Source organism: Paenibacillus sp. OK003 (genome assembly GCF_900109515.1).
Classification (GTDB): Bacteria; Bacillota; Bacilli; order Paenibacillales; family Paenibacillaceae; genus Paenibacillus; species Paenibacillus marchantiae.
In genome coordinates, this window is the sequence record NZ_FOBD01000018.1 from 1 (window position 1) to 57,671 (window position 57,671).

Genomic DNA, 57,671 nt, shown 5'->3' on the forward strand with positions numbered 1-57,671 from the left:
GGAGAAGCAAGCTTCTCTTCAAGTCCGCTCGACTTGCATGTATTAGGCATGCCGCCAGCGTTCGTCCTGAGCCAGGATCAAACTCTCCAATAAAGATGAATTTCAGAAGCATCGTTAGAAGCTATGAAAATCATCGGTGGTATTGAAAAGAGCGATAAGCTCATTTTGAAACTGACGAGATTAAAAATCTCATTTGTGCTCCAGTCGATTCAAGCAAGGCTTGTCTCGAACTTTCGCGTTCATTCTGCAAGCAGAATGTTTACTCACTCGTTGTTCAGTTTTCAAAGATCAAACTTGTTTGATTGCCGTGTGTTGTTCACCTCAGCAACTTTTATATCTTATCACATCCGAACCAACTTTGCAAGCTCTTTTTTCAAGTTTCTTTCGAAGCTTATTTCATTCGCTTGCCGCACCGTGTTTCTTGTGTTTTCTTGGCCGGAATTAGAATATACCATGTAGAGATTTAGAATGCAAGCTTTATTTTCAACTAATTTATCTATTTGTATACTCTCTATATATAGTTGCCATATCTGGCTAAGCCTCTAAATAGTATTCTGGTTTCTTAACATCGCGAGCGAATTACTTCCTCCGCCTTTACTTGTAATGGTCATGCTTCTCTAGCTCATAGTAATTTCAATAAAAAGCCTCCCCATATGGAAAGGCCTATTTTTATTATATAAACTGAAGATTAAGCTATCCAATGACTTCCTGGATATGTAGCTGCCTTTGCTGCATCAGATTGATGATTGTTCCCTCTACCGATACCATCGGCCGTGTAGGATGATCCCGATCAGAGAATACGATTTCACCAATTTGATTATTGCTGAGCTTCACTCGGATACCGTTGTGGATCTGTGTGGAGCGCTGAACGAATACATTCACGATGGCAGGATCCAATTTGCCAAAAGCCTCGCTCTGAATTTGTTCAAGTACCAGATACGGTGACTGTGCCTTGCGATAGATCTTCTCCAGAGTCATGGCGTGGAAGATATCAGCGATAGCTACAATTTTGGCATAGATATGAATCTGCGTACCGCTGAGCTGCAGCGGGTAACCCGATCCATCCACTTTTTCATGATGCTGCAACGCTGCAAGTCTAGCTCCCTCATTGATGGCCTTCGCCTGTTTCAGCACCTGATAGCCATACTTCGTATGCTGTCGGATCTCTGCCTGCTCTGACGCAGTTAACGTAGAGGGTTTATGGAGGATCTGTGGATCCACTTTGTTATTACCAATATCATGGAACAATCCTGCAAAAGCTACCTGCATCCAGTCTTTGGACGGAAGATCCATCCACTGGGCCAACTGATACGATGTAATGGCACTTAAGACGGCATGGTGATAAACATAATCATGTTCTTGCATCACTCGTGGACTGAAGGTAAGCACATTATATTGTTTGAGATGAACAAACAATGCCTCCAGCTGTGTACGCAACTCATATACGGGTAATTCAGCCGCCAGGGAGGATAGAAAAGCATTTTTGGTCAGTCCAACCATCTTTTCATACTCTTCATGCAGAGAAGGTAATACGGGTGCTGAGACTGCACTGCTGACTTTCCCTGCCCGTTCTCCGTTCTTCTCAATAGTTGCATGGACAGAAGATGCGGTTGAAGCCTTAGAACCTGCACTGCTTGTCCCTGTTCTCTCTTGCTCGATATCCACTTGATGAATCATAAAGGCTCTGAGTACTTCCACATCTTTGGGCAAAATGACTTTGCCCTTCTGAAACAGCACATTGCCACGAAGCGTTTGCACGTCATTTCCCAGTTTAAGTCCTGGTTTGACTTCAGACAGGGTGATTAATCCCATGTTTATTCCCCTCACTCATCATTCTTCTATAATGATAACAAGACCATAGTCCCGGTTTTTCACGTTAATTCCCATTATATTACTCAAAAATCAGGCTGTACATCCTAGATTTCGAGGAGAATGGTCCTGGAGCTGTAAAATAACAAAGGGCCCCCATATGGGAGCCCTTCAACTTTATTACAATCATGAAATGATTTTCGTTATAGAAAATTGATCCTATGCTTCGGAACCTGAATCATCGCCCTCAACTTCAGCATCGGAAACCGCGTCCTCATCCAGAGTTGACTCTGGACCTTCAGAATCAGCGGCTTCTGCACCTTCAAGCCATTCTTCGTCGTCAGGTTCTTCCTCATTCTTGTCAATTCGGCTGACTGTAGCTACGGCATCTTCATCGCGAATATGAATCAGCTTCACGCCTTGCGTGTATCGACCCATGGTGGATATGCCTTCCATACTCATCCGAATTAACGTACCGCTGGAAGTGATGATCATCAGATCCTCTTCCGTCTTAACCATTTTCAGGCTGACTACCGCACCGTTCTTATCTGTGACGTTAATGGTTTTTATCCCTTTACCGCCACGAGTCTGCATCCGATAATCGCTGACAGGGGTACGTTTACCGTAACCTTTGGCTGTAACAATCAGAACATCCAGTTCCTGATCTACAACGTCCATGCCGATTACGACATCCTGCTCATCCAGTGTGATCCCTTTAACCCCGGTTGCACTCCGTCCCATGGAACGAACATTTCCTTCCGAGAAGCGGATGGACATCCCGTGAGCTGTACCCATAATGATCTCTTGTTGCCCATCTGTCAGCTTAACATCAATAAGAGCATCATCATCACGCAGGGAAATTCCGATCAGACCGCCTTTGCGAATATTGGTGTAATCCTCCAGTGGTGTCTTCTTCACAACCCCTTGACGGGTAGCAAAGAACAGATACTTATCACTTTCGAATTCCTGAACCGGAATTACGGCATTGACCGATTCACCCTGCTCAATCTGAATCAGGTTGATAATCGGCGTTCCCCGTGCTGTACGTCCAAGCTCTGGAATCTCATAAGCTTTGAGACGGTACACTTTACCTTTGTCGGTAAAGAACATGAGGTAATTATGGGAGTTGGTCACAAACAGATGCTCAACAAAGTCGGTATCTTTGGTGTCCATTCCCACAACCCCACGTCCGCCACGCTTCTGACTGCGGTATGTGGATACCGGCAGACGTTTCACATAGCCTGTGTGGGTAATAGTGATGATAACCTCTTCACGCGGAATCAGATCCTCGTCCAGAATGCTCTCTTCACCTACAGTGATTTCGGTACGACGATCATCGCTGAAGCGATCACGGATTTCTTGCAGCTCCGTGCTGATAATTTCGAGCACCAGGTGCTCGTTGGCCAAAATTTCACGATATTCCTTAATTTTGACCATCAGTTCGTTATACTCATTTTCGATGCGCTCACGTTCCAGACCTGTCAGACGTTGCAGACGCATATCGAGGATAGCTTGAGCCTGATCATGACTGAGTGAGAAACGCTCAATCAGACCTTCTCTGGCTGCATCTGTATTGCTGGATGAACGAATCAACGCAATAATCTCGTCGATATGATCCAATGCGATACGCAAACCTTCCAGAATGTGTGCGCGTGCTTCCGCTTTTTTCAGCTCGAACTGTGTACGTCTGCGTATAACCTCAATCTGATGCTGCAAGTAGTGATACAACACTTCACGCAGATTCAGAATCTTAGGTTCTTTATTTACAATCGCGAGCATGTTAATCCCAAAGGTGGACTGCATCGCTGTATGCTTGTACAGGTTGTTCAGCACTACACCCGGGTTCACGTCTCTGCGAAGCTCAATCACAATCCGCATACCGTTACGGTCAGACTCATCACGGAGATCCGTAATACCATCAATCTTTTTATCACGTACTAACTCAGCAATTTTCTCAACGAGTCTTGCCTTGTTCACCTGATAAGGAAGCTCCGTAACGATAATCCGTGCTTTATTGTTGTTTTCTTCGATGTTGGTTTTGGCCCGCATCGTTACTGAACCACGTCCGGTTTGATACGCCTGGCGAATACCGGAGCGTCCCAAAATATAACCGGAAGTTGGGAAGTCTGGTCCGTGAATATAATCCATCAGTTCCATGGAAGTGATATCCGGATTTTTGATCATAGCCTGTACGCCGTCAATGACCTCCCCCAGGTTATGAGGAGGAATGTTGGTCGCCATACCTACCGCAATCCCGCCGACACCATTGACAAGCAAGTTAGGAAAACGAGCTGGCAGAACGATAGGTTCACTTTCTTCACCGTCATAGTTCGGCTGGAAGTCAATCGTATCCTTGTTGATGTCTCTGAGCATTTCCATCGCAATCTTGGACAACCGGGCTTCCGTATAACGCATGGCTGCTGCCATATCGCCATCCACCGATCCAAAGTTACCATGTCCATCTACGTGCATGTAGCGCAGGGAGAAATCCTGTGCCATCCGTACCATCGTTTCATATACGGCAGAGTCACCGTGTGGGTGATACTTACCGATAACTTCGCCGACGATTCTGGCTGATTTTTTATGTGGTTTATCGGGTGTCATGCCTAGCTCGGACATTGCGTACAGAATACGCCGGTGAACCGGCTTCAATCCGTCACGCACGTCAGGTAAGGCACGGCTCACAATAATGCTCATCGCATAATCCATAAACGATTCACGCATCTCGACGCCAATATCCCGATCTTTAATCTGCGAGTTCATTTCTTCCGCCATGCTGGACCTCCTTCTTGTCCTTCAACAAACATTCCATTCAATCATTCAAAAATTAATTATATGTGAAGAGCCTAACAAGGCTAAAACCGCACAAGGACGCTACTCTTTATTATATTACTTTCACAAAAGGTAAACAATTAAACGTCCGCTGGGCAATAGCCTTTCTTCCGGGAACTTTAGAGAGTCTGGGGGTTCGCCCTGCCTTCCTCCCCATTTGCACATACAATGCTAGAAAAAGCGGCAAATATACTGTGTATATTCAGGCTTAGACCGTTCCCGTTCTACGATCAAACTACATCTGTGCAACAAAACCGCACAAAACGCCATATTTCTCTATTATACCACTGAAATCATCTCTTGTCCTTTGATTTCTCCGCGTCTATCACTCTTATAAAACCCATCAAAACACGAAAGGACTGATGGCACTTGGGCATCCAGCGTGTCTCCAGCAAGTGGACCAAGACAGCTGTGTTACAACGCAGCCGTAATGTGAATGAATATATACCAGTAACACGACAATATAATCGCCAGACCCTGGAACGAATGACTGAATTATTCGAGACAAACTATATCAAACCGGATCGGGGAACCTACGGCAATGGCGTCATGCGTGTAAAAACCACCCGTATGAACCCCAGTCCAATTCTTCCGGAGGATTCGATTACCGATGCAAAAACATCGGAGAACGCTGTTGATCGACTCTCCCCTCCCACAGCTGATGTCGGTGCCGAGATCTCTGCTGTGGTCCCACTGACAACGTATGAGCTTCGATATGGGACAGAGGAGAGACACTTCCATTCCCTCGATGAACTGGATTTGGCGCTTACAAAACGTATCCAGAAGCGGGACTACATTATTCAGCAAGGCATTCCGCTGATGAAACATGATGATTTGCCTTTTGACCTACGGGTATTGACCCAGAAAAATCTACAACGAAACTGGGAAACGACAGGTATCCTAGGAAGGGTTGCTGCGCCGGGCAAGATCATTACCAACATTCATGGCGGCGGACGACTGGCCACCTTTGACGAGGTGGTACGCCCTCATTTTGACCAAAATCGGTTCCATCAACTGCGCAGTGAGCTATATCGTTTAGGCATTCATACCGCAGTACAGCTGCAGAGGTCATTTCCCAGACTCAAAGAGATTGGTATCGATATCGCACTGGATGAAGAAGGACGGCCATGGATACTTGAAGTCAACACATTGCCGGGTATCTATGCTTTTGGCCTGCTGCCTGATAAGGAAACGTATCGGAAAATCAAGCGTTATGCGAGAGCGTACGGCCGATTACCCTCCAAAAAAGGGAAAACATCCCGTACCTCTCCAAAGGCCCAGGCATCCTCTGCCAAAAGCCGTACACACCGATAACCGGCACTCCAGAGACCGCCCTAAAATTTCTATGTTATAACCCCATAATGTAAAAGAGGCGCCTTCGCAGGCGCCCCTTCGAATATCGTTAGATGTCGAGGTTTTTCACGTATTTTGCATTTTCCTGAATAAAGTCACGACGAGGTTCAACATTATCTCCCATCAGGGTGTCGAACATGGCATCGGCCAGCATCGCATCGCCGATCGATACTTGAAGCATGGTCCGGCTTTCAGGGTCCATCGTCGTTTCCCACAGTTGTCCGGCATTCATCTCACCGAGACCTTTATACCGCTGGATATTGAACTTCGCATTTTCGCCGAGAGTTGCAATAATTTCATCGCGTTCCTTCTCGGAACCGGCATAACGAATCACTTTATTGCGCTCAATCTTGAACAATGGCGGTTGAGCAATGTATACATAACCTGCCTCAATGATCTTGCGCATATAGCGATAGAGGAATGTCAGAAGCAATGTCCGAATGTGGGCGCCATCGACGTCGGCATCCGTCATCAAAATGATTTTGTGATAACGTGCTTTGGCAATATCGAAGTCATCACCAATTCCTGTACCCATTGCGGTAATGATCGCTCTGATCTCCGCATTACCCAAAATCCGGTCCAGGCGTGCTTTTTCCACGTTCAGAATCTTACCACGCAGTGGCAAAATCGCTTGGAAATGACGATCTCGTCCTTGCTTCGCTGATCCACCAGCGGAGTCACCTTCGACGATGTACAACTCGCTGATTGAAGCATCCTTGGATGAACAGTCGGCCAATTTACCTGGCAAAGAGCTGACTTCGAGTGCACCTTTACGACGTGTCAGTTCACGTGCTTTACGAGCTGCTTCACGTGCACGGGCAGCTTGCAGTCCTTTTTCCAAAATGCGACGGGATACGGAAGGATTCTCTTCCAGGAACTCCTGCAGCTTCTCAGCAAACAGGGATTCGACAATTCCGCGCACTTCACTGTTACCCAGCTTCGTCTTGGTCTGTCCCTCAAATTGCGGTTCAGGGATCTTGACCGAGATGATCGCTGTCAAACCTTCACGTACATCATCCCCGGACAGGTTACCTGTGCTGTCTTTGATTACGCCCGCTTTGCGCGCATAATCATTGATAATCCGGGTAAGGGCGCTCTTAAATCCGGATTCGTGCGTTCCGCCCTCATGTGTGTTGATGTTGTTCGCAAAAGAATAAATATTCTCGGTGTAGTTGTCATTGTATTGCAACGCAACTTCCACCTGGATGTTATCTCTTGACCCTTCCACGTAAATCGGGTTTTCGTGCAAGACTTCGCGCTTCTGGTTCAGGAAGGAGACATACTCGATAATACCGCCTTCATACAGGAACGAGTTGGTTACACCCGTACGCTCATCAGTTAAGGTCATACCAATGCCCTTATTCAGGAACGCGAGTTCACGAATACGAGTCAGTAAAGTTTCATAGTCATATACTCTTGTTTCCGTGAAGATTTCCGGATCCGGATGGAAGGTAACCGTTGTTCCCGTATCCTCCGTTGTACCAATCGTTTTCAGGTCATATTGCGGAGCACCGCGACGGTATTCCTGTTGGTAGATATGTCCCTCACGTTTAACCGTAACAACCACTTTTTCAGAGAGGGCATTCACAACGGATACACCTACACCGTGCAAACCACCGGATACTTTATACCCGCCGCCGCCAAATTTACCGCCCGCATGAAGAACAGTCATAACGACTTCAAGTGCAGGACGTTTCATTTTGGCATGTTCGCCGACAGGAATACCCCGTCCGTTATCGACGACTGTTACGCTGTTATCTTCATGGATACTGACCTCGATATGGTCACAGTAGCCTGCCAGCGCTTCGTCGATACTGTTGTCCACTACTTCCCAGACCAGATGATGCAGGCCCTTGGCACTGGTGGAACCGATATACATACCCGGACGCTTACGTACGGCTTCCAGTCCTTCAAGGACCTGAATTTCATTCGCATCATATGACGGTTGATTCATAGACATGCCTTTCACCTACTTCTATAGATTCAATATCGTAAATATGCGTTAACTAAGAATGCATGCTGAAATGAACATATTCCCTTAATTCCAGTAAGCAATCTAAATAAAAACAAGCAGCAAAATGTACAATAACTCATACCGCCAATAGGCTAGAGATCAGGAAAAATATGAGCTCGCTTCTTGAGCGTAGCTGAGGAAATAGGCGAGTAGTACACAATGTTTTTGGTCACGACAATGGACTTGGCTTCCTCTTCACCAATATGCTCCACTGTTTTTTCCTGCTCGGCATGCGTGACATACTGCTTGGAAATTTTTGAGGATTTTTCAATCGATATATCAAAAATAGCGACCAATTCGGAAGATCGGATAATCTTCTCACCGCCCAGATGAATGTACATAAGCCCTCACTCCTTAGCGTTCAACCTGTCCGGCATGAACGTGATAAATACTGGCATCTTTGAGTTTGTCAACGTTCAGACTCTCAATGCCGGTAGCCGTAATAAAGGTTTGCACCTTGCTCTGGAACGTTTCGATCAGCTGCGTCTGACGAAAAGGATCGAGTTCAGACAGTACATCGTCCAGCAGCAGGACCGGATATTCTCCGATTTCTTCATGAATCAGTTCAATTTCCGCAAGTTTAAGAGACAACGCCGTTGTGCGCTGCTGCCCCTGGGAGCCATACGTTTGTACTTCCCGATCGTTAATGAAAAAGGACAGGTCATCCCGATGCGGCCCACTAAGCGTTGTGCCTCGGCGAATCTCCTGCTCTTTCATTTGTGATAATTTTATCATAAATTGGTCCATTAAGACAGCTTCATCTTCCTCAGCGGCTTCGCTGAAGGAAGGAAGGTAGGCCAGGCGTAGGACTTCTCCGCCTCCGGTGATGCCCTGATGAATCGTTTCGGCCCACTTTTGTAGTTTCTTTATGAATTGTTTCCTTTTTTTGACGATTTTAACACCATGCTCCACCAGTTGTTCATTCCATACTTCAAGCATGGTCTGGGCTGAAGCATTCTGCCCCCATAATTGCTTGAGCAGATTGTTACGCTGGACGAGCACTTTTTGATATTGCTGCAGATGATACAGATAACCTGGAGCCACCTGACCAATCTCCATGTCAAGAAACCGGCGGCGTACCCCCGGTGTGCCTTTGACAATCTCAAGATCTTCCGGTGCAAACATCACCACATTAAGCGCTCCGACAAAATCACTCAGCTTGCGCTGTTCCAATCCGTTAATCTTTGCTTTTTTGCCTTGTTGCGACAAAGATAGCTCGAGCTTGACCGATCCGTACTTTTTGTCGACCTCTGCTGCAAGCCTCGCGCGTTCTTCACCGAAACGAATCAGTTCCTTGTCGCGGGATGTACGGTGGCTCTTAGTGAGTGCAAGCACAAAAATGGCTTCTGCAAGATTGGTCTTGCCTTGGGCATTTTGCCCGATCAGAAGATTAACAGGACCAAAAGAATCCAGTCTCAGATGTTCATAATTGCGGAATTGCTGCAGATCTATGCTGTTTACAAACACGCGGTAACCTCCCTTTTATCCCGTCCGTCAGGAGGCAGCAGGATCTAACTGGTCTTCTATTGTGCGACAACTTCGAACGAACCTTCTCCGTCCACCTCAACGATATCCCCAGGGTATAACTTGCGTCCCCGGCGTTCCTCAGGCTCTTTATTCACACGTACAAGTCCGTCCTGAAGCAGTGCTTTGGCCATACCTCCGGTTGGGATGCAATCAGCCAGTTTCAAAAATTGGTCAAGCTTAATATATTCCGTACGAATCGCTACTTGGTTCACTATGATCTTCCTCTCGTTAGTTGGTCGTCCGGTAAGGCAATATGACGTACAAGCTGTGACTGTCGTCCAGCGGTTTCAGGATGATCGGGCTCATGACACCAGTGAAAGCGATCATCAGCTGCTCACTCTCCACCACTTTCAGCACATCCAGCATATATTTGGAGTTGAACGAGATTTTCAGCGGTTCGCCGTTAAAGTCGGCAGGTTCGATCTCTTCTCTTACTTTTCCCAGCTCGGAAGAGCTTGAAGAAATTTCGATTGTTCCGGAATCCATCGTTTGCATCCGCACAATATTTGTTTTTTCTTCACGCGACAGCAAATAAGCCCGGTCGATAGATTCACTTAATTTTTTTGTATCCAAAACGAGTTCTGTTTTGTACGAAGTTGGAATAATTCTAGAAGTATCCGGATAAGTTCCGTCCAAAATGCGCGAATAGAACAGAACACGGTCAATTTTGAAGAGGACTTGATTATCAGCAACAACGATATCCACAAGTGTATTTTGATCGGGCACGATTTTGCTGAGTTCGTTCAGCGTTTTACCAGAGATCACCACATTGTTGAATCGCACACCTTCTGCATTATCCAGCATTGCTGAACGAGTAGCAAGACGGTGACGGTCCGTTGCCACAAATTTCAGTTCATTGTCACCCAAACTCCAGAGTACACCTGTCAGAATCGGCGTAGTTTCATGTGTGGAAATGGAGAATACGGTTTGTTTGATCATATTTTTGAGCAAATCTCCTGGAATGGAGACGGTTTGGTTTTCTTCGATGCTTGGCAATACTGGGAATTCTTCCGGATCAAGACCAACCAGTTGAATTTCGGTAGCTCCTGCGGATATAAAGGTGTTGAAGTTTTCTTTGACCTCCATGTGCACTTCTTGGGAAGGCAGCTTTTTGATGATCTCGACAAAAAACTTGGCTGGTAGTACAACGCTGCCTGGTTGTTCCACCTGAACAACACTTTTATCTCCATCTTCAAGCGGGATGAAGGATTGAATTGAAATATCGGTGTCGCTTGCTGTCAACGTCACACCTTGATGATTAACGTCGAATTTGATACCGCTCAGAATTGGAATCGTCGTACGGCTCGAGATCGCTTTGGATACTTGCTGTATGGAATCGTTTAAATAGTTTTTCATTATGCTGATTTTCATGGTTTCACTCCTAGCTGATTTTTTGGTTGTTTGGTTGTTGAAAGGTGTTTTTCAAAGGCCGAAGGCTAAGCTTCAAAATCGCGTATTTGGAGATGATATCTTTTAGATCTTTATAGTAATAATAGTAATAGGGGCACTGAATATGTGGATAAGTGGGTATAAACCCATAAGCCCAAGCCTATCCACATGTGTATACGTTGTGCACAGGCTTGGGACTTATTCAGGTTGGATTCTTAATTTTTTCGGTTAAGTTGTTGATAACTTTATAGAGATCCTGATCGACTTTAATCGCCTGGGAGATCTTTTCGTGCGCATGGATGACGGTGGTATGATCTCGCCCTCCAAATGCTTCACCGATTTTGGGCAGAGAAAAGTCTGTAAGTTCACGAGAGAGATACATAGCAATCTGTCTTGGGAACGCAACGGCCTTGGTCCGTTTCCGTGCTTTGAAATCTTCAAGCTTAAGGCTGTAATACTCGCCGACCTTTTGTTGGATGTCGTGAATAGTGATCATTTTCGGACGACTGGAAGGAATAATATCCTTCAGAGCTTCAGCTGCTAGATGAGTGGTTACATCTTGATTAGTCAGCGAAGAATAGGCAACAACCCGAATCAGGGCACCTTCCAGCTCACGAATATTGGTATCAATCTGGTTGGCGATATACATCATCGCCTCATTCGGAATATCCAGATTTTCCGCACGAGCTTTTTTACGCAAAATAGCAATCCGTGTCTCCAGATCTGGAGGCTGGATATCCGTAATTAACCCCCATTCAAAACGGGAACGAAGCCGTTCTTCCAGGGTCGGAATTTCCTTCGGCGGTCTGTCGCTGGAGATGATGATCTGTTTCCGTTCCTCATGCAGCGCATTAAACGTATGGAAAAATTCCTCTTGCGTCGATTCTTTTCCAGCCAAGAACTGAATATCATCAATGAGCAGAATATCGACACTACGGTATTTGTTACGGAAGCTCTCCCCGCGGTTGTCACGGATCGAGTTAATGAATTCGTTCGTGAATTTCTCAGATGACAAATAAACAACTTTGCTGCCCGGATCATGCTCCAGGACGTAATGTCCGATCGCATGCATCAAGTGAGTTTTGCCGAGACCTACCCCTCCATAGAGAAACAGAGGATTGTATGCTTTGGCGGGCGCTTCAGCGACCGCCAGCGATGCGGCGTGGGCAAAACGGTTGCCCGGCCCAATGACAAAAGTATCGAATGTATATTTTGGATTCAGCATGCTGAGTACCGCTTCTTCCTGAACAACTGTAGGCGTTGGCGCTGGCAGTTGAGGGTCCGGTTCAGCAGGCTTGTTCTCCTCGATGACAAATTTCACATCGACCTGTTTGCCAAGCAGCTCATATACCGTCGATCCAACCAGTTTGGTGTAACGGCTCTCCAGCCATTCGACGGCAAACGTGGTTGGTGCGGATATGACGATCGAACGATCATTCAGCTTGGTCGCTTTGGTTGCTTTGAACCAAGTGTCAAAGCTGGGTTTGCTGAGCTTGTTTTGTATAATTGATAAAATTTGCTGCCATAAATCAGAAGTATGGCTGTCCACAGACTGTCACTCCTTTTACATGTTCCAAGTGTGGCTTAAGCCATGATGCAGTGTCGAAATACGAGATATATTGTTGAATTTATCCCCAAACCCCCGCAGGTCGAAAACAAAAAAAGAATGAACAACTTAAAATTGTTCACAACTTTATCCACAGGCTGTTGATAATATTATGGGTCAGATCACATATTCACATCCAAAAGTAATACAATCATAGCAAAAGAAGCCCGGCATTTCAATGTATCGCGTGATTTTATCCACAAATTCAACAACTTGTGTATAATTTTTAATCACAACACAATATATTGTTTATAAATTGTTTAACTTTCGACAAGATGACCCAAAAACCCAAATTATTTTATACACAGGTTATTCGTCAAATGATGCTGAATTGTGTGTAAAAGTATTCTCTGTTTGTGAATAACCTCTCTGTGGATAACCGTAAAGTGAAAATGGCCGTTTTGGGGATTTACAGGGGAGTGACTCTTCATGCCCGTTTTCCGTTTTCGAAGAGTTGAATTGAGGAAACGACAAAATGAAAAACATCCGAGCTCAAGGAGAGCCCTGTTGAACGGAAGGAGCGTTTACTGATTTATATGAACTGAACGTAGAATTTATTCCTAAAAGAGGTAGGCTGGATATGCGCGCAAACAGTGGAGATGGATGTGACTCCATTGCAGCAGATTTGTTTATGCCAAAAAGAGGTTGTTCTTTAAGACCGTAATGGTGGTCTAAGAGAACAACCTCTTTTTGGTGGTTATAAAAGGGATAATTTACTCGATATGAGCGGAAAATTTACGTTGGAATTCCGCGATGTCTGCATATTCTTCTTCCAATTTTCGCGAAATACGAATAAAGATGGGGAGCAGCTCCCGGTAGATCGATGCATGTTCTTTGATAGGGGTATGCTTATGCGTTGTACCTACCATGGATGAAACGGCATGAAGCGACTCAATTCTCCCTGTAGCATAAAGACCGAGCACGACGGCCCCCAGACAGGAACTTTCGAAGCTCTCAGGCACAATGACTTCCTGGTTGAATATATCGGACATCATCTGACGCCAGAGTGGGGAACGAGCGAAACCACCTGTTGCCTGAATGGAGGTAGGTTGTCCGATCTGCTCCTCCATGGCCAGCAGTACCGTATACAGGTTGAAAATAACCCCTTCCAAAACGGAACGGATCATATGCTCTTTCTGGTGGTGAAGGGTCAAACCAAAGAAGGAACCTCGGGCGTCCGGATTCCATAAAGGGGCACGTTCCCCTGAAAGGTATGGGTGAAATAGAAGCCCTTCCGAACCCGGGCTGACGCGTTCAGCAATCTTGGTGAGTACATCATAGGAATTGATGCCGAGCCGTTTGGCTGTTTCCACTTCCGAGGCAGCGAATTCATCCCGTACCCAGCGGAAAAGCATGCCACCGTTATTCACAGGTCCACCGATCACCCAAAGATTCTCGGTGAGGGCATAACAGAACGTTCTACCTTTTGGATCGGTAACAGGACGGTCAACGACGGTGCGAATCGCGCCGCTGGTGCCGATCGTTGCTGCAACAACGCCAGGCTCAATGGCGTTCACACCGAGATTGGACAATACCCCGTCACTTGCACCGATGACGAAGGGAGTAGAGGGGGAGAGAGCCATTTTTTCAGCCCATGTACGATCCATTCCCTCTATAGTATGTGTGGTCGGTACGAGCTGCGATAGATGGTCAGGTGTAATGCCTGCAACCTCAAGTGCTTCGGCATCCCAATCCAGTTGTTCCAGATTGAGCAGGCCTGTACAAGAGGCGATGGAGTGATCCACGACATATTGACCGAACAGACGGAAGAACAAATATTCTTTGATAGAGATAAATTTGGCGGTGCGTCGAAAAAGTTCAGGTTCATCATGGCGCAGCCACATTAATTTGGTCAATGGCGACATGGGGTGGATCGGTGTACCTGTTCGCAGATAGATACGATGGCCCCGTCCATTTTCTTGCAGCTGGGCAGCCCAGGCAGCACTCCGGTTGTCAGCCCAAGTGATGCAGCGAGTGAGGGGCATACCATCTTGTCCCATCGCAATAACACTGTGCATGGCAGAGCTGCAGGACACGAACATAATGTGTTCCGCAGCTACGCCGCTTTGATCCATCACGCCGCGTACGGAGCGAAGGGCAGCCTGCACAATTTGTTCTGGATCCTGCTCAGCGACATCTGGAGCTGGGGTGTATAAAGGATATTCCTGAGTCGACGTGCTTACAACTTCACCCTGTTCCGTAAAGAGTACGGATTTGGTACTGGTCGTACCGATATCCATACCAATCATATAGTTATTCATTTACATAAACCTTCTTTCTTTTGTACCCGTAGAATTAAAGCTCTAATGTTGTGAATTTATTTTCTTCTTCTATATAGGTGTTCAATTTATACGACTGTACTCAGCAGCAAAATAAAGATCAGTCCAACAACCGATAATAGTGTTTCCATAACGGTCCACGTCTTGAGAGTCTGTGAGACGCTCATATTGAAGAATTCTTTGATCATCCAGAAGCCTGCATCGTTCACGTGGGAGAGGACAAGTGAACCTGCACCGGTAGCGAGTACGACAAGCTCAATATTGGCACCAGGCGTTAGGGCAAGGACCGGAGCTACAATACCAGCTGCTGTCGTCATGGCCACAGTTGCTGAACCGGTAGCAACCCGAATGAGTGCGGCTACAAGCCAGGCGAACAGGATCACGTTAATGTTGGCATGTGTGGCGACCTCGGCAATGGCATTACCTACGCCACTATTGATCAACACCTGTTTGAACGCACCGCCACCGCCAATAATGAGAATGATGGTCGCCGTAGGCGCCAGACATTCACTGGTGAAGCGGGAGATATCATGTTTGTTGAACCCGCGTGAGAATCCGAGTGAAAAGAGGGCGAACACGACGGAGATCAGCAGGGCTATAATTTCATGGCCAATAAATTCACAGAAAACGGTAAATCCGCTTGTGGCGTCAGGATCTACGATATTGGCGATAGAGCCAATGAGCATCAAAATGACCGGCAGCAAAATGGTAAACAGGGTTATTCCGAAACCGGGCAAGTTGTCACTTTTTTTCGTAGCAAATTGCTCAGCCAGCTCTGCAGGTGGTTCGGTATGTATTCTTTTACCGATAAATTTACCAAACAGAGGTCCAGCGATAATAGCAGTCGGGATACCTACAATAAGGGAGTACAAGATCGTTTTACCCAAATCGGCGCTGAACGCTTCGATGGCAATCATGGGAGCCGGGTGAGGTGGAACTAGACCATGTACAGTAGAGAGACCTGCCAAAATCGGAATACCGATCTGCAGCAGAGACATATTGGTTTTACGTGCAACGGTGAAAATGATCGGAATCAGCAAAATAACGCCGACTTCGAAGAAAACTGGAATACCGACAATAAATCCAACAATCATCATCGCCCAGTGCACACGTTTCACACCAAAACGATCTACCAGTGTGGTAGCAATACGCTCGGCTCCGCCGGATTCAGCCATCATCTTACCAAGCATGGTGCCCAGACCAATAACGATGGCGATGGTTCCAAGTGTTCCACCAAGTCCTCCCGTAATGGAGGAAATGACATCCGCGGGTTTCATGCCTGTAAGTAAACCAAGCATTAATGCAGATATTAAAAGGGTAATGAAAGGATTCCATTTATATTTGGAGATCAACACGATTAGGAAGACAATCGCAATCAATGTCCAGACCAATAATGTTGCATTATGGGATAACCCAAAAAGAGTGCTCATGAGGTATGCTCCTTTTTTTATGATATATAACGCTTACAACCGATCCTTGATCAGGCGGAGGGAAGGCACTTTACGATTCATCTAGCCGGGGAAGCTTAAATCCATTTAAGTCCTCTTAATATGCCCCAAAAAATTGAAAGAAATCGCATTTTGTATACTTGTCGACAAGTTAGGGGGCAATCATTCACAACGGATATGATTGCGAACCCCTGCACAGATATGCCATAAGGTGGATGTAATTTTATCAGCATGGCATTAGGAATCAAAGCTTTCGTGCAGCGTCTTGCCTGAATCCTGAAAATACGTGCGGACTCCAGCTTGGATGCGTGCCTTATCACCTGATTCAAGTGCTTCAATCAGCAAACGATGTTTACCAATTACAGCGCTTATTTTATGCTCGCCCTGAATAAAGACCCTGCGGGTGGTGAGCAGCATAACCGTCATGACAACATAACGAATGCTTTTCCATAGATGTAAAATACGCGAATGCTGGGCGGCTTCGATAATAGTCTCGTGAAAGGTGAGATCCTGATATGCGAATTCAACCGCATCCTGATGGCGTCCAGCCAAGTCCATTTTGTCTATCACATTGCTTAATTGGGTAATCAATTGTTCTGGGACATCCCCCGCGAGCCGCTGCTGCACAAAACTTTCAATCAGGAAACGCACATCGTACAATTCCTCAACATCTTTAATTTTCAATCCAATGACAACAACACCCATACGCTCCAGCCGGATGAGCCCTTCATTCGACAATGTTCTTAACGCTTCACGTACAGGTGATCGACTGCTGTCAAAATCAGCGGCAATCCGATTTTCTGACAAAACTTCGCCAGGACGAAGGGTTCCGCTAATGATCCGCAGTCTTAATTCGCAGGCAATGGCTTCCCCGCGGGAAGCTCCCTGAAGCCAGGATGAAGGAAACAGCATAATGGCTAACGCTCCTATTATAAGTAATCAGTTCAATACTGATCATAGCACAACTATTTTGCCAATTGATCGTTTTAGACTAATCCTTATAGCGAGAATAAATGGCAGTATGCCATGTGTACGCGCTGACTTTAGGAACGTCATACGGATTCAAATGGATTTATCAAAGAGCTAGAGGAATTAATTGTCTTCCTTTAAATGAGTCTAGATATGAACTGCCATTTCGCATAAGTATACTTGTATACAAGATGTGATTTTTATCCTACACCTTTCTCGAAAACTTGTAAACCATAAGAATAAAGCGGATACATTAAATTTAAAGTATGTCATTTCGAAAGCTAAAACATGTTGTTCATCTAATGGATAGCTGCAACACTATAGTTCTTCAGAAACGTAGGAATATTAACCGAAAGCAGGGTCAATGAAACCGTATATCAACGTTAAATAATCTTTATCCACATGTGAATAACTTGAAATGATAACGAAAGATAGAATTAAGGGGGCTAAGGGGTGTGGATAACCGTACAAGATGATTTTTGATGAATAAAACGGAACTTGGGGATAACTTTTGGAGCTTCTAAATGCTGCTTTATGAAGGTTATAAACAGGGGTAAGCATCCACGGCCGTTCAGGCAGGGGGAATAGGCATTAAAAGGAGAAAGGAGGCAGAAGGCTCGCAGTTGACTTTTCCAGGTGTTCATGGTTAAATGTATAAAGGTGTTTTCTGTGAAGATGAAAGTGATTCATCACATAAGTATTTCCTTGTGAGGAGGTGCAATACATTGAGACCTACATTCAAACCGAACGTTAGCAAACGTAAAAAAGTTCATGGTTTCCGGAAAAGAATGAGCACGAGCAACGGACGTAAAGTTCTGGCTGCACGTCGCCTTAAAGGCCGTAAAGTCCTGAGTGCTTAATGCATGTGAAGACCACCGAGGTGGTCTTTTTTTTCTTAAATAGGTCTTTTCAGACTGGATGCTGGTACAGGTCAGGTCTGAATTGGCTGCGCAAAAGCATAAGTACACATTTATGTTCAATGAATTGAGATGTCCGTTTTTTCGAAAACGTTCCTTATATAAGGATGAATGTTTGCTCAGTTGAAATGACTGATCAACAATCATCCCAAATGAAGTTGCCGCCAAGACGGTTTATCGTTATTCAAGAAAGCCTATACTAAATCAGTAATGAGGCCTTCGTCAATAATGTTGGTGGAAAACAGCAAGGAGAAGCGCCGTGTATAAAAGACTGCGTTTACGAAACCGGGCGGACTTTAGCCGCGTATACCGGTATGGGAAATCGTTTGCCAATCATCAGTTTGTGGTGTATGGCTGTCGTCGTAAAGATACAGAACAATTCCGAGTGGGTGTATCCTGCAGCAAGAAAATCGGAAACGCTGTCGTACGCAACCGGATGAGACGCATGATTAAGGAAATTGTACGCCATCATGAGGAAGAGATTGTCACGCAGATGGATCTGATCTTTATCGTCAGAAAAGGTGCATTGGACATGTCTTATAAGGACATGGAAAAAAGCCTGCTGCATGCGATGCGCAAGGGCTCTCTTTTGAAGTCGGGCAAGCGGTAAGCTTCGGTTTATTTGTCCTCCTAATTATGGTATGATTTACGGTGGAATGGAATGGTTAAGAGAGGGGTTATGAAGTGTCGCGATTGAAGACATCAAAGGGGAAGTGGATTCTCCTCATTGCAGTCATTGCAATGGTCACTGTACTCGCCGGATGTACTCCACAAGGAGCCGGGGTTACTACGGAAGATCTGAAGAATAGTGATTCTTTTTGGCAAGCCAATGTTATTTATTGGTTCTCACTGGCGCTCGACACATTTGCCAATTGGTTTAACGGTGAATATGGACTGGCCGTCCTTGTGATGGTGTTAATTGTACGGACGTTAATCTTGCCGCTGACAATGAAGCAGGTTCGCAGCTCCAAGGCGATGCAAGCTATTCAGCCGCAGTTGAAAGAAATTCAAGCCAAGTATAAAGATACACCTGAGAAAGTTCAGCAAGAAACAATGAAGTTGTTTCAGGAGAACAAAGTTAATCCGATGGCGGGTTGTCTACCACTTCTGATTCAGATGCCGATTTATATCGCACTTTATAACTCCATTTACGGAAACTCGAGTCTGAGAACACATGATTTCTTGTGGCTTCAACTCGGAGCGCCGGATCACCTGTTTATTTTGCCAGTGCTCGCTGCCATCACTACATTCGTTCAAACGTGGATGATGATGCGCATGAACCCTGCACAGCAGGTTGGACCGATGCAGTTCATGCTGTGGGTGTACCCGATATTGATCTTCGTTATGTCGTATCAGTTCCCGGCTGCATTGCCACTGTATTGGTTCTACAGTAACATCTACACGATCGTGCAAAACTATTTCCTTTACCGGAATAATGATAAAGTCGTGGCTGAGGTCAACGTGAAGCAGAATAGCTCTTCCAAAAATGGAAATGGAGCTAAACGCAAAAACGGTGGCAAGGCAACTGTCTCTGGAAAAGGTTCGAAAGGGGCCAAAAAATCGAAATGACCAAAGTCATTGCGTCAGGAAAAACCGTTGAAGATGCTGTAAACCAAGGATTGGCTGAGCTTGGCGTGAGCCGGGACAAGGTCGAGATACAAGTGTTAGAGCAGCCGTCAAAAGGATTCCTGGGTTTGATCGGGGTTAAGGCCGCTAAAGTGGAAGTGAAACTTCTGCCTGTGCCCGAACCTGTTTCACAGCCGATCAAGCCGGCCGCACATATACCTCAGGTTGAAGCAACACTTGAGGGTGTGGCTGCTAAAAATCCCTATGAGGAAGCGGCTGCTTTCTTAAAAGAAGTGGCAGCAGGTATGGGACTGGATGTTGAAGTGCATATCAAAAAACAGCGTGACGGACATATCTTCAATATTGCCGGTGAAGACCTGGGCATGATTATTGGCAGACGTGGACAGACGCTGGATGCCCTTCAATATTTAACGAACATTGTAGCAAATCGTTATTCGGAAAGCTTCGTTCGCATCGTACTCGATGCAGAGAATTTCCGTCAACGTCGACGCAAGACGCTGGAGGATCTGGCTGAACGTTTGGCTGGACAGGCCATTCGCACTGGCAAGGAAGTTGTGCTGGAGCCCATGCCGCCACTCGAACGCAAAGTCATTCACGCGAAATTGCAAAATCACCCGCAGATTAAGACTTACAGCAAGGGCGAGGAGCCCAATCGGCGCGTAGTCATTACGACGAAATAACACGAAATTGAAGACGCAATGGCTTCCTGCCCGGTGCAGAAGCCATTGCTTTTTTCGTACAGAAGTATTTTTCAAAACTATAGAGCGACTTCATTAAGAGCCATATCCAGATATGAATGATGCGAAAAGAAGCGTTGTGCAGCTGAACAACTGAACTATATATTGAAATTAATATAGCGTCCCGAGGGGCGCAATTTTAAAATAGAGCAAGGAGAGATAACGATGATTAGTGATACGATTACAGCGATATCAACAGCGGTCGGAGAAGCGGGTATCGCTGTAATCCGGGTGAGCGGCCCGGATGCGGTGTCGGAGACGGAGAAAATTTTTCGCAGCAAAACCCCACTAACACAGGCAGCATCCCACACGGTTCATTACGGTCATATTGTTGATCCGGGGACTGGCGAGAAGATCGAGGAAGTATTGGTTACGGTGATGCGAGCGCCACGTTCTTTCACAACAGAGGATGTTGTGGAGATCAGTGCCCATGGCGGAGTGGTTTCGGTTAAGCGTGTAATGGATCTGTTGTTGCAGCTCGATATTCGTCTTGCTGAACCTGGCGAGTTCACAAAGCGTGCTTTTCTCAATGGGCGGATTGATCTGTCACAGGCGGAAGGGGTCATGGATCTCATTCGTTCCAAATCGGATCGGGCGTTCTCCGTTGCACTCAAGCAAGTGGAGGGCAAATTGTCGTCCAAGCTGCGCGAACTAAGATACACGCTGGTGGAGACACTTGCTCACATCGAAGTCAATATCGATTATCCTGAGCATGATGTAGAGTCACTAACCTCTGAATTTATTAAAGAAAAATCCAGTCAGGTGATGACTGAAATCGATAAATTGCTGGTAACCGCAGAGCAAGGAAAGATACTGCGTGAAGGAATCACAACAGCAATCGTGGGCCGGCCAAACGTAGGGAAATCTTCATTGCTCAATACGTTGGCCCAGGACAACCGCGCAATTGTAACGGACATTCCAGGTACAACGCGTGACGTCATTGAGGAGTTTGTTACGATTAACAATATACCGCTCAAGCTGCTCGATACGGCAGGTATTCGGGAAACGATGGATGTCGTGGAAAGAATCGGGGTGGAGCGTTCTCGCTCTGCTGTGAATGAGGCGGATCTGTTATTGATGGTTATCAATGCTGCCGAGCCACTACATCAGGACGAGATTGAATTATTGGAACAAATCCGCGGTAGACAATCAATTATTATTATGAATAAAATGGACTTAGCGCCGCAGGCGGACCGCGAAGTGCTGCTTCGTTATATCCCTGAGGAACGGCTTGTTCCGATGTCGGTGAAAGATGATCTGGGCGTGGATCGATTGGAAGATGCCATCTCGACGTTGTTCTTCAGTGGCAAGCTGGAGTCGGCCGATCTGACCTATGTCAGCAATGTGCGTCATATTGCTTTGCTCAAAAAAGCGAAGCAGTCGCTCATTGATGCCTATGAAGCAGCAGAGCAGCTGATTCCTATTGATATGATCCAGATTGATGTTCGTCTGGCATGGGAGCAACTGGGTGAGATCGTGGGCGATACAGCGCATGATGCGTTGATTGATCAAATTTTCTCTCAATTCTGCCTCGGAAAATAACACCTGACAAACATACCGGCTCTGAAAAGTAGTATGATAATAAAGTCCATCTGTGGGTGGTCAAAGAATCCGCGAATATGTCTGAAGTACCTATAGACTTGATGGCTTAATATAGATCGAAATGCATTCCGTAGAGTGCGGAGCGTATTTCATCATGATTTTTACAGAAAATAGATCGTTTGCATGAATTTAGGCGTGCGGCGGCAAAAAGGAGGTAAGCTGGAATGGCTTTTGATGGCGGCAGTTATGATGTAATCGTCGTAGGGGCAGGACATGCTGGTGTGGAATCGGCACTGGCTGCAGCCCGTATGGGTTCGAAAACGTTGATGATTACCATCAATCTGGATATGGTGGCCTTCATGCCTTGTAACCCATCTATTGGGGGACCGGCAAAAGGACATGTGGTACGTGAGATTGATGCACTTGGTGGAGAGATGGGACGGAACATCGATAAGACCTTTATTCAGATGCGAATGCTCAACACGGGTAAAGGACCTGCTGTTCATGCGCTTCGGGCTCAGGCGGATAAGTTCTCTTATCAGCATACGATGAAAGAAACGATGGAAAATGAACGCAACCTGACGATGCGTCAAGGCATGGTTGATCGCCTGCTCGTTGAAGACGGACAGTGTGTAGGTGTGGTTACTCAAACGGGTACAGAGTATCGGGCCAAAGCGGTTGTTTTGACAACAGGTACGTATCTGCGCGGTAAAGTAATTATGGGTGAGTTGATGTACGAGAGTGGTCCAAATAATCAGCAGCCTTCCCTTAAGTTATCCGAACATCTGCGTGAGCTTGGATTTGACCTGGTTCGTTTTAAAACAGGTACACCGCCACGTGTGCATAAGGATACGATTGATTTTAGCAAAACGGAAATTCAGCCAGGTGATGACAAGCCGAAGTTCTTTTCTTATGAAACGGAATCTTCCGATAATGAGCAGCTGCCTTGCTGGTTGACGTATACATCTGTAGAAACACACCAGATTATTAACGATAATCTCCACCGTGCGCCTATGTTCTCAGGTGTTATTGAAGGCACCGGACCACGTTATTGCCCATCGATCGAGGATAAAATTGTGCGTTTCAGCGACAAGCCGAAGCATCAGATTTTCCTGGAGCCAGAAGGCAAAAACACATCGGAATACTATGTGCAAGGTCTGTCTACCAGTCTGCCAGAAGATGTTCAATTGGCGGTCCTTCGCTCAATTCCGGGTATGGAAAAAGTAGAAATGATGCGTAACGGCTATGCTATTGAATATGATGCGATGGTGCCTACACAGCTGTGGCCTTCACTTGAAACGAAACGTCTGCCAGGTCTGTTCACAGCAGGGCAGATTAATGGTACCTCCGGGTATGAAGAAGCGGCAGGACAAGGCGTAATGGCAGGCATCAATGCTGCACGTAAAGTACAGGGTAAAGAGCCTGTCGTACTTGATCGCTCCCAAGGGTACATTGGTGTACTGATTGATGATCTCGTAACCAAAGGTACGAATGAACCTTATCGTCTGCTGACTTCCCGTGCAGAATACCGTTTGTTGCTTCGTCATGATAATGCCGATATGCGTTTGACGGAAATTGGCCACGATATTGGGTTGATTCCTGATGAGCGTTACGCTAAATTCCTGGACAAAAAGGCAAAAGTAGAACAGGAAGTGGCTCGTCTGAAGGCAGCTAAAGTTCGCCCTGTCGAAGTGAATTCGAAGCTGGAAGAGATCGGTTCTACAACGATTCAGGATGGCAGCACACTTCTGACATTGATGCGTCGCCCAGAGATCGGGTATGACTGGATTGAGCAGATCTCACCTTCCGAGGTGGAACTGACTGCTGATATGAAAGAGCAAGTTGAAATTCAAATTAAATATGCGGGTTATATTGAGAAACAATTGATCCACGTGGAACGTTTGCAAAAAATGGAGAAGAAAAAAATTCCGGACACGATTATATATGACGAAATTCATGGCCTTGCTATGGAAGCAAAGCAGAAGCTCGCTACAATTCGTCCAATCTCGATAGGACAGGCGTCCCGTATTGCCGGGGTTACTCCTGCGGATATCTCCATTCTGCTGGTTTACCTGGAGCATTATAACCGTGTAACCGCAGCAAGGGGACAATAATGGACGATATTCAACAGCAGCTACAACGGCGCCTGAAGAAACATGGACTGGAGCTGGATGAACGCCAGCTTGAGCAATTCGAATTGTATTTTCAGGAGCTGGTAGCCTGGAACGAAAAGATGAATTTAACCGGGATTACCGAACGTGAACAAGTCTATACAAAGCATTTCTATGATTCGGTATCGTTGGCATTTTATACAGATATGTCGAAGATAAACAAACTTGCAGACATTGGTTCAGGGGCAGGGTTCCCAGGACTACCGCTTAAAATTTGTTTCCCGCATATCAAGCTGACCATCATTGATTCCTTAAATAAACGTATCGGCTTTCTACAGCATGTTGTGGATACGCTCGGCTTAACTGATGTAGAATTGATTCATGGTCGTGCGGAGGAGCTTGGACGCAAAGAAGGATATCGTGACAGCTATGACCTCGTTACTGCGCGTGCAGTTGCGAAGCTAGCGGTGCTTAACGAATTCTGTCTGCCATTTGTTCGCAAAAGTGGATTGTTCGCTGCCATGAAGGGCGGAGACCCGCGCGAGGAAATGAAGGAAGCTGAATTCAGCTTTAACCAGCTGAAAGGACGGGTAAAAGCAGTTCATCCGTTCCAGCTTCCTGTTGAAGAATCGGCACGTCATATCATTCTGATCCAAAAGTTTGATAAGACACCTTTTAAATATCCACGTAAATCAGGAACACCGCTAAAAACACCTTTGGTATAGTACTTGGCTCTCAACGTGTGTATGTATTAAAAAGGTAAGATGATCATTCTTCGTATATTTAATGAAGAACCTTGAATAAGAGTAAAGAGGATGTTTCACGTGAAACATCCTCTTTTTGTTTTTTTTGATTTATTATCTAGTGTTAGATAGAATCTACATTCCTATTACATAAAGCAGAGAACAACGAAATCGATAATTTAATTTATTTAGCGTAAAAGTTTTTCTTGTTACAGCTATACTCGAATGAAGAAGACACGAAGGAAGCGGGTTTTTCTGCGACCGAGGTTGTCTTATGAAAATCCATTTTTACGTGGTATCAAATGAGTGCACAACGCAGCTACTATGAGCAGGTCCTGTCTAGAGGATTCTCCATATCTTATTGTGTACAAGCAGTCATATGGCTAATATTCATGAAGAAAAAGCAGGAAAATTAGAAGAGTTTAAAGAATAGGTAAACATAGGATTATGGAAGAAAAGATGATAGAATAGAAGTATCCGGTCCTGGATTACAGAGATCATAGATTATATGTATAGATAGATTTTTGAGCATGTTTGTACAGGTTACAGAAAGCGTCATGGAAGGCAAAACTTATTCGAAGAACGACAGCGTTTGAAAGGGTCGCATATTGAATAAGAAGCACCTGCAACTCTGCGGGAGCTATTACGAAACTAGGTGGTAATATACGGAATGAAAGAACAATTTTCGAAGTTGTTTGGTTTGGCGGAGCGCAATAACGGAGATGAGATTAAACAAATTCCGGTCAATGAAATTGTGAGCAGCCCATATCAACCCCGTACTATTTTTGATGATGATAAAATTGATGAGTTGTTGCAGACGATCAAGACACATGGCGTAATACAGCCGATTGTCGTCCGCGTACGAAATGGATCATATGAAATTATTGCCGGGGAACGTCGCTGGCGTGCAGTTCGAAAACTGGGTTTGGATCATATTCCGGCCATTGTACGTGAATTCAACGACTCTCAGGCAGCGTCCATTGCATTGATCGAGAACCTGCAGCGTGAAGGACTCACTTCCATTGAAGAGGCTGTTGCTTATCAGAAATTGATTGACCTGCACCAACTTACACAGGAAAGTCTTGCGCAGCGATTAGGCAAAAGCCAGTCGACGATCGCCAACAAAATCCGGTTGTTACAGCTTCCAGATGGCATTAAGACAGCGCTGATGGAACGTAAGATTTCGGAGCGTCATGCCAGAGCTTTGCTTTCATTGGATACGGAAGAGTTGCAAATGAAATTGCTTGGCGAAATTATTGATAAAGAGTTGAATGTAAAACAAACGGAAGCGCGGGTTGCCTTTTACAAGGAATCCTCGAAGATCAAAAAATCCAAACGTGTCTCATTCACCAAGGACGTTAGACTTGCACTTAATACGATTCGTCAATCCATTGATATGGTATCGGGCTCCGGTCTAGACATCAAAACCAAGGAAGCGGACCATGAGGACCATTACGAGATCGTTATCCATATCCCGAAACGCAAATAATTGAAGCTTAAGGCGGCAATGGGCCGCTTTTTCTGTCTATAAAGTTGAGAGTGGCATGAACAGCGTAGAATAGCACCATGAAGAAACGGTAGTTGATGTTTGTGAGGATGATAGCCGCCTGCTTTTTGTTAACTGTAGCTCACAACCTACAAGAAAAGACTCCTATTTTATTTGAGGTGAAGGTATTGTCTAAGATTATGGCCGTAGCAAATCAAAAGGGCGGTGTGGGGAAAACGACGACATCTGTTAACTTGGGTGCAGGACTGGCTTCGCTCGGGAAAAGGGTACTGCTAGTCGATATTGACCCCCAGGGGAATACAACCAGCGGAGTCGGAATCAACAAAGCAGATGTGGCCAATTGTATATATGATGTCATCATTAATGAAGTTCCCCCTCAGGAAGCGATTGTGGAAACTCAGATTGAAGGCCTGCATATCATACCTGCAACGATTCAGCTTGCCGGAGCCGAGATTGAACTGGTATCCACGATATCACGGGAAGTACGCCTGAAAAAATCACTCGCCATGGTGAAAAAAAACTATGATTACATACTGATCGATTGTCCACCTTCCTTAGGCATGTTAACGATCAACTCGTTGACAGCTTCCGATTCGGTGATCATTCCGATTCAGTGTGAGTATTATGCGCTCGAAGGGTTGAGCCAATTGCTCAACACGGTTCGTTTGGTGCAGAAGCATCTGAATACATCCCTGCAGATTGAAGGGGTTTTGCTGACGATGTTTGACGCTCGTACGAATCTGGGCATTCAAGTGATTGAGGAAGTGAAGAAGTATTTTCAACAAAAGGTGTATCAGACCATTATTCCGCGCAATGTGCGGCTTAGTGAGGCACCTTCTCATGGTCAGTCTATTATTACGTATGATCCTCGATCGCGAGGGGCTGAAGTTTATTTAGAGCTCGCAAAGGAAGTGATTTCTTATGAGTAAGCGGCTTGGAAAAGGTCTTGATGCCCTCATTCCTTCGCTTTCAATTAATGACGATGATAAAGTCGTAGAAATCCCGATTAGTCAACTGCGGGCAAACCCTTACCAACCTCGTAAAGTATTTGATGAGGATGCGATACATGAACTCGCTGAATCCATCCGTCAACATGGTGTTATACAACCTATTATTGTACGACCTGTTTTGAGAGGTTATGAGATCATTGCTGGTGAACGTCGTTTCAGAGCTTCCCAATATTGCGGTAATGCCACTGTACCTGCCGTAGTTCGTAATTTTAGTGATCAGCAGGTTATGGAGATTGCTTTAATCGAGAACCTGCAGCGGGAAAATCTGAATGCAATGGAGGTTGCAGTTGCTTATCAGGGGTTGATGGACCAGTTTGGATTAACCCAAGAAGAGCTCTCCGTAAAAGTGGGTAAGTCACGTTCTCACATCGCTAACTTCCTACGTTTGTTATCATTGCCGGAAGAAGTGAAGGATCATGTTTCACGTGGAACATTGTCAATGGGGCATGCACGTGCTATCGTCGGTGTTAAAGATGAGAGCCTTGTAAAGCAGCTGGCCAAACAAACTATTGATCAGCAGTGGAGTGTACGTGAACTGGAAGAGGCTGTTCAACAATTGGATCGTTCCAAAACGGGTGAAGCGAAAGCCAAATCCAAGTTAAAGAAAAAAGATCCATTTATTGATACATTGGAAGAGTCTTTACGTGAACGGTTCAAAACAACGGTGAAAATTAAGCATAACAAAGATAAAGGCAAAATTGAGCTCAACTACTACAGCAAACAAGATCTGGAGCGACTGTTGGAACTGTTGCAATAATAGTCGTGATTCTATGATCGATGAACAACATGCGGGGCTTTTTCATGTGATGACATATCGCCTCTGTACCATGGAGAAACGATATGTCATTGTTTGTTTATAGGGAATTCATCCAAACAGAACGATCAATTAGGGACAGAGGTGGTCATGAGGTGGAGGGAGTTATCTATCTGGATCATGCAGCGACATCTTGGCCTAAGCCACCTGCTGTCGGGGAAGCCATGATGCAGGCTCTGGATGTGGCAGGGGCCAACCCAGGCAGAGGAAGTCATCGGATGGCTGTACAGGCGAGCCGAGTTGTATTTGGTGCCAGAAAAGCGTTATCCACTCTTTTGGGTGTTCGTAATGCCAATGATATTGCACTAGGTTCTAATACCACAGAAGCTTTGAATCTAGCTATTCAAGGGTGGTTAAGAGAAGGCGATCATGTCATTGCTACGATGGCTGAACATAATTCAGTAAGACGGCCCTTGGAGTACATGCGCAGATCTCGTAATGTAGAGGTTGATTATGTGCCTGTTAATGCAGCCGGGGAGATGGATCTGGTCCAATTCGCACGGTTGTTTCGTTCCAATACAAGATTGGTTGTCTGCACGCATAGTTCGAACCTGCTGGGGAGTATTCTGCCCATTGGTGAAATTGCACTGATGTGTCAAAAACACCAGGTGACTTTGCTTGTTGACGCTGCTCAAAGTGCTGGAATTATCCCTGTGGATGTGAAGCAGCTTGGCATCGATATGCTTGCCTTTCCCGGGCATAAAGGACTGTTGGGACCGCAGGGAACGGGTGGGCTGTATATCGCTCCTGAGCTGGATGTGCAACCATTGCTTCACGGAGGGACAGGAAGCCAATCCGAGGCGATTGAGCAGCCACTTGTTCGTCCTGATCGCTATGAGGCGGGTACGCCGAATACCGTGGGTATAGCAGGTCTGGCAGCCGGAGTGCAGCATGTGCTTGAACTGACGCCTGAATTCATATATAAACAGGAGTGGGATTTGACTCAGCATATGATGGATGGGTTATCATCAGTAAATGGGATTCGAATGCTCGGTCCTGAAATTGGACAGCCGCGTACCGGATTGTTATCCTTTACTGTTGAAGGATATGATTCGGCCCAACTCGCTTTTCAATTAGACCGAAATTATGGCATCGCTGTGCGTTCAGGTTTTCATTGCACACCACTTGCCCATGAGTCGGCTGGCACCACGGCAAGTGGGGCTGTCAGAGCGAGCGTGGGATATAGTACATCAAGAGAAGATGTCGATGCGTTGATCGAAGCAGTTATCGAATTAACAGCATCCAAATCTGTATGAAGCAACCCTAATGAAATGTGAATTTCAATCGCTTGAATAAGCAAAAAGCAAAAGAGGCAAGAAGCCAAAACGAGTGATTAACCGTAGGGGTTATCTGGTGAATAAATAAGGGTAAGCTTGAGGGTTATATTAGTGTGTTGGATGGCTTTACTTGGCTGAATGGATCAATGATGTGGAGTACGTTTGAAGCTACAAACGTTAACCTGAACAAACCAACAGAGGGGTAGTTGCACTACATGGCTGAATTAAATGAGCTGATTCTGGAACAGCTGATATGGATTATTGGCGGCATGGCATTACTTTTGGTGATCGTGCTTATCATAAGTATTGCTCAAGGCGCAAAGCTACGGAAGTTTAAACAGAAATATGAGGCCATGATGGCTGGCAGTGGAGTGGAAGATCTGGAGTCGCTGTTAATCAATCTGAAAATTCAGATGGACAGCATTGAGGATGAGCATACACTGCAAACGGATCAGTTAAAAACTGTCATGCAGAAGCTGACCCGAATCCAGGGTAAAGTGGGCGTGAAACGCTACAATGCTTATGGAGAGCTTGGCAGTGATCTGAGTTTCTCCATGGCGATGGTTAACGATAGCCAGGACGGTATGGTACTCACTGGTATCTATAATCGAGACGGTTCCTATGTATATGCTAAACCTCTTAAAGGGGGAGAGTCCACGTATACTCTTTCCCCTGAGGAAAAGGAAGCCATTACTCTGGCACAGCAAGCAGAGTAGAACGGGTATGCCATTCGCGAATGGCGGAGTAGAGACTGCTCGATATAATCTCGGACATGCGCATGACGAGACTGAGACGTGTGTTCTGCAAAACAAAGTATTCCATAAAGCCGCCGACGTTAACGATACCTGTAAGATGGATATCGCCGACCGGCGGTAATTCTTTATTTACACCCGCTCCTGGTTTGAGCGGTCCATTCACGACCTGGATACATCCAACACTCGAGGACTGTCCGAGACAGGCATCAATGCCGATCACATAAGGGTTGTGATGTGTGGTGTGTATTTTGTGAAGGGTGTCTTGCAGGTTCATCGCATGTACGGGTTCATCCAATGTGCCATATAGATGAAATAGAGGGCTGTCCCACTTGGCAAGCGACGAGCCGACGAGCGGGCCAAGACAGTCCCCAGTAGAGCGATCTGTACCGATACAGACGACAACTACATTTTGCAAAGAATGGGCTTTATAGAGATGAAACATTAAACGATGAATGATGGCTGAGTGAATGCCTGGATCTGTATGTGGGATTTTCAGGCTGGCCATGTCTTGAGATGAGAAGGAATGTGAAATGGGATTCATAGGATCTATCCTTTCCCTTGGAGATAGTAGTAACAGTATATGGAAGGATAGAACGTTTTATACTTCGTGGGGACAAGCTTTTTCAAAGGGATGAATGTATCGTGAAAGGAGCCGGACATGGACGAGTGGATAGATGATTGGATGCTGATTGCTTTTGATTCCACCCAGCAGGCGCTGCGGGCAGAAATGCTGCTGGAGTTTGCCGAGATTGAGATCGACTTATTTCCTACCCCGAAAGAGATCACAGCGGGCTGTGCTCTATGTATTCAGTTTCCAAAAGAAGATCTGGAGAGAGTGAAACAAATCATTCGTAACGAATTTGTGGAGATCCGAGGCCTCTATTTCAAAACCGGTGACAGCTATGATAACATACCCATGTAGAGGAGGTCTGATCTATGTTGCCATTTAAGTTTGCTACAGGAGGAGATGGGCCAGCGGAGACTGCTGTAAAAAGTGCTATAAGCTGGACAGATAAATTATGGGATAAAGTCGCTGATGCAGATATGTGGTTTAATATTCTGTTCAGTTCGATCCGCATCGTTATTATTTTCATTATTACACGTATTGTAATCAGGATTGTATCACGTATTATAGATCGCACGATGGCACGTAAGCAGGAAGGCAAGATTCGCGTCAATCCGCGGAGATTTATAACGGTGGGAGAGTTGATGAAAAATGCGACCTCCATAACATGTAATTTTATTATGATTCTGTTACTGTTATCTGAGATCAACGTGAAAGTTGGACCATTGTTAGCGAGTGCGGGAGTACTTGGACTGGCTATCGGTTTTGGTGCCCAGGGATTGGTGAAGGATGTTATTACCGGTTTCTTCATTATATTGGAGGATCAATTCGCAGTAGGTGATGTTATTCAAACAGGTACCTATAAAGGAACGGTTGAGGTCATTGGCTTGAGAACAACCAAGCTGGTTAGCTGGCAGGGTGAGGTGCACATCATTCCAAATGGTACGATTGCAAGTGTAACCAATTTCTCGATGTCGAACTCCCTTGCAGTTGTGGACATTCCGATGAAGGGTGAACAGACCCTGGATGAGTCAGTGCACTTGGTGAAACGAGCGTTGACTGGGATTGAGGATCGTGATCTGAACATCGTTAAAGTGCCTGACGTGCTTGGGATTCAGTCGATGTCTACCTCGGAATATGTGGTTCGCATTGTTGCTGAGTGCTTGCCGAACTCCAGGGCATCTGTAGAGCGTCAAATTCAGAGTGATGTGAAGAAAACACTGGAGTATCATGAGATGAGCAATCAGGCAGCATTAGAGCAAGCAGCAGCGCAGGAGAAGGATGAGGGGGATGGCATAGGTGGAGCGTAAAAGTTTCCAGCTTGGGGACATTGTGCAGATGAAGAAGCAGCATCCATGTGGCAGCAATGAGATGGAGATTATCCGGATGGGCATGGATATTCGCATCAAATGTGTAGGATGTAAACACAGCGTATTAATTCCCAGAGCGAAATTCGAGAAAAACATGAAAAAGGTACTTCGTTCGACAGAGGATTCGGCTGAATCCTAATGAAAAAATCGGTTAATGTTTACTCTTTTCGCACTCCATAATAACGTTTACATTTAGGCATAGCTTAAGTATTGCGTTCTGTAAATGATCATGCTATAATCATTATTGCTGCGGAAAGGTACCCAAGAGGCCCAAGGGGGCTGACTCGAAATCAGTTAGGCGTGTCACAGCGTGCGTGGGTTCGAATCCCACCCTTTCCGCCACTAATAGATATTGCTTTGTAATTGTAATTGAACAACTTACTCAACGTGTGTTGAGTTCTATACATGCAAGAAGACCTTCCAGCTGGAAGGTCTTCTTATTTTTAATTTTGTTGTGCCATATTTCTTTGTAATCGAAAAAACAAAGAGCCCCTAAGGGCTCTTCATTCGGCGATGCATTCGGTTGTTAGGAAACAATCGGTCGTAACGATCAGAAACTTGGTGTACTGCGAGTAGCAATACTCGTGCTTCAGACAAAGGCCTTACACACAACCATCTTGCTTCTTAAATTACGTGATGAATCTCCAACAGTGAATGTTCGGCTTCGTTGTCCAACGGAACCACACCTCTCTCGTGCATCGCCTGATTGTATTATGTGCATTAGTACGTTTTATATACAGCAGTCTGAAAAAATCTTTACGTTTAGTGGACGCGGGCTTTGGTGAGCTTTTTCCACTTGCGGTTTTGATTACTTGTTTCGGGGAAAGCTTCACCCTTTTGAAGGGTTACCCGTTTCGGATTGTTAATCTCCGTATGAAAGCTCTTCTCACCAACCTCGGTGTACTCACCATCGTTTGGAGCTTTGTCTCCTTGTTCAAACTCGGTTCTTTCACCCATGATAAAACCTCCTTGGCGTAATGGATTCCAATGTTGCTTCTGTAGTGTGCTCCATTGGAGTTATGATCATGTGTAATAAGAAGAGGGAACGTTTGCTTGCATTGAGACATCATTTTTGTTATATTAATATAGTTCGAGTTTGTGCTCGTTCCTTGCTCTCAACCTAGATTGAGGGCCAGAGTCCATAAGGAGGTGAAAATTATGCGCAAATATGAAGTGATGTACATTATTCGTCCTGATGTTGAGCAAGAAGTTGTTCAAGCTACAGTCGATAAATTCCAAGGCATCATCTCCAACGGCGGTGGTGAAGTTACAGCTCACGACGTTATGGGTAAACGCCGTCTTGCGTATGAGATCAAGAAATTCCGTGATGGTGTTTATGTTTTGGTACACTTCACTGCTGAACCAGCAGTAGTTACTGAACTTGAGCGTCTCATGAAGATTTCTGACGAAGTAATTCGTTATCTCATTACAAACGACGTTAAGTCTGCTTAAGACGACAACTCGTGATCAACGCACCAATACGCTCTGAAGGAGGGGATTACATTGTTGAACCGTGTCATTCTGATCGGCCGGTTAACCCGGGATCCTGAGTTGCGTTATACTCCAGCTGGAGTAGCAGTTACGCAATTTACTTTGGCAGTGGACAGACCGTTTACAAGCCAAGGGGGAGAACGGGAAGCGGATTTTATTCCGGTCGTAACCTGGAGACAGCTTGCTGAGACTTGTGCAAACTATTTGCGCAAAGGACGCCTAGCTGCAGTCGAAGGACGCATTCAAGTACGGAATTACGAGAATAACGAAGGAAAACGTGTATACGTGACCGAAGTCATTGCCGATAACGTCCGTTTCTTGGAGTCAGCTAACCGTGATAATAATGGTGGCGGCGGTGGTGGTCAACCGATGCGTGAAGAGCCTTCTTATGGAGGCGGCGGGCGCGCGAACAATAACAATAATTCGCGTAGCAACAATCAGGATCCTTTTTCCGATGACGGAAAACCGATTGATATATCGGATGATGATTTGCCATTTTAACGTGAGCCGATACTCTAATGAGATATGGGTTACATGATAGGAAAGGACTGAAAAGCATGGGCTTCAAGCAAAGAGAAGGCGGAGACAACGATAAAAGACCGGCACGTCGTGGCGGCCGTAATAAACGTCGTAAAGTGTGCTTCTTCACAGCTAACAAAATTACTCACATCGATTATAAAGATACGGACTTGCTTCGTAAATTTATCAGCGAGCGCGGAAAAATTTTGCCACGCCGTGTAACAGGTACTAGCGCTAAATATCAACGCATGCTGACGATTGCCATCAAACGCTCCCGTCAAATCGCATTGCTGCCATACACAACTGAGTAGTCTTACTCAGTATGGATACAAAGCAGTCGGCTTATAGCCGGCTGCTTTTTTGCATTTGAAATAATTAAGGTTGCTTCTCTCCTGGTAATTGGATTTCGCAAAGAGCTGCGGGATAGAAGCAATTAAGACGTAAATGATTTATAATGGAGTCTATTATATTGCCGATATCAGGAAGCGTGAGTATGAACGAATATAGATTCCACCATCAGGAGAGAGCATGAATACATTTAAACGTAAAGTAAAACCGAGACGCAAGAGTAGTCTGCGATTTTGGATCGTAGCTACGTTGTTGCTTTCCATTATATATGTATGGTTACAGCAAAAAGGAGATACCTATGATATTTGGCCACGGACCAATGTACAAGAAGCAGTGCCGATCACTGGACTTCACCCGGTAGTCGCGGAAAGTGAGAAGTTGTTGGTTCGAAAGGCAGCTAGACGAGGAATTGAAATCGTGATTACACATGATTTTCGCAGCATAGACGAACAAGATGCCCTCTATAATCAAGGACGTTCCAATGCCGGAAATATTGTTACCAACGCCAAAGGGGGAGAGTCCTATCACAACTATGGTTTAGCCATTGATTTTGCGTTGCGGACTCCTGAAGGAGATGTAGTGTGGGATATGGAACGTGATGATAACGGCAATGGAAAGCCAGATTGGCTGGAAGTTGTGGAACTTGCCAAAGAACTAGGGTTTACGTGGGGAGGAGATTGGGCTAACTTTCCGGATTATCCTCACTTGCAGATGGACTTTGGATTAAGCATCAACGATTTGAAGCGTGGGAAAAGACCTCCGGATACGCAGTAATTACGATATTATATATACATCTATATGTATAAATATTAGAAAAGCCTTGCATTTTGCAGGGCTTTTTGCTTGCTTTTGTAAAATAAATGATAAAAGATGACAATTTGTTCTTTACATAAGCGATTAAATGAAACTATACTATAATAACTAGAAATTTAACTCCAATCCTTTAGTAGTATCTAAATCACACCTCTAAAAGCACAAAATTTGGCTAGAAACCAATTTCACTTCCAAACAAAGTATTTCCTCTACAATTCCCTCATACCTAACATAATAGTTTGTTATATCTATATTTATAACATTTAACTACACATACTGTGTAATGCTAATGTCATGTATTTAGATAATCGGTATATTTAAGATTCAAACTCTACCATTGAAAGTATCTGACTGGCTCTGAAATTCCTTGATCTATTCCCTTTAAAGTATAACTAATACCCAGAACTGTGCTATAAAAAACATTTATACCAAAAATCTCAAAATAAGCATTGACGTCACCTAAATTTACACGTATGATTACATTAATTATTTTGCTTTATTATTCCGCTAGGAATTATCAGCATTAATTGACCATCGGTCTAAATAGCAGTAGTCAAAAATGGATTCTCCTAATGATTTGATATTTTGTATACACTTTCGTTCGATATCTTCAAGAACATGGAAATATACAGTGGATGCATTCTTCTACACATGAATACAGTCTGCAGAAATTATGGGGTTAGGGTGATTGATTTGAATACAGAGCTATTGGAAGTCAGAAATCTAACTACATCATTCAGAATTGAAGATGACTATTATGCAGCAGTTGATCACGTTAACCTTACGGTTAAAAAGAATGAAGTATTGGCTATTGTGGGAGAATCAGGATCAGGCAAAAGTGCTTTTGCTTTTTCCATTATGGGCCTGCATAACAAAGCCAAAATTGATGGTGAGATTTTGTACAAAGGGCAGAATATAGCGAATATATCTCCCAACAAGTTAAACAAACTCCGCGGTAAAGAGATGGGGATGATCTTTCAGGACCCACTTTCCGCATTAAATCCTCTGATGGTGATCGGTGAACAGATCGAAGAGATTCTGACACTGCATCAACCCAAGCTATCTTCGAAAGAAAAGAAAGACAAAGTCATTGATTTACTCAATCAAGTAGGGATTCCGCGTCCCGAACAATTATACAAGCAGTATCCTCACGAACTATCGGGTGGTATGAGACAGAGAGTTGTTATCGCGATTGCGATTGCCAATAAACCTGAATTGCTGATTGCCGATGAACCAACGACAGCGCTTGACGTTACAATCCAACTACAAATTCTGGAGCTTATCCGTGAATTGAAGAACGAGATTAACGCAGGAATCATCCTGATCACACATGATCTGGGAGTTGTTGCCGAGATGGCTGATCGCGTGGCAGTTATGTATGCAGGAGAAATTGTGGAGATTGCAGATATTTATACTCTAATGACGGATGCCAAGCATCCATATACACGGTCTCTACTAAACTCTATTCCTACTATTTCTGAAGAAAAATCGAAGCTTCATGTCATTCAAGGCATTGTTCCATCACTGAAAAATCTTCCTCGCCAAGGGTGCCGATTCAAGGCTCGAATTCCATGGATAAATGATTCGGCTCATGAAGAAAACCCACAGATGCATGAAATTGCGCCAGGTCACTTTGTACGGTGCACCTGTTATCAGCACTTTCATTTCCCTGATCAAGCTGAGGAGGAATAACATAATGGCATTACTCGAAGTAGAAGGACTAAAAATACACTTTCCGATTCGCGGAGGGTTGCTCAAGCGTGAGATTGGCAACATCAAAGCGGTTGATGATGTGAGCTTCTCCATTGAGCAGGGGCAAACGTACGGTCTTGTAGGTGAGTCAGGCTCAGGCAAAACGACTACAGGTAGAGCCGTTATTGGTTTGAACCACGTGACGGATGGAAAAATTCTTTTTAACGGAAAAGATTTGGCTACCGAGCGGCGTAAAGACCGACAACTGCAGCGGGATGTACAAATGATCTTCCAAGATCCGTACTCTTCGTTAAATCCCAAGAAACGGGTTATCGACATTATTGCTGAACCATTCCGTAATTATGAACGTCTGACAGCTACGGAAGAGAAACGTCAGGTCCGAGACCTTCTGGAGAAGGTCGGTTTGAGTCCAGAGTCGATCTATAAGTACCCTCATGAGTTTTCCGGAGGACAGCGGCAGCGGATTGGCATCGCTCGTGCGATTGCATTGAAGCCCAAACTGATCATCGCAGATGAGCCAGTATCCGCACTGGATGTATCCGTGCAAGCTCAGGTGCTCAACTTCATGCAGGATATTCAAAAAGAGTTAAATCTGACTTATCTGTTCATCAGTCACGATCTCGGCATTATCCGCCATATGTGTGATCAGATCGGAATTATGTATAAAGGCCGATATGTGGAGCAGGGCACGACGGATGATATTTTTGAGAATCCACAACATATTTATACCAAGCGTTTACTTGCAGCCATTCCGGATATGGACCCAACCAAACGTGAAGAAATGGTAGCCTTCCGTCAGCAGGTCAAATCCGACTATGAAAATTCATACCGAAATTTCTTTGATGAGGAAGGGCTGGCATACTCGCTCCAATCCATTTCCGATACTCACCGAGTAGCTCTACCTCAGAAAGGTTGAAGACCATATGTGGAAAACGATAGTACGCAGAATTATCATTATGATTCCTCAGATCTTTTTGCTTAGCCTGCTGGTCTTTCTACTGGCAAAGGCGATGCCTGGAGACGCACTTACCGGATTACTCGATCCGAGTATAGATCCAAAAGCGCTGGAGGAACAGCGGGAACGACTGGGATTAAACAATCCATGGTATGTGCAATATTGGGATTGGATCAAAAATGCTGCACAAGGCGATTTCGGACAATCTTTTCGATTCAAAATGCCAGTATCTGATTTGATTGGTCAGCGTGTTGCCAATACGTTCTGGCTTGCACTGGCGACACTCGTGTTTACTTATCTGATTGCCATTCCACTTGGCATTATCAGTGGTCGTTACAACGATACTTGGTCTGATCGGTTGATCACTGGTTACACCTACTTGGGCTTTGCAGCCCCGTTGTTTATCTTTGCACTGGTGATGTTATGGATATTTGGATTCCATTTTGGCTGGTTCCCAACCGGAGGAAGCGTGGAACCTGGACTTACGCCAGGGACATTCAGCTATATAACAAGCAAATTCTATCATTTGTTATTACCAGCATTATCAATGGCATTAATTGCAACAGTATCTACCGTCCAATACTTGCGTAGTGAAATTATTGATATCAAGTACAAGGAATTCGTTCTTACTGCGAGAGCCAAGGGCGCCTCGGAATCTCGAATCTACAACAGGCATATATTAAGAAACTCCCTGTTGCCGATCGCCGCATTTTTCGGTTATGAGATTACGGGACTTATCGGAGGTACCATCTTCATTGAGAGCATATTCAGTTATCCAGGTATGGGACAGTTGTTCCTGAATTCCATTTCTCTTCGGGATTTCAGTGTAGTAACTGCGCTCGTCTTGTTATATGGCATAGCTACAATCCTGGGATCGTTGCTGTCTGACATTATTCTGGGTATTGTTGATCCGCGTATACGGATCAAGTAAGAACTTGAAGATTTCGGGGTGAAAATAAGATGAGCAAGGCCAATGATGTCGTTATAACTTCACAGAAGATTGATAAGAGCCCCTCCAGCTTGAGTATCTTGTGGCGGGAGCTTGTCAGAGATAAGGTGGCACTAATCTCGCTCATATTTTTGGGACTGGTCATACTGCTGGTCTATGGTACTTCTTTGATCCTGGATCAAGCTGAAATTGTTAAAGTAGATTTGTTCGCATTGTATGAACCTCCTTCCGCGCAATATTGGCTGGGGACTGATTACGGCGGTCGCGATGTGTTTGGACAACTGATCATCGGTACGCGTAACTCTCTAACCATAGGTATTATCGTCACGCTAATGACTGGTTGTATAGGTATCCTGGTTGGCCTGCTATCCGGTTACTTCGGTGGAATGATTGATAACTTGTTTATGCGGGTTGTTGACTTCTTCATGATTCTTCCAACGCTGATGATCGTTATCGCGTTTGTTACTGCAGTACCCAAATATAATATTGTATCTTTCTCATTAATTATGACAGCCTTTCTCTGGATGGGGATTGCCAGGTTGATCCGCTCCAAAGCATTACAGGAACGGGAACTGGACTATGTAAAAGCTTCAAAAACATTAGGTTCGTCCCATCTGAAAATTATGCTCTCACAGGTTCTTCCTAATCTTAGCTCCATTATCATCGTAACGATGACGTTGAATCTCGCTGCCAACATTGGCCTCGAATCGGGACTTTCCTTCTTGGGATTTGGATTCCCAGAAAGTACACCCAGTCTTGGAACACTCGTAAGCTATGCTCGTAATCCGCAAACACTGGAATTCAGATGGTGGATATGGCTACCTGCGTCAATACTAATTCTGTTATTGATGTTGAGTATAAATAATGTCGGACAAGCCCTGAAGCGTGCGACTGATGCAAGACAAAGAAGAGGTTAAAAAAAGGGAGGAAAGGTTCATGAAAAAGGGATTATTTTCACGGGGACTATTTTTCACGATGATGTTGGTCTTCGTACTTGCGCTTGCGGCGTGCTCGGAGAAAGAGGCGGCAACACCAACGCCTTCTACGAACACAGGGGAAAAGAAAACAGAGGAGAAGCCTACTAAAGAAGAGGGCGTTTACTCTATCGAAGATTTCAACAATGTCAAAACGAATGAAGGCACTGCAATCGAGGGTGGGTCCATCACATATGGACTGGTATCCGATACTGCGTTTGAAGGAACATTGAATTTTAACTTCTACTCGGGCAACCCGGATGCAAATGTTCTGCAATGGTTTGATGAAGGTTTGCTGACTTGGGACAAAGACTATGTATATACCAACGATGGTGCAGCAACGTATGAAACATCGGAAGATGGTAAAACGTTCACACTGACCATTCGTGATAATGTAAACTGGCATGACGGCAAGCCTGTAACAGCTGAAGATTTGCAGTTTGCTTATGAAGTGATCGGTAACAAGGCTTATGATGGTCCACGTTACGATTCCAACTTTACAAGTGTAGTAGGTATGGATGATTATCACGCTGGAAAAGCAAAAACGATCTCTGGAATCAAGGTTCTTAGCGAAAAACAAATCAGCATTACGTATAAGGAATCTACACCTTCACTGCTGACAGGTGGCGTATGGACATATCCACTGGCTAAACATATCTTCGGTGATATGGATGTAGCGAAAATGTCTTCTTCCAAAGAAGTACGTGAAAAGCCAATCGGTTTTGGTCCATTCAAAGTGGAAACAATCACTCCAGGTGAGTCTGTAACTTTCGTTAAAAACGATGACTACTGGCGTGGAGCTCCAAAACTGGACAAAGTGACTTTGAAAGTAATCAACCCAACAACGGTTGTTCAAGAATTGAAATCTGGCGGGGTAGACCTCGTGGATTCATTCCCCACAGATCAATATAAAGACAATGCTAATATGTCCAACGTTGAATTCCTAGGTGCAATCGATCGTGCTTACACCTACATTGGTTTCAAATTGGGCACATGGGATGCTGACAACGGCAAAGTTGTAACAAACCCAGATGCAAAAATGGCTGACAAAAATCTGCGTAAAGCAATGTGGCTTGCTGTAGATAACGACCAAGTTGGTAAACGTTTCTATAACGGTCTGCGTTGGAATGCAACAACATTGATTCCGCCGTCTCACCCAGAATTCCATGATTCTAACAATCCGGGTGTTGCATATGACCCAGAAGCAGCGAAAAAATTGCTGGATGAAGCAGGTTACAAACTGGATGGTGAATTCCGTACGAAACCGGACGGTTCCCCACTTGAAATTAACTTTGTATCGATGACAGGTGGCGACACAGCTGAACCACTGGCACGTTACTACGTTCAATCGTGGGCAGCAATCGGTCTGAAAGTAAACCTGGAAATGGTTGAGTTCAACAATTTCTATGACCGTGTAGGTAACACAGGTAAAGATGATCCAAATATTGATGTATATCAAGCTGCTTGGGGCGTGGGTATTGACGTAGATCCAGCAGGTCTGTATGGCCGTGATGCACTGTATAACTTCTCCAGATTCTCTAGCGAAGAAAATGACAAATTGCTCGCACAAGGTGTATCTGCTGAAGCGTTTGATGTAGACAAGCGTAAAGAGATCTACAATCAATGGCAGCAGTACATGGTTGATGAAGTTCCTGTATTCCCGACATTGTACCGTGCTGTTGTAGCACCGGTTAACAAACGTGTAATGAACTATGCGATTGGTGACGGAACAGGTTTATATCTGAATGACATTCAAGTTAATGCAGATAAAGCGGTTGTAGCAGAGTAATAAAAAAGCATTAGCAACAATAAGGATTGGGGTCCTTTTAAGAATTCGGTTGCTAGATCTAATTGAAAAGATTCTTCTAGGTATGAATAGAAAAAGTCTTGTAAAACATGGATTCCGTACACTCTGGCATGGGGGGTATGGGATCCATGTTTTTTTTGGTAACAAAAAAATAAAAAAAATTTAACTTTTTTTATAAAAATTGCAGACAAAATGCCTCTTCACTTCGTCTATATCTGTAAGAGGTGATTTTCCGATGAAAAAATGGTGGATACGGGCAGGAATGCTGCTGGCTCTACTCGTTATTATATATTTGGGTGTAAAACCGGACATGCTGGTAGGCAAACCGGCAATTAAAGCTGAATCGGCTGTACTAATGGATATGAGCTCCGAGCAGATTCTAATGAACTTTAACGGTTCTGAACAGATTGCGCCTGCAGGAATCAGTAAACTGATGACAGAACTGCTTGTAATGGAAGCTGTGATTAACGGAGAGTTGCGTTGGGACGACTCTGTGAATATCAGCCTGTATGCAAGTTCAGTAGGTGGCAGCCACCTGGGTTTGAAACAAGGGGAGCAATTCACTGTACAGGAGCTATTCCAGATTGTAGCCGTCTATTCCGCGAATGACGCCGCTATTGCTCTGGCTGAACATATCAGTGGCACAGAGCAGACTTTTGCACAAAAGATGAATCAGAAGGCTACAGAGATTGGACTGTCCGACAAAACAGTGTTTACCAATGCAACAGGTTTAAGCGAAAAACGACTTGGTCCGAACCGTCCGAAGGAATTACAAGGGCAGACCGTAATGACCGCCGTAGATGCATGCAAGCTTGCACGTTATTTGCTGAATAACTATCCCGAAATATTGAGAGTCTCCAGCCAAATGCAGGTGTCGATGCACCAAAAGGGAATGTACATGAGCAACACCAACTGGATGCTGTCCTCAATTGGCGGACCCTATGCTTACGATGGAAACGATGGATTGAAGACCGGATATGATGAGGATTCCGGCTATCACTTCGTTGGAACGGCGGAGCGTAATGGCAAGCGATTGATCTCCGTTGTACTGGGTTCGGATAGTCGTGAGGGACGTTTTATCGAGACACGAAAGCTATTCAATTATGGATTTTCCGGTTCAAAGTAAGGGGGAGAATGGAACTTGAGGGTTCTACCGCTGTTATCCTATGGTGAATCATGGTAAAATAATTTACGTATAATCCCAAATTATAATGTAATTCACTTTAAAGGGGGAAATAGATTGAACGCAATGAGTAAAAAGGTATATGCTCTCACACTTAGCATGGCGATGTCCATCGCTCTGATTCAACCAGCGGTCCAGGCAGCAGAAGCTGTGAAGCCAACGGCGACAGTCGCTGAATCCATTGCTTCGAAGGCATCACAGACACTACAGCAACTGGGATACATAGATGGCACAACAGATGGAATGAAAGACTCACAATCGCCAATTACTCGTGCTCAGGCCGCGATCATCCTGCAGCGTGTACTTAAACTGGATGCTCCAGCGTCTCTTACAGGTTTTGCAGATGTATTGGCTAAGGATGAAGCTGCTCCTGCCATTTACGCGCTGAAGCAAAGTGGTCTTATTCAAGGACAAGTCAAAGGATATGCACCAGATGCACCTCTCACAAGAGCACAGATGGCATCGTTGTTTACTCGGGCATTTGAACTAAAGGATAATGGCATTCAGGTTGTATACAGTGATATGGCGCAAATTCCGAAGGTACATACGGAGGATGCGATTCGTCTGAAGCAGCATTTTATTATTGAAGGCAGTGCGTTTAACGCCAAAAATTCAGTGACCCATGGTGAGTTTGCTGATGCGCTGTACCTCGCTCTTGGACTTGATGTGCAGTCAGAAGGTGTCACACCTCTGGAAGACTTCTTCAAACAGCCGGCTCAAGCAGGCTTCCAGATGTCTCCGGATGGTAAACATCTGGCTTACATGGAGCCTTGGAACAACCGAATGAATATTGTGGTGAAAGAGAATGGTCAGGACAAGTCAGTACGTATCACGAGTGAGACAGAGCGCAGTATAGCAGGATTTGTATGGGCGACAAAGGATAAGCTGTTGTATGTAAAGGATGAAGCAGGGGACGAGAACTATCATATTTATGTAACGGATATCGATGGGAAGAACAGCAAGGATCTGACACCATATCCGAATACAAGAGCGATTCTGGTAGACTCCCTGGAGAATATTCCGGATGAGATTCTAGTGGGCATGAACAAACGTGATCCGCGGATTTTTGATGTGTACCGGATTAATATCAAGACAGGTGAGGCTGTGCTTGCCGCAGAGAACCCAGGCAATATTACGGGCTGGCTAACAGACCATGAGGGTAAAATCCGTGTGGCCATATCGAGTGATGGTAATGTCTCTTCGTTGATGTATCGTGAATCGGAAGATAAACCATTCGAAAATTTGATGACCACCAAGCTTGGAGAAACATTTGCTCCAGTGATGTTCACGTATGATAACAAAAACATCTATGCTGTATCCAATTTAGAGCGGGATAAAACAGCGATTGTCGAATATAGCCCAAGCAGCAAAAAAGTAACGAAAACCATCTATGAAAACAAGGATGTGGATGTATCCAGTTTCGTTCCTTCTAAAGAAAAAGGCACAATCCTTGCTGCTGTCTATGAGACGGACAAGGTTAACTATGAATACTTCGACAATGATTACAAAAAATTGATGCAGGATATTCAGGCAAAAGTTCCGGGTAAAGAAGTAAGCATTTCAAACATAAGTGAAGAAGGTCAGGTTCTGTTCATTGCGTATAGCGATAAATCCATGGGTACGTACTACTTCTACGACTCCAAGACGGGTAAGCTGGATAAATTAGCTGACGCGGCACCTTGGATTGATGAGAGTAAAATGTCGGATGTAAAACCCATTACGTACAAATCGCGTGACGGTTTAACCCTCCATGGTTATCTGACACTCCCACAAGGAGCCGAGGCTTCCCAATTGCCACTGGTAGTTGTTCCGCATGGCGGACCTTGGGCCCGGGACTCGTGGGGCTTCAATCCGGAAATTCAATTTCTCGCAAGCCGTGGCTATGCTGTACTACAGGTGAATTTCCGTGGTTCTACTGGATACGGTAAGGAATTCCTGGATGCAGGCAACAAAGAGTGGGGTAAAGCGATGCAGGACGATCTCACAGACGGCGTAAATTGGCTGGTTGAAGAGGGAACGGTTGATGCGAAGCGTGTAGCCATCTACGGTGGATCTTATGGTGGATATGCTGCTCTGGCAGGACTGGCATTCACACCAGAAGTGTATGCCGCAGGAATTAGCTATGTTGGACCATCCAATCTGTTCACGCTGCTGGATTCACTGCCACCTTACTGGGAGTCCGAGCGCAACATGTTCTATGAACGTATGGGTGATCCGGAGAAAGACAAGGAGCTGCTGACAGCTGTCTCACCACTGTTCCATATCGATCAGATGAAAGCTCCATTGTTCGTGGTTCAGGGCGCAAATGATCCGCGTGTCAAACAGGCTGAGTCTGATCAAATTGTGGAGGCTCTGCGCAAGCGTGGAGTTGATGTGCCTTATATGTTAAAAGCGAATGAAGGACATGGCTTCGGCAATGTTGAAAATCAATTGGATTTGTATCGTGCCATTGAGAAATTCCTGAATCGTCACCTGATGCAGCAGTAGGTTAGTCCATCAAGAAGGCCGTCCCACGGGTTCCATCCAACCTGAGGGACGGTTTTATTTTGTGAGTCCGATGTTGAATGGACATGGTGTACAATGGCATAAATCATATTAACAAATTGACATATGCATTCATTTTGTTTTAAAATGACCAGTGAGTCATTAATGTTCGGTTCGGTTTAATATATATGTATCATTACAGCCTTACGCTAATGGATTGCAATCTGATGGAGGAGGAAACATGTAATGCAAAAACAAATGAAATGGCCGCTTATCCTATTTGCTATCGGGGTGTTTATGGCTGCGCTGGATAACGGAATTATTACGTCGTCCCTGACGACTTTAAATGCGTCGTTTGGCGTGTCGCCGACATGGGGAGCATGGACAATCACGCTCTATACGCTCGGACTTGCGGTGAGTGTGCCCATTGCGGGTAAGCTCTCCGACCGTTATGGACGCAAGAAGCTGTTTCTAATTGAAGTGGCTTTGTTCGGAATCGGGTCTTTACTCGTTGCGCTAAGCACATCGTTTACCTTCTTCCTGATTGCTCGTGTCATCCAGGCGCTGGGTGGTGGCGGGATTTTTATCATTGCGAGTTCTTACGTATTAAGCAAGTTCCCAGCGGAGCGTCAGGGCACAGCCTTGGGTCTTCTGGGAGGTATGAACGGGGTTGCCGCAATTCTTGGGCCGAATATCGGTGCTTTTATCCTCGACATTACGGGGAATTGGCACTGGTTATTCTTGATCAACGTACCAATCGCCATTTTGCTGTTTATTGCGGGTATCCGTTATATTCATGAAGAACAGGAGCTGAGCCGTAAGGCGGTGGACTGGAGTGGTATCGCGGTCCTGACGCTGGGTGTGCTTAGTCTGATGTACAGCTTCAGCAATCTGGATGGCGTAAATATGCTGCAAAGTCTTGGCTCACCGAATTTCTATGGTTTCTTCCTGGCAGGTGTGGTCATTCTGGTCCTCTTCTACTTTCTTGAAAAAAGGCTGGAAGGATCACAGCGTGAACCTGTTGTATCTACACAGCTTCTGGGCATAGCGTCCTTTCGCTGGACGCTGCTGATTGCCTTTTTCTCAGGAGCCATTCTGGCATCTGTGATCTTCATTCCAGGCTTTGTTGAGCAATACCTCGGGGTGTCCAACACAGCCTCCGGCTACTGGTTTACACCGCTTGCCCTGGCTTCAGGCATTGGTGCGGGTGGTGGCGGTTATCTGGTTGACCGTAAAGGGCCAATCTGGACGTTATCTGTAGCCGGATTGCTGTCGGCTATCGGCTTCCTGCTCTTCCCGCTGTGGGTAGAACATATCTGGCAATTCGTGATTGCGAGTGTACTCGTGGGGATTGGCTTCGGTATGATGCTGGGAGCTCCCGTGAACGTGCTCGTTACTGAGCAAGCGGGTGAGAACAACAAGGGCATTGCGGTAGCGACCAGTTCCTTGTTCCGTCAGATGGCTATGGCGATCGCGCCAACCATTTTTGCCGGTTTCCTGGCTCGCTCTTTCTCCAACCTGGGTTCCAATATTCAACAGGGTCTCACAGATCAGGGCATTCAGGTGCCGCCCGAAGCGCTTCAACAATATGCATCTGGCGGTGCAGCTTCAGGAAGCGATATTTCCAGCTTAACCGAAGGACTATCCCAAATCCCAGATCCGGGCATTCGAGATGTGCTGCTACAGGCTCTTCATCAGACAATCGGCGAGGGTTATAGTGGACTGTTCTGGTCTGCGGTTATTTTCAGTGTACTCACACTGGTGGCCGCGTTTATTACAGGGCGTCAGCGTCATAAGGAGAAGAGGAATCGGGTGGAGACAGCATCAACAAACTGAATGGATGGACATTCCACATCAAGAGAACAGTGCACCTTTTGCCAGTAAAAAAGGAGCGCTGTTCTTTTCAATTTAACCGGATTGTAACTTTTCATCACCCAGCAATGATTACAATAGAACGAGCGTGAGCGGCGTTTTCTTTTGAGATAGAGAAAACATCAGAGAACACCGTGTCACAAGCCATTGCGCACGTTTAATGGTAAATATATAAGTTGTACGATTTAATTAGCACTGTACCGTTGCGGGGTCAGGACAAGTTAAAATCAACTTATATACCAGTAGTATCGAATTTCATTTTGACAGTGAAGAAGGAATCGATGGATGACAAGCAGAACTAAAGATAAGAAGAAAAGAAGAAAAGGTCTATATATAACGCTCGTATCGCTCGTTGTTTTGTTAATCGGGGGCTATTTGTTTCGTCAGCAGCTTGCTGTAGCGGCCTTCGATCTGTTTCTCGCTGGTTCAGTTGAAGATCAATTGTCCCGTTCCTATGTGCCGCAGGAGGGCAACAATACGCCTGACCCGACAGTCTATCGCAAAGAACCGTTCTCGGTGTTGCTGCTAGGCTCAGACAAACGTGCTTATGAGAAAACGCGTGGGCGCTCAGACACGGTCATCTATGCCGTTGTTCGTCCGAAAGAATCCCGCGTACTCCTGGTCTCCATTCCTCGTGACACCTATGTGCAGATTGTTGGACGTGATGCCAACAAGGATGGCGAGGATGATTATGACAAGCTCGCGCATGCCTACGCCTTCGGTGGGGAGAATATGTCTATCAATACGGTGGAGAAATTTCTCGATGCGGATGTGGGTTACTATGCAACGATTAACTTTGACGGGATCAAAAAAGTCGTTGATGCGCTTGGTGGCGTGAAGCTGCCGATTGATGAGGACATTGTGAACAAGAACCCTGAACATGTGCAATTCACAATAGAAGGCGGTAAGCCGATCTATGATGGTCAGGAAGCACTTTACTATGTAAGATACCGTGAGGATAGCGATTTTAATCGTACTAAGCGGCAGCAGATCTTCCTGAATGCGATGGCGAATGAGATGCTTAATCTGAACGCCATCAGCAAAATTCCGGAATTGATTCAGATTATGGGAGACAGCTTCCAGACGGATATGCAGCCTTCCTTCATTATTGATCTGGCCAAGCAGGTACTGACTCAGGAAAAACCGCAAATCTCAAGCTTCACTATTTTGGGCGAAGGGATGCGGAAAGACGGAATTTATTATGGCAAGGCAGATGAGAAAGACGTCCAATATGCCAAAGAGCTGATTAACAACTGGATGGATCAGTCGACCCCAGCCGGTGAAGTGATGATTCCTGACCGGCAGAAGATCGAGTAACCAATTCCATACAGACGTTATGTTTTAGACAAGGATCAGCAGTGCGTTTATTGGCGGGCTGCTGTTTTTTTTACTTTGTAGAAGGAATCCTTCCCTTTTGGAACATCTTGCGTTCTAATGCGTACTATGTAAGTTGAATGTAATAAGCTGAATGATGAAATTCACAAGGAGGATACGTAAGGGTATGAACATCGCATTTTTTTTGCTGCCCAAACAAGAAGTTACGTGCGTAACGTCGGATTCTACTCTGCGGCAAACGCTGGAACGGATGGAGTATCATCGGTTCACGGCGGTGCCCATTTTGAATAAGGAAGGCAAGTATATTGGCACGGTTACCGAAGGTGATCTGTTGTGGTATATGAAGAACGCCGAGGGAAAGATTACATTTGAAAACGCTTCAAAATTTCTGCTCAAAGACGTTCCACTTCGGCTGGATATCAAGCCGGTATCCATTGAAGCCAACATGGAGGATTTGATTAATCTGGCCAAAGTGCAGAACTTTGTGCCGGTTGTAGATGATATGGAGCGCTTCATTGGGATCGTAAGACGGAGTCAGATTATTGAGTATTGCGAAGGTATTGTAGCCAAGGAATCGATGAAAGTGAAGTAAGTAGAAATAAATTTCGATATTGTTGCAACAGCGTGGATAATCAAAGCCGTCCGGTATCATGTTAAACTTAAGAAGAGCTGAACAAGCGCGAACTTAAATGAATTTCTGACAAGATCAAATATGAATTCGTTGTACGGGGTCCCCGCAAAGTACCTGAGATAAGTTTCGGAGGACTTCTCCGCTTTTTGGGGTAATTTTGCGGCCCCCCTTTTTATGCTATAATGGAGAATAAAGCTTTTTCGGGGGAGAGTGACTTTCGCCAATATGCCTAAAGAACTGGATGTAGCCAAACGCGCTAAAGTGATTGAATGGCTTAAAACTGAAGTACTTGATCAGGTATCCCGATTATTCAAAGCGTTATGGGAAGGCAGTACAACCCGAATCGGGGACAGTCTCGCCAGTTTGATGATGAGTAGTTACATATTGGGCCGCAGGCTCGGTATTCCTTTCAAGGATCTGGATGCACTGCTTGTTGAGAAATTGAAAAAGCATAAACAGGAAGGTCACCAATTGGAAGATTGGTACCAGGATATTTCCGCGCTAGAAGATCACATGCGTAAGAGGTGAATTTGTTGAAATTTAGCTTTAAATCAGCTGTCTGGAGCGTAGTTTATCTGCTCTTGCTACTTTCGCTGTTAACTCCTTTATCGGTATTGGCCATATTTTTCATGATGATACCAGGAGTTATTTTGTTTGCTTCATTACCGGTAAAATCATTTATATGGCATCTCGTCCCAGTGGCGATTATTTTGGTCATATTTAGTCCGATTTATTTGTTATTACTGCTTTTGTTCACCCTGCCCGCCATCGTCATGGGCAATGCGTACAAGAAAAAGAAATCGGCCCTGTTCGCCTTAATGGCCGGAAGTGGAGCCATGCTGGCCGAATATCTGTTGCTCCTGTTGATTGGAAGTGTAATCTTCCAGTTTGATCTGTCGAGTTATATTGATGATGTGGTCAGATTGACGATAGAACCGCTGACGAATACATCCAGTCAGATGGTAAATGGGTTTGTATGGACACCTGAAATGACTCAGGATGTTGCAAGACAGACGCAGCTCATGATTCCATTCGCCTTAGTGGTCACGTCTCTGGTCATGGCTCTAATCACACATCTCATTGCACGTCCGATTCTGAACGTTATGGGCGTGGTTGTTCCGAAATTTCCACCTGTGCGTGAATGGCGTATGCCGCGTGCCCTGATCTGGTATTATTTCCTGGCATTGTTGTTCGAAGTGATATCCAGGCAGAGTGACGGAACGTACTGGACCATGATTGCCATGAACTTGTCGCCTCTAATCAATTTGGGCTTCATGATTCAAGCCATCGGCTTCTTCTTCTTTCTCTCACATGCAAAGAAATGGAATCCGGTTGTACCGTATTTGCTGGCGGCGGCAGTCTTCTTCATTGGACCGCTGCGGATTATCGGGATTATCGATCTGGCGTTCCCGCTTCGCGAGGCAATATCGAAACCAAAACGATAGGGTGATGAGTCATGCCTAAATTTCTGAAGAAACGCTGGCACGGCTACTATACCGTATGGGCGTTCATACTGCTGCTTCTGCTTGTTATGTTCGTGACCATCTACAACTGGACGCTTGGTTTGATTAGTCTGATACTGGCTTCGGCGCTGGGAATCGTCATGATTAAGGCGGAGCTCGCGTTCCGTCGTGAGCTTAACGACTACATTAATGGCCTTTCCATTCGGATCAAGCGGATGGAGGGGGAAGCGGTCAGCATGCTCCCATTCGGTATTGTGCTGTACAGCGAAGATCGTACCGTAGAGTGGCATAATCGCTTCGTCGCGGACATGTTCCAAGAGAAGACGATGGTAGGCAATCCGCTGCAAAATTTATTTCCCAAACTTCCTCAACCGAAGGAGAGAAAAGATGGGACCAAGGAGCCGTCCAAGGAACTTCATGACGAATTCCAACTGGATGATCGATATTACGGAGTCATCCATAACCCGCAGGAGCGGTATGTATATGTTTACGAGATTACGGAACTCGCCATTCTTCGTGATAAATATGAGAATGAACGCATGGCACTGGGCATTCTGGTTCTCGATAACCTGGACGAAGCAGCCCAGGGTATGGACGACCAGCAACGGACTGCACTGATCGCCCGCGTAACAAGTGAGATCACGTCCTGGGCGAAGCGGTATGAGGTATACCTGCGCCGCCTGTCCTCTGATCGTTATCTCATGATGCTGAATTATAAGTCTTTGCAGGAACTGGAGCAGAGCCGATTTGTCATTCTGGATGAAGTCCGGGAGATGACGGCTGATCTTAAGGTGCCGATGACACTAAGTGTGGGACTGGCATTTGGTTCGGATACCATCAGTGAGATGGGAGAACTGGCTCAGTCCAGTCTGGATATGGCACTTGGCCGCGGTGGTGACCAAGCTGCCGTCAAATCTGGACAGCGGTTGTCCTTTTACGGTGGGAAATCCAACGCAGTGGAGAAACGTACTCGGGTAAGAGCTCGGGTTATCGCCCATGCATTGCGTGATCTGATGCAGGAGAGCGACCGAGTGATTATCATGGGTCACAAAATGCCTGATATGGATGCGATTGGCGCGTCTATTGGGGTATGGAAAGCGGCGAGTCTATACAATGTGGAGGCACGAATTGTGCTAGATGGGCCCAACCCTTCCATTGAACGCATGATGGAACAGGTGAATAAGGATGAGAAGCTGTCCAAAGCTTTTGTGTCGCCGGAACAGGCTACCCAGATGATGACGGAGCATACGCTGCTTGTTGTTGTCGATACACATAAGGCATCCATGACAATGGAGCCGAAGCTGGTTCAATCCGCTACGCGTGTCGTGGTTGTGGATCATCACCGTCGGGGTGAAGAATTCATTAACGATGCAGTGCTGATCTATCTCGAACCCTATGCATCATCGGCAGCAGAGCTGGTAACTGAGCTTCTTCAGTATATTCATGACAAGGTACAATTCACTCCGCTGGAAGCGACGGCGTTATTAGCCGGAATTACGGTGGATACGAAGCATTTTGCACTTCACACGGGATCGAGAACGTTTGAAGCGGCAGGCTTCCTTCGTCGCAGTGGCGCAGACACCATTATGATCCAGCGGCTGATGAAAGAAGATCTTTCAGAATATATTGCTAAGGCAGAAATCATAAAGCATGCTAAAATGGTATACGGGAACATTGCGCTGGCGGTCACGGACCCTGGCAACAAGATTCCACAGATGATGATCGCCCAAGTGGCGGACACATTGCTTAATATGACCGACGTGATCGCTTCATTTGTCATTAGTGAACGACCGGATGGACTGATTGGAATCAGCGCGAGATCGCTGGGGCGCATGAATGTTCAGGTGGTCATGGAACGACTGGGCGGTGGCGGACATTTGACGAATGCTGCCGTGCAGCTTGAAGGAACGCTTGGAGAGGCGGAAAAACGGCTGACGAACGTACTGGCTGAAATCGAAAAGGAAGAGGGTTTGTTCGAATGAAAGTCATTTTTATAAAAGATATGAAGGGTCAAGGCAAAAAAGGACAAGTGAAGGAAGTGTCCGAGGGATACGCACAGAACTTCCTTCTGCCACGGGGAATTGCACGTCCAGCAACAGACGGAAACATGAAAACACTGGACAACCAGAAGGCAGCGGAAGACAGACGTAAGCAGGAAGAGAAAGCAGAAGCGGAAGCTCTGGCTAAGAAGCTGGAAGCTGAAGTGACTGAACTGAAAGCAAAATCCGGCGAAGGTGGCCGTTTGTTTGGTGCAATTACGAGCAAACAAATCGCAGAAGCTCTGGCAACGAAAGGTCTGAAAGTCGACAAACGCAAAATTGAACTGGACGAGCCTATTCGCACACTCGGCGTAACGCAAGTCACCGTCAAGGTTCACCCTGAAGTGAAGGCTACCTTGAAGGTACAGGTAACGGAGGAGTAAGATGGGCGGCGAAATGTTATTCGACCGGATTCCCCCACAGAACCTGGAAGCCGAACAGGCCGTGCTGGGTGCAATCCTGTTGCAGGGCGAAGCCCTGATTACAGCGATGGAACGGGTGCAAACCGAGGATTTCTATGATAAACCCCATCAATTAATTTTTGAAGCGATGATCCAGCTTGGCGAGGGAAATCAACCGATTGACCTCGTAACACTGACTTCGCTGCTGAAGGACAAAGGCGAGCTCGAGGACATCGGCGGCGTCAGTTATCTGGCGAAGCTGGCTCATGGTGTTCCGACTGCCGCAAACGTGGATTATTACGCTCAGATTATTGAAGAAAAATCCATGCTGCGTCGCCTGATTCGTACGGCTACGCAAATTGTGAGTGAAGGATACACGGGCGGTGAGGATGTCGCGGCTATGCTTGGAGAAGCAGAGCGGCGCATTCTGGAGATTTCCAACCGACGTTCCAGTAGTGGCTTTATAGCCATTCAGGACGTACTGATGGAAGTGTTCGACCGTGTGGAGACGCTGCATCAGAACCGGGGAACGACGACCGGCATTCCGTCAGGGTTCATCGATCTGGACAAGATGACCGCCGGATTCCAGCGGAGTGACTTGATTATTGTAGCGGCACGTCCATCTGTAGGTAAGACCGCCTTCGCCCTGAATATCGCTCAGAATGTAGCCATTCGTGCGCAGGAGACGGTTGCGATATTCAGTCTCGAGATGTCAGCCGCACAGCTCGTACAGCGTATGATCTGTGCAGAGGCCAATCTGGATGCGGGTGTCATGCGTATGGGTGACTTCAAAGGTGATGAAGATTGGCAGAAGCTGACGATGGGCATTGCAGCCTTGAATGAAGCTAATATCTACATTGACGATACGCCAGGGATCACCGTAGCTGACATTCGTGCGAAATGCCGTCGTCTCAAGAAAGAGAAAGGCCTTGGCATGATTCTGATCGACTACCTTCAACTGATTAGTGGACGTGGTAAAGCCGGCGAGAACCGTCAACAAGAGGTATCCGAGATTTCGCGTACATTGAAACAGATTGGTCGGGAATTGGAAGTTCCGGTTATTGCCTTGTCTCAGCTGAGCCGGGGTGTAGAGCAGCGTCAGGATAAACGTCCGATGATGAGTGACTTGCGGGAATCGGGTTCGATCGAGCAAGATGCCGACATCGTAGCGTTCCTGTACCGGGATGACTACTATAACCAGGAGACCGAGAAGAAAAACATTATCGAGATTATTATCGCCAAACAGCGTAATGGTCCGGTAGGCACGGTGGAACTGGTCTTCCTGAAAAACTTTAATAAATTCGTTAACTACGAGCGGGCACATAATGATGCCTTTGCCATGTAGGGGACAGGCACAGACTGCTTCGATCAGGAAGTGAAATCGTCTGTCCCGGCATCAACCATTAGATCATAAGCACTCATCAAATACGTTGTGAATACGACATATAGCGTTGGATCTGAACGCGTAGCGTATAACCGGGGTTAGCCGTCAAGCAAGATTTGACTGGCTTCGCCGGTTTTTTGCGTCGCAATATGGAGTCAATTCCGAACATTAGAGTTGGAGGATATATAATTGTTCGCCATTTGATTTGACTTTGAAAAAAGGGACTGTTACACTAGTACTGCTGCGTTAAAGCAGCGAAAACCTTCCCTTGGATGTAAACCGAGGGGGATTTTCACTGTCCGTTAGCACGCTTCTCCGCTGGTAATTTCACTTCAAATTCCTGCCGAGATAGAGGACGGACAGACCAATACAAAGGTGCGCAAGGCACCCACGGAGGTATGTACTATGTCAACGGTAGTTGTAGTGGGAACGCAATGGGGAGACGAAGGTAAAGGCAAGATTACGGATTATTTGGCGGAATCCGCAGACGTGGTTGCTCGTTACCAAGGCGGTAACAATGCAGGACACACGATTCTGATCGATAACAAAAAATATAAATTGACGATGATTCCATCGGGTATCTTCTACACAGATAAAGCATGTGTAATTGGTAACGGTATGGTTATCAACCCGAAGGCACTCATCGAAGAAATTAACTATATTCATGACAATGACTTTACGACCAAAAACCTGTCCATCAGCGAACGCGCACACATCATCCTGCCATATCACATGGTATTGGATGCATTGGAAGAAGAGAGCAAAGGCCCGAACAAAATCGGTACAACAGGCAAGGGAATTGGCCCATGTTACATGGACAAATCAGCTCGTATCGGTATTCGTATGGTTGATCTGCTGGATGCGGAAGAGTTCGAACTGAAACTGCGTCATTTGGTAAAAGAAAAGAACCGTGTAATCGAGCAAGTCTATGGCGGTGAGCCTGTAGATGTAGAAGAAATTCTGAAAGATTACCTGGGATACGCAGAAATCCTGCGTCCTTATGTGCGTGATACATCTGTTGTGCTCAATGAATACATCGACGAGGACAAAAAAGTATTGTTCGAAGGCGCACAAGGCGTTATGTTGGATCTTGACCAAGGTACTTATCCATTCGTTACTTCCTCCAATCCGTCTGCAGGCGGCGTATGTATCGGTTCTGGCGTTGGCCCAGCTCGTATTCAGCAGGTTATCGGTGTGGCTAAAGCCTATACAACACGTGTAGGAGATGGTCCTTTCCCGACAGAGCTGCATGATGCAATTGGTGACCAAATTCGTGAAACCGGACATGAGTACGGTACTGTAACTGGACGTCCGCGTCGTGTCGGCTGGTTCGACAGTGTTGTTGTTCGCCACGCTCGTCGTGTTAGCGGAATCACGGGCCTGTCCCTGAACTCCCTGGATGTCATGACAGGTCTGGAAACGGTGAAAATCTGCACAGGATACAAATTCCGCGGCGAGGTTATCACTCACTATCCGGCAAGTCTGAAAATGCTGGCAGAATGTGAAGCGGTATACGAAGAGCTTCCGGGCTGGAGCGAAGATATCACTGCGGCGAAGAAACTGGAAGACCTGCCTGTGAACACACAGAATTACGTGAAACGTGTTTCCGAACTGACAGGCATTCCAATTGCCATCTTCTCTGTAGGTCGTAACCGTGAGCAAACGAATCAAGTTCTTCCTATCTACGAATAAGCAGCTAAGTTAACTCAACTCGGCAATACGAAGTAAACGTTCATCCAAATAATATGCCTATATGGCATCATAGAGCCCCAGTTATCGCTTAAATAGCGATGTCTGGGGTTTTTCGCACGCCTCCCTGATATAATCCCCAAATTTCCGTCAATACTGGTTAACAGTAGACTCATAGATCCTGAACATCGAATGTGATATGGGGTCGGAAAACGGAGGGAGAGAACGGGAATGAAGTTGCTTCAAGGGTTCATTAAAATATTGCTTACCGTGATGCTGGTCAGTTCACTGACCCTGCTGACAACCGGATTAATCGTTCAGTCATATGTAAAATCGCTGCTGGCGAGTTTCAATATTCAGTGGGAAGGCCAGCCTATGGGGTTAACGGCCATGTTTCAGGGTGCATTAGGTGGTAAGTCCAGTGAAGAGAAGAAACCGGGAACGGGCACGACAGATCAGCCAGCAGGAGCGGAGGAGGAGCACGTTCCAGAAGATGCGATATCTGTCATGGGCAATGGAACAGAAAGCGGAGAAACAGGGGCGAATACAGGCAACAGCTCAGGACAGGATACGGGATCAGACAAAGGTCAAGGAGCAGGCTCAGGAACGGGCTCTTCTGCTACGGGATCTAGCCCAGGGGGCAGCTCAGGCACGGGAACAGACGCAGATGCTGGCACAAATGCGGGTACCGATTCTGGGACAACGCCTGGCAACAGTACAGCATCCGGCAACGGATCAGGTACGAACTCCACGGGTACGGGTTCTTCAGGGAATGATGAGATTGTAGTATCTCCAGATGACATTACAGGTAAGAAGGACAAGCTGCCGTTGGAGGAAAAAGAAAAGATTTTCAGTCTGCTGATGAACAAGCTGCCCCAGAAAGAGATGCAGCAAATCTCAGGCGCTATGGAAGGTGGCCTGACTGAGCAGGAGCTGCACGATATTGAGCAGGTGATCTCCAAGTATCTGACGAGCGAAGAATACGATAATCTGATGGAAGTCCTTCAGGCGGAATAAACATACAATCCAAACTATATGAGGCACTCTATAGCAAGAGTTTAACGAAATCCCTCCCAAGAGATGATCTGGCGAGGGATATTCGATTTGTATTTTTATGAAAAAGAAAACACATTTCGGTGGGTCTTAGAACCTAGTCTTAAAAAATGATGAAAAGTACATAGTATACCTGAAGTAGAGGCGATATGGGGAAGAATATTGATCTGCCATCTTATGGATAATACAGGGAAACCAAGCGTGGCGCGGCTTTGCGCTATGACGTGTACAGTTGAAATGAGTGTAAAACCTGTGTTAAAGTATACGGGTGTGATAAAAGGTTAAAATTTTGACACTTTTATGTGCGCAGCTAAAGTCCTGATTTGCGGACACCCGAATACAAATATCGACAAGCATGGGACAGACACAATGGGTGATGTCTTGACAGAAATGCGAACTGAGAAGTG

The 57,671-nt window shown here is 45.6% G+C and carries 50 protein-coding genes, 1 tRNA gene and 1 rRNA gene; 38 read left to right on the forward strand and 14 right to left on the reverse strand.

The features are described from left to right. The 3 genes from BMW94_RS23835 to gyrA all read right to left on the reverse strand — a co-directional run. Positions 1–93: ribosomal RNA gene (locus BMW94_RS23835) — 16S ribosomal RNA — on the reverse strand; the annotation flags it as partial. A gap of 600 nt (positions 94–693) precedes the next feature. After that, positions 694–1,812: an HD-GYP domain-containing protein gene (locus BMW94_RS23840; protein ID WP_091001325.1), complete on the reverse strand. Its 1,119-nt coding sequence runs from the start codon at positions 1,810–1,812 to the stop codon at positions 694–696. Between the two features lie 216 nt (positions 1,813–2,028). Continuing rightward, positions 2,029–4,584, reverse strand: a complete 2,556-nt coding sequence (gene gyrA, locus BMW94_RS23845) for a DNA gyrase subunit A (RefSeq protein ID WP_091001326.1) — start codon at positions 4,582–4,584, stop codon at positions 2,029–2,031. 426 nt (positions 4,585–5,010) lie between these two features. Here gyrA and BMW94_RS23850 point away from each other — a divergent pair, with 426 nt between their 5' ends. Then, the gene (locus BMW94_RS23850) at positions 5,011–5,955 is read left to right on the forward strand and encodes a YheC/YheD family protein (RefSeq protein WP_091001327.1); all 945 of its coding nucleotides are present in this window, start codon (positions 5,011–5,013) and stop codon (positions 5,953–5,955) included. A gap of 88 nt (positions 5,956–6,043) precedes the next feature. On the opposite strand, the gene gyrB is transcribed toward BMW94_RS23850, so the two are convergent. The 9 genes from gyrB to BMW94_RS23895 all read right to left on the reverse strand — a co-directional run bounded on the left by gyrB (position 6,044) and on the right by BMW94_RS23895 (position 17,169). Beyond that, complete coding sequence (gyrB, locus tag BMW94_RS23855; protein WP_091001328.1) at positions 6,044–7,954, reverse strand: DNA topoisomerase (ATP-hydrolyzing) subunit B; 1,911 nt, start codon at positions 7,952–7,954, stop codon at positions 6,044–6,046. A gap of 146 nt (positions 7,955–8,100) precedes the next feature. Next, positions 8,101–8,349, reverse strand: a complete 249-nt coding sequence (gene remB, locus BMW94_RS23860; RefSeq protein ID WP_017691405.1) for an extracellular matrix regulator RemB — start codon at positions 8,347–8,349, stop codon at positions 8,101–8,103. Positions 8,350–8,362: 13 nt separating this feature from the next. After that, complete coding sequence (recF, locus tag BMW94_RS23865) at positions 8,363–9,475, reverse strand: DNA replication/repair protein RecF (protein WP_024629510.1); 1,113 nt, start codon at positions 9,473–9,475, stop codon at positions 8,363–8,365. Positions 9,476–9,531: 56 nt separating this feature from the next. Then, positions 9,532–9,747 (reverse strand): S4 domain-containing protein YaaA, encoded by a 216-nt coding sequence (gene yaaA, locus BMW94_RS23870; RefSeq protein ID WP_024629511.1) that lies wholly within the window; start codon positions 9,745–9,747, stop codon positions 9,532–9,534. 16 nt (positions 9,748–9,763) lie between these two features. Continuing rightward, on the reverse strand, positions 9,764–10,906 hold the full coding sequence (dnaN, locus tag BMW94_RS23875) for a DNA polymerase III subunit beta (RefSeq protein WP_091001329.1): 1,143 nt from the start codon (positions 10,904–10,906) through the stop codon (positions 9,764–9,766). A 220-nt stretch (positions 10,907–11,126) separates the two neighbouring features. Then, positions 11,127–12,473: a chromosomal replication initiator protein DnaA gene (gene dnaA / locus BMW94_RS23880; RefSeq protein WP_024629513.1), complete on the reverse strand. Its 1,347-nt coding sequence runs from the start codon at positions 12,471–12,473 to the stop codon at positions 11,127–11,129. 770 nt (positions 12,474–13,243) lie between these two features. Further along, the gene (gene gntK, locus BMW94_RS23885) at positions 13,244–14,791 is read right to left on the reverse strand and encodes a gluconokinase (protein WP_091001330.1); all 1,548 of its coding nucleotides are present in this window, start codon (positions 14,789–14,791) and stop codon (positions 13,244–13,246) included. An 86-nt stretch (positions 14,792–14,877) separates the two neighbouring features. Then, positions 14,878–16,239, reverse strand: coding sequence for a GntP family permease (locus BMW94_RS23890; RefSeq protein ID WP_091001331.1), 1,362 nt, complete (start codon positions 16,237–16,239; stop codon positions 14,878–14,880). A 255-nt stretch (positions 16,240–16,494) separates the two neighbouring features. After that, positions 16,495–17,169, reverse strand: coding sequence for a GntR family transcriptional regulator (locus tag BMW94_RS23895; RefSeq protein ID WP_091001332.1), 675 nt, complete (start codon positions 17,167–17,169; stop codon positions 16,495–16,497). 782 nt (positions 17,170–17,951) lie between these two features. On the opposite strand from BMW94_RS23895, the gene rpmH reads away from it, so the two are divergent. From rpmH to BMW94_RS23955, 12 genes are all read left to right on the forward strand, one after another. Further along, the gene (gene rpmH, locus BMW94_RS23900) at positions 17,952–18,086 is read left to right on the forward strand and encodes a 50S ribosomal protein L34 (RefSeq protein ID WP_024629517.1); all 135 of its coding nucleotides are present in this window, start codon (positions 17,952–17,954) and stop codon (positions 18,084–18,086) included. Positions 18,087–18,402: 316 nt separating this feature from the next. Next, positions 18,403–18,753, forward strand: a complete 351-nt coding sequence (gene rnpA / locus BMW94_RS23905) for a ribonuclease P protein component (RefSeq protein WP_091001333.1) — start codon at positions 18,403–18,405, stop codon at positions 18,751–18,753. A 74-nt stretch (positions 18,754–18,827) separates the two neighbouring features. Then, positions 18,828–19,712, forward strand: coding sequence for a YidC/Oxa1 family membrane protein insertase (locus BMW94_RS23910; protein ID WP_062327681.1), 885 nt, complete (start codon positions 18,828–18,830; stop codon positions 19,710–19,712). Then, positions 19,709–20,410: an RNA-binding cell elongation regulator Jag/EloR gene (gene jag, locus BMW94_RS23915; RefSeq protein ID WP_091001334.1), complete on the forward strand. Its 702-nt coding sequence runs from the start codon at positions 19,709–19,711 to the stop codon at positions 20,408–20,410. The genes BMW94_RS23910 and jag overlap by 4 nt, the downstream gene beginning before the upstream one ends. Positions 20,411–20,632: 222 nt before the next feature. Next, a complete protein-coding gene (mnmE, locus tag BMW94_RS23920; RefSeq protein ID WP_091001335.1) occupies positions 20,633–22,009 on the forward strand; it encodes a tRNA uridine-5-carboxymethylaminomethyl(34) synthesis GTPase MnmE in 1,377 nt (458 codons plus the stop codon). A gap of 224 nt (positions 22,010–22,233) precedes the next feature. After that, positions 22,234–24,123, forward strand: coding sequence for a tRNA uridine-5-carboxymethylaminomethyl(34) synthesis enzyme MnmG (gene mnmG, locus BMW94_RS23925; RefSeq protein ID WP_091001336.1), 1,890 nt, complete (start codon positions 22,234–22,236; stop codon positions 24,121–24,123). Further along, positions 24,123–24,845, forward strand: a complete 723-nt coding sequence (gene rsmG, locus BMW94_RS23930) for a 16S rRNA (guanine(527)-N(7))-methyltransferase RsmG (protein ID WP_091001337.1) — start codon at positions 24,123–24,125, stop codon at positions 24,843–24,845. The genes mnmG and rsmG overlap by 1 nt, the downstream gene beginning before the upstream one ends. Positions 24,846–25,533: 688 nt before the next feature. After that, positions 25,534–26,352 (forward strand): nucleoid occlusion protein, encoded by an 819-nt coding sequence (gene noc / locus BMW94_RS23935; RefSeq protein ID WP_064641439.1) that lies wholly within the window; start codon positions 25,534–25,536, stop codon positions 26,350–26,352. Between the two features lie 185 nt (positions 26,353–26,537). Continuing rightward, on the forward strand, positions 26,538–27,299 hold the full coding sequence (locus tag BMW94_RS23940; RefSeq protein WP_024629525.1) for a ParA family protein: 762 nt from the start codon (positions 26,538–26,540) through the stop codon (positions 27,297–27,299). Then, positions 27,292–28,137, forward strand: a complete 846-nt coding sequence (locus BMW94_RS23945; RefSeq protein WP_024629526.1) for a ParB/RepB/Spo0J family partition protein — start codon at positions 27,292–27,294, stop codon at positions 28,135–28,137. Before BMW94_RS23940 ends, BMW94_RS23945 begins: the two co-directional genes overlap by 8 nt. A 152-nt stretch (positions 28,138–28,289) precedes the next feature. Next, the gene (locus BMW94_RS23950; RefSeq protein WP_091001338.1) at positions 28,290–29,450 is read left to right on the forward strand and encodes an aminotransferase class V-fold PLP-dependent enzyme; all 1,161 of its coding nucleotides are present in this window, start codon (positions 28,290–28,292) and stop codon (positions 29,448–29,450) included. A gap of 236 nt (positions 29,451–29,686) precedes the next feature. Beyond that, positions 29,687–30,187 carry a DUF4446 family protein gene (locus BMW94_RS23955; RefSeq protein WP_091001339.1) on the forward strand — a complete coding sequence of 167 codons (501 nt, stop codon included), beginning with the start codon at positions 29,687–29,689 and terminating at the stop codon, positions 30,185–30,187. Here the strand turns inward: BMW94_RS23955 and yyaC are convergent. Next, entirely contained in the window at positions 30,162–30,767 is a 606-nt protein-coding gene (yyaC, locus tag BMW94_RS23960) for a spore protease YyaC (protein ID WP_024629529.1), read from the reverse strand. The genes BMW94_RS23955 and yyaC overlap by 26 nt on opposite strands. A gap of 117 nt (positions 30,768–30,884) precedes the next feature. Between yyaC and BMW94_RS23965 the strand changes: the two genes are divergently transcribed. The 4 genes from BMW94_RS23965 to BMW94_RS23980 all read left to right on the forward strand — a co-directional run bounded on the left by BMW94_RS23965 (position 30,885) and on the right by BMW94_RS23980 (position 32,503). After that, a complete protein-coding gene (locus tag BMW94_RS23965; protein WP_175480832.1) occupies positions 30,885–31,148 on the forward strand; it encodes a putative Se/S carrier protein in 264 nt (87 codons plus the stop codon). Positions 31,149–31,162: 14 nt separating this feature from the next. Then, positions 31,163–32,101 (forward strand): mechanosensitive ion channel family protein, encoded by a 939-nt coding sequence (locus BMW94_RS23970; RefSeq protein WP_091001340.1) that lies wholly within the window; start codon positions 31,163–31,165, stop codon positions 32,099–32,101. Beyond that, the gene (locus tag BMW94_RS23975; protein WP_091001341.1) at positions 32,091–32,300 is read left to right on the forward strand and encodes a DUF951 domain-containing protein; all 210 of its coding nucleotides are present in this window, start codon (positions 32,091–32,093) and stop codon (positions 32,298–32,300) included. The genes BMW94_RS23970 and BMW94_RS23975 overlap by 11 nt, the downstream gene beginning before the upstream one ends. 112 nt (positions 32,301–32,412) lie before the next feature. Then, positions 32,413–32,503: transfer RNA gene (locus BMW94_RS23980), tRNA-Ser, on the forward strand. A gap of 420 nt (positions 32,504–32,923) precedes the next feature. Here the strand turns inward: BMW94_RS23980 and BMW94_RS23985 are convergent. Further along, complete coding sequence (locus BMW94_RS23985; RefSeq protein WP_091001342.1) at positions 32,924–33,118, reverse strand: YjzC family protein; 195 nt, start codon at positions 33,116–33,118, stop codon at positions 32,924–32,926. 201 nt (positions 33,119–33,319) lie between these two features. Here BMW94_RS23985 and rpsF point away from each other — a divergent pair, with 201 nt between their 5' ends. The 21 genes from rpsF to BMW94_RS24090 all read left to right on the forward strand — a co-directional run bounded on the left by rpsF (position 33,320) and on the right by BMW94_RS24090 (position 57,228). Continuing rightward, positions 33,320–33,613: a 30S ribosomal protein S6 gene (gene rpsF / locus BMW94_RS23990; protein ID WP_024629534.1), complete on the forward strand. Its 294-nt coding sequence runs from the start codon at positions 33,320–33,322 to the stop codon at positions 33,611–33,613. 51 nt (positions 33,614–33,664) lie between these two features. Then, complete coding sequence (ssb, locus tag BMW94_RS23995) at positions 33,665–34,153, forward strand: single-stranded DNA-binding protein (protein ID WP_091001343.1); 489 nt, start codon at positions 33,665–33,667, stop codon at positions 34,151–34,153. Between the two features lie 56 nt (positions 34,154–34,209). Then, entirely contained in the window at positions 34,210–34,482 is a 273-nt protein-coding gene (gene rpsR, locus BMW94_RS24000) for a 30S ribosomal protein S18 (RefSeq protein ID WP_017691433.1), read from the forward strand. A gap of 217 nt (positions 34,483–34,699) precedes the next feature. Beyond that, a complete protein-coding gene (locus BMW94_RS24005; protein WP_091001344.1) occupies positions 34,700–35,293 on the forward strand; it encodes a M15 family metallopeptidase in 594 nt (197 codons plus the stop codon). 732 nt (positions 35,294–36,025) lie between these two features. After that, the gene (locus BMW94_RS24010; protein ID WP_091001412.1) at positions 36,026–37,024 is read left to right on the forward strand and encodes an ABC transporter ATP-binding protein; all 999 of its coding nucleotides are present in this window, start codon (positions 36,026–36,028) and stop codon (positions 37,022–37,024) included. 4 nt (positions 37,025–37,028) lie between these two features. Next, positions 37,029–37,961, forward strand: coding sequence for an ABC transporter ATP-binding protein (locus BMW94_RS24015; protein WP_091001345.1), 933 nt, complete (start codon positions 37,029–37,031; stop codon positions 37,959–37,961). A 7-nt stretch (positions 37,962–37,968) separates the two neighbouring features. Continuing rightward, positions 37,969–38,931, forward strand: a complete 963-nt coding sequence (gene opp4B / locus BMW94_RS24020; protein ID WP_090952627.1) for an oligopeptide ABC transporter permease — start codon at positions 37,969–37,971, stop codon at positions 38,929–38,931. A gap of 29 nt (positions 38,932–38,960) precedes the next feature. Continuing rightward, complete coding sequence (locus BMW94_RS24025) at positions 38,961–39,866, forward strand: ABC transporter permease (RefSeq protein ID WP_090952625.1); 906 nt, start codon at positions 38,961–38,963, stop codon at positions 39,864–39,866. 19 nt (positions 39,867–39,885) lie between these two features. Beyond that, positions 39,886–41,712: an oligopeptide ABC transporter substrate-binding protein gene (locus tag BMW94_RS24030; protein WP_091001346.1), complete on the forward strand. Its 1,827-nt coding sequence runs from the start codon at positions 39,886–39,888 to the stop codon at positions 41,710–41,712. Between the two features lie 253 nt (positions 41,713–41,965). Continuing rightward, positions 41,966–42,856 carry a D-alanyl-D-alanine carboxypeptidase family protein gene (locus BMW94_RS24035; protein WP_091001347.1) on the forward strand — a complete coding sequence of 297 codons (891 nt, stop codon included), beginning with the start codon at positions 41,966–41,968 and terminating at the stop codon, positions 42,854–42,856. A 123-nt stretch (positions 42,857–42,979) separates the two neighbouring features. Continuing rightward, positions 42,980–45,400 (forward strand): S9 family peptidase, encoded by a 2,421-nt coding sequence (locus tag BMW94_RS24040; RefSeq protein WP_254790349.1) that lies wholly within the window; start codon positions 42,980–42,982, stop codon positions 45,398–45,400. 243 nt (positions 45,401–45,643) lie between these two features. Beyond that, entirely contained in the window at positions 45,644–47,233 is a 1,590-nt protein-coding gene (locus BMW94_RS24045) for an MFS transporter (RefSeq protein ID WP_091001349.1), read from the forward strand. 321 nt (positions 47,234–47,554) lie between these two features. Beyond that, positions 47,555–48,586, forward strand: a complete 1,032-nt coding sequence (locus tag BMW94_RS24050) for an LCP family protein (RefSeq protein ID WP_091001350.1) — start codon at positions 47,555–47,557, stop codon at positions 48,584–48,586. Between the two features lie 184 nt (positions 48,587–48,770). Then, positions 48,771–49,196 carry a CBS domain-containing protein gene (locus tag BMW94_RS24055; RefSeq protein WP_063567369.1) on the forward strand — a complete coding sequence of 142 codons (426 nt, stop codon included), beginning with the start codon at positions 48,771–48,773 and terminating at the stop codon, positions 49,194–49,196. Between the two features lie 264 nt (positions 49,197–49,460). Then, positions 49,461–49,763, forward strand: a complete 303-nt coding sequence (locus BMW94_RS24060; RefSeq protein WP_024629547.1) for a MazG-like family protein — start codon at positions 49,461–49,463, stop codon at positions 49,761–49,763. Continuing rightward, complete coding sequence (locus tag BMW94_RS24065; RefSeq protein WP_254790342.1) at positions 49,760–50,680, forward strand: DUF2232 domain-containing protein; 921 nt, start codon at positions 49,760–49,762, stop codon at positions 50,678–50,680. Before BMW94_RS24060 ends, BMW94_RS24065 begins: the two co-directional genes overlap by 4 nt. A gap of 11 nt (positions 50,681–50,691) precedes the next feature. Further along, positions 50,692–52,680 (forward strand): DHH family phosphoesterase, encoded by a 1,989-nt coding sequence (locus tag BMW94_RS24070; protein WP_091001351.1) that lies wholly within the window; start codon positions 50,692–50,694, stop codon positions 52,678–52,680. After that, positions 52,677–53,120 carry a 50S ribosomal protein L9 gene (gene rplI, locus BMW94_RS24075; protein ID WP_091001352.1) on the forward strand — a complete coding sequence of 148 codons (444 nt, stop codon included), beginning with the start codon at positions 52,677–52,679 and terminating at the stop codon, positions 53,118–53,120. The genes BMW94_RS24070 and rplI overlap by 4 nt, the downstream gene beginning before the upstream one ends. Position 53,121: 1 nt before the next feature. Continuing rightward, the gene (gene dnaB, locus BMW94_RS24080; protein WP_062327745.1) at positions 53,122–54,483 is read left to right on the forward strand and encodes a replicative DNA helicase; all 1,362 of its coding nucleotides are present in this window, start codon (positions 53,122–53,124) and stop codon (positions 54,481–54,483) included. Positions 54,484–54,927: 444 nt separating this feature from the next. After that, entirely contained in the window at positions 54,928–56,214 is a 1,287-nt protein-coding gene (locus tag BMW94_RS24085) for an adenylosuccinate synthase (protein ID WP_063567367.1), read from the forward strand. Between the two features lie 228 nt (positions 56,215–56,442). Next, complete coding sequence (locus BMW94_RS24090; protein ID WP_091001353.1) at positions 56,443–57,228, forward strand: hypothetical protein; 786 nt, start codon at positions 56,443–56,445, stop codon at positions 57,226–57,228. Positions 57,229–57,671 lie beyond the last annotated feature (443 nt).

What these genes read in the sequence shown, in the direction of transcription:
- opp4B (WP_090952627.1), top strand. Translation starts at nt 37,969, where the DNA reads ATGTGGAAAACGATAGTACGCAGAATTATCATTATGATTCCTCAGATC.
- BMW94_RS23955 (WP_091001339.1), top strand. Translation starts at nt 29,687, where the DNA reads ATGGCTGAATTAAATGAGCTGATTCTGGAACAGCTGATATGGATTATT.
- BMW94_RS24005 (WP_091001344.1), top strand. Translation starts at nt 34,700, where the DNA reads ATGAATACATTTAAACGTAAAGTAAAACCGAGACGCAAGAGTAGTCTG.
- BMW94_RS24015 (WP_091001345.1), top strand. Translation starts at nt 37,029, where the DNA reads ATGGCATTACTCGAAGTAGAAGGACTAAAAATACACTTTCCGATTCGC.
- dnaB (WP_062327745.1), top strand. Translation starts at nt 53,122, where the DNA reads ATGGGCGGCGAAATGTTATTCGACCGGATTCCCCCACAGAACCTGGAA.
- rplI (WP_091001352.1), top strand. Translation starts at nt 52,677, where the DNA reads ATGAAAGTCATTTTTATAAAAGATATGAAGGGTCAAGGCAAAAAAGGA.
- BMW94_RS23945 (WP_024629526.1), top strand. Translation starts at nt 27,292, where the DNA reads ATGAGTAAGCGGCTTGGAAAAGGTCTTGATGCCCTCATTCCTTCGCTT.
- mnmE (WP_091001335.1), top strand. Translation starts at nt 20,633, where the DNA reads ATGATTAGTGATACGATTACAGCGATATCAACAGCGGTCGGAGAAGCG.
- rpsR (WP_017691433.1), top strand. Translation starts at nt 34,210, where the DNA reads ATGGGCTTCAAGCAAAGAGAAGGCGGAGACAACGATAAAAGACCGGCA.
- BMW94_RS24070 (WP_091001351.1), top strand. Translation starts at nt 50,692, where the DNA reads ATGCCTAAATTTCTGAAGAAACGCTGGCACGGCTACTATACCGTATGG.
- mnmG (WP_091001336.1), top strand. Translation starts at nt 22,234, where the DNA reads ATGGCTTTTGATGGCGGCAGTTATGATGTAATCGTCGTAGGGGCAGGA.
- rsmG (WP_091001337.1), top strand. Translation starts at nt 24,123, where the DNA reads ATGGACGATATTCAACAGCAGCTACAACGGCGCCTGAAGAAACATGGA.
- gyrB (WP_091001328.1), bottom strand. Translation starts at nt 7,954, where the DNA reads ATGTCTATGAATCAACCGTCATATGATGCGAATGAAATTCAGGTCCTT.
- dnaN (WP_091001329.1), bottom strand. Translation starts at nt 10,906, where the DNA reads ATGAAAATCAGCATAATGAAAAACTATTTAAACGATTCCATACAGCAA.
- BMW94_RS24060 (WP_024629547.1), top strand. Translation starts at nt 49,461, where the DNA reads ATGCCTAAAGAACTGGATGTAGCCAAACGCGCTAAAGTGATTGAATGG.
- BMW94_RS24055 (WP_063567369.1), top strand. Translation starts at nt 48,771, where the DNA reads ATGAACATCGCATTTTTTTTGCTGCCCAAACAAGAAGTTACGTGCGTA.
- BMW94_RS24085 (WP_063567367.1), top strand. Translation starts at nt 54,928, where the DNA reads ATGTCAACGGTAGTTGTAGTGGGAACGCAATGGGGAGACGAAGGTAAA.
- BMW94_RS23840 (WP_091001325.1), bottom strand. Translation starts at nt 1,812, where the DNA reads ATGGGATTAATCACCCTGTCTGAAGTCAAACCAGGACTTAAACTGGGA.
- BMW94_RS24025 (WP_090952625.1), top strand. Translation starts at nt 38,961, where the DNA reads ATGAGCAAGGCCAATGATGTCGTTATAACTTCACAGAAGATTGATAAG.
- gntK (WP_091001330.1), bottom strand. Translation starts at nt 14,791, where the DNA reads ATGAATAACTATATGATTGGTATGGATATCGGTACGACCAGTACCAAA.
- BMW94_RS23970 (WP_091001340.1), top strand. Translation starts at nt 31,163, where the DNA reads ATGTTGCCATTTAAGTTTGCTACAGGAGGAGATGGGCCAGCGGAGACT.
- BMW94_RS24030 (WP_091001346.1), top strand. Translation starts at nt 39,886, where the DNA reads ATGAAAAAGGGATTATTTTCACGGGGACTATTTTTCACGATGATGTTG.
- BMW94_RS23895 (WP_091001332.1), bottom strand. Translation starts at nt 17,169, where the DNA reads ATGCTGTTTCCTTCATCCTGGCTTCAGGGAGCTTCCCGCGGGGAAGCC.
- BMW94_RS24035 (WP_091001347.1), top strand. Translation starts at nt 41,966, where the DNA reads ATGAAAAAATGGTGGATACGGGCAGGAATGCTGCTGGCTCTACTCGTT.
- remB (WP_017691405.1), bottom strand. Translation starts at nt 8,349, where the DNA reads ATGTACATTCATCTGGGCGGTGAGAAGATTATCCGATCTTCCGAATTG.
- BMW94_RS23965 (WP_175480832.1), top strand. Translation starts at nt 30,885, where the DNA reads ATGGACGAGTGGATAGATGATTGGATGCTGATTGCTTTTGATTCCACC.
- jag (WP_091001334.1), top strand. Translation starts at nt 19,709, where the DNA reads ATGACCAAAGTCATTGCGTCAGGAAAAACCGTTGAAGATGCTGTAAAC.
- BMW94_RS24040 (WP_254790349.1), top strand. Translation starts at nt 42,980, where the DNA reads ATGAGTAAAAAGGTATATGCTCTCACACTTAGCATGGCGATGTCCATC.
- noc (WP_064641439.1), top strand. Translation starts at nt 25,534, where the DNA reads ATGAAAGAACAATTTTCGAAGTTGTTTGGTTTGGCGGAGCGCAATAAC.
- rpsF (WP_024629534.1), top strand. Translation starts at nt 33,320, where the DNA reads ATGCGCAAATATGAAGTGATGTACATTATTCGTCCTGATGTTGAGCAA.
- BMW94_RS23890 (WP_091001331.1), bottom strand. Translation starts at nt 16,239, where the DNA reads ATGAGCACTCTTTTTGGGTTATCCCATAATGCAACATTATTGGTCTGG.
- yyaC (WP_024629529.1), bottom strand. Translation starts at nt 30,767, where the DNA reads ATGAATCCCATTTCACATTCCTTCTCATCTCAAGACATGGCCAGCCTG.
- BMW94_RS24050 (WP_091001350.1), top strand. Translation starts at nt 47,555, where the DNA reads ATGACAAGCAGAACTAAAGATAAGAAGAAAAGAAGAAAAGGTCTATAT.
- BMW94_RS23985 (WP_091001342.1), bottom strand. Translation starts at nt 33,118, where the DNA reads ATGGGTGAAAGAACCGAGTTTGAACAAGGAGACAAAGCTCCAAACGAT.
- gyrA (WP_091001326.1), bottom strand. Translation starts at nt 4,584, where the DNA reads ATGGCGGAAGAAATGAACTCGCAGATTAAAGATCGGGATATTGGCGTC.
- BMW94_RS24045 (WP_091001349.1), top strand. Translation starts at nt 45,644, where the DNA reads ATGCAAAAACAAATGAAATGGCCGCTTATCCTATTTGCTATCGGGGTG.
- BMW94_RS24090 (WP_091001353.1), top strand. Translation starts at nt 56,443, where the DNA reads ATGAAGTTGCTTCAAGGGTTCATTAAAATATTGCTTACCGTGATGCTG.